The sequence below is a fragment of the Micromonospora sp. NPDC049139 genome (assembly GCF_055586845.1).
The window spans coordinates 1-57,049 of sequence record NZ_JBVJHK010000027.1 but is presented as its reverse complement, the minus strand read 5'-3'; the positions used below and the strand labels follow the sequence as shown (position 1 = coordinate 57,049).

Annotated in this window: 45 protein-coding genes and 6 pseudogenes (1 of these 51 cut by a window edge); 22 read left to right on the top strand and 29 right to left on the bottom strand. The window is 69.9% G+C overall.

Annotated elements, in window-relative coordinates:
- Positions 1-374: pseudogene (locus tag ACZ6Q9_RS30875) on the top strand (ABC transporter ATP-binding protein); it begins 698 nt to the left of the window's first position.
- Positions 375-514: 140 nt separating this feature from the next.
- Here ACZ6Q9_RS30875 and ACZ6Q9_RS30870 read toward each other — a convergent pair.
- From ACZ6Q9_RS30870 to ACZ6Q9_RS30860, 3 genes and pseudogenes are all read right to left on the bottom strand, one after another.
- Entirely contained in the window at positions 515-1,378 is an 864-nt protein-coding gene (locus ACZ6Q9_RS30870) for a hypothetical protein (protein ID WP_396830695.1), read from the bottom strand.
- 292 nt (positions 1,379-1,670) lie between these two features.
- A pseudogene (locus tag ACZ6Q9_RS30865) lies at positions 1,671-2,169 on the bottom strand (transposase); the annotation flags it as partial.
- Positions 2,058-2,480: pseudogene (locus ACZ6Q9_RS30860) on the bottom strand (transposase); the annotation flags it as partial. The pseudogenes ACZ6Q9_RS30860 and ACZ6Q9_RS30865, both read right to left, overlap by 112 nt.
- A gap of 8 nt (positions 2,481-2,488) precedes the next feature.
- Between ACZ6Q9_RS30860 and ACZ6Q9_RS30855 the strand changes: the two are divergent.
- Genes ACZ6Q9_RS30855 through ACZ6Q9_RS30840 form a run of 4 tightly spaced genes read left to right on the top strand, consistent with a single transcriptional unit; the run spans position 2,489 to position 5,399 of the window.
- The gene (locus ACZ6Q9_RS30855) at positions 2,489-2,905 is read left to right on the top strand and encodes an NADPH-dependent F420 reductase (protein WP_396830697.1); all 417 of its coding nucleotides are present in this window, start codon (positions 2,489-2,491) and stop codon (positions 2,903-2,905) included.
- Positions 2,902-3,732 (top strand): carbon-nitrogen hydrolase family protein, encoded by an 831-nt coding sequence (locus ACZ6Q9_RS30850; RefSeq protein WP_393455477.1) that lies wholly within the window; start codon positions 2,902-2,904, stop codon positions 3,730-3,732. The genes ACZ6Q9_RS30855 and ACZ6Q9_RS30850 overlap by 4 nt, the downstream gene beginning before the upstream one ends.
- Positions 3,729-4,391: a 2-phospho-L-lactate guanylyltransferase gene (gene cofC / locus ACZ6Q9_RS30845; RefSeq protein WP_396830698.1), complete on the top strand. Its 663-nt coding sequence runs from the start codon at positions 3,729-3,731 to the stop codon at positions 4,389-4,391. The genes ACZ6Q9_RS30850 and cofC overlap by 4 nt, the downstream gene beginning before the upstream one ends.
- A gap of 54 nt (positions 4,392-4,445) precedes the next feature.
- The gene (locus ACZ6Q9_RS30840; RefSeq protein WP_396830699.1) at positions 4,446-5,399 is read left to right on the top strand and encodes a DMT family transporter; all 954 of its coding nucleotides are present in this window, start codon (positions 4,446-4,448) and stop codon (positions 5,397-5,399) included.
- A gap of 326 nt (positions 5,400-5,725) precedes the next feature.
- On the opposite strand, the gene ACZ6Q9_RS30835 is transcribed toward ACZ6Q9_RS30840, so the two are convergent.
- The 5 genes from ACZ6Q9_RS30835 to ACZ6Q9_RS30815 all read right to left on the bottom strand — a co-directional run bounded on the left by ACZ6Q9_RS30835 (position 5,726) and on the right by ACZ6Q9_RS30815 (position 11,251).
- Positions 5,726-7,057: a phage tail tip lysozyme gene (locus ACZ6Q9_RS30835; protein ID WP_396830701.1), complete on the bottom strand. Its 1,332-nt coding sequence runs from the start codon at positions 7,055-7,057 to the stop codon at positions 5,726-5,728.
- A gap of 11 nt (positions 7,058-7,068) precedes the next feature.
- Complete coding sequence (locus tag ACZ6Q9_RS30830; RefSeq protein WP_396830748.1) at positions 7,069-8,355, bottom strand: M23 family metallopeptidase; 1,287 nt, start codon at positions 8,353-8,355, stop codon at positions 7,069-7,071.
- A 672-nt stretch (positions 8,356-9,027) separates the two neighbouring features.
- The gene (locus ACZ6Q9_RS30825; RefSeq protein ID WP_396830703.1) at positions 9,028-9,750 is read right to left on the bottom strand and encodes a hypothetical protein; all 723 of its coding nucleotides are present in this window, start codon (positions 9,748-9,750) and stop codon (positions 9,028-9,030) included.
- Positions 9,747-10,538: a hypothetical protein gene (locus tag ACZ6Q9_RS30820; protein WP_396830704.1), complete on the bottom strand. Its 792-nt coding sequence runs from the start codon at positions 10,536-10,538 to the stop codon at positions 9,747-9,749. Before ACZ6Q9_RS30820 ends, ACZ6Q9_RS30825 begins: the two co-directional genes overlap by 4 nt.
- A complete protein-coding gene (locus ACZ6Q9_RS30815) occupies positions 10,535-11,251 on the bottom strand; it encodes an ABC transporter ATP-binding protein (protein WP_393455457.1) in 717 nt (238 codons plus the stop codon). Before ACZ6Q9_RS30815 ends, ACZ6Q9_RS30820 begins: the two co-directional genes overlap by 4 nt.
- Positions 11,252-11,382: 131 nt before the next feature.
- Between ACZ6Q9_RS30815 and ACZ6Q9_RS30810 the strand changes: the two genes are divergently transcribed.
- Together ACZ6Q9_RS30810 and ACZ6Q9_RS30805 are read left to right on the top strand one after the other, a co-directional pair.
- Positions 11,383-12,237, top strand: a complete 855-nt coding sequence (locus ACZ6Q9_RS30810) for a sensor histidine kinase (protein WP_396830706.1) — start codon at positions 11,383-11,385, stop codon at positions 12,235-12,237.
- A 74-nt stretch (positions 12,238-12,311) separates the two neighbouring features.
- A complete protein-coding gene (locus tag ACZ6Q9_RS30805; protein WP_396830749.1) occupies positions 12,312-12,908 on the top strand; it encodes a LuxR C-terminal-related transcriptional regulator in 597 nt (198 codons plus the stop codon).
- A 176-nt stretch (positions 12,909-13,084) separates the two neighbouring features.
- Here the strand turns inward: ACZ6Q9_RS30805 and ACZ6Q9_RS30800 are convergent, their stop codons facing one another.
- Entirely contained in the window at positions 13,085-13,351 is a 267-nt protein-coding gene (locus ACZ6Q9_RS30800; protein ID WP_466021457.1) for an MmyB family transcriptional regulator, read from the bottom strand.
- 140 nt (positions 13,352-13,491) lie between these two features.
- Between ACZ6Q9_RS30800 and ACZ6Q9_RS30795 the strand changes: the two genes are divergently transcribed.
- The 4 genes and pseudogenes from ACZ6Q9_RS30795 (at position 13,492) to ACZ6Q9_RS30780 (ending at position 17,495) form a co-directional block, all read left to right on the top strand.
- Positions 13,492-14,133 carry a hypothetical protein gene (locus ACZ6Q9_RS30795; protein ID WP_396830708.1) on the top strand — a complete coding sequence of 214 codons (642 nt, stop codon included), beginning with the start codon at positions 13,492-13,494 and terminating at the stop codon, positions 14,131-14,133.
- A gap of 364 nt (positions 14,134-14,497) precedes the next feature.
- Positions 14,498-15,709: a peptidoglycan DD-metalloendopeptidase family protein gene (locus tag ACZ6Q9_RS30790; RefSeq protein ID WP_466021456.1), complete on the top strand. Its 1,212-nt coding sequence runs from the start codon at positions 14,498-14,500 to the stop codon at positions 15,707-15,709.
- Positions 15,710-16,360: 651 nt separating this feature from the next.
- Positions 16,361-16,573, top strand: a pseudogene (locus ACZ6Q9_RS30785) (hypothetical protein); the annotation flags it as partial.
- Positions 16,574-16,883: 310 nt separating this feature from the next.
- The gene (locus ACZ6Q9_RS30780) at positions 16,884-17,495 is read left to right on the top strand and encodes an ankyrin repeat domain-containing protein (protein ID WP_396830751.1); all 612 of its coding nucleotides are present in this window, start codon (positions 16,884-16,886) and stop codon (positions 17,493-17,495) included.
- A 93-nt stretch (positions 17,496-17,588) separates the two neighbouring features.
- Here ACZ6Q9_RS30780 and ACZ6Q9_RS30775 read toward each other — a convergent pair whose 3' ends face one another.
- Positions 17,589-18,524, bottom strand: coding sequence for a methyltransferase domain-containing protein (locus ACZ6Q9_RS30775; RefSeq protein WP_396830712.1), 936 nt, complete (start codon positions 18,522-18,524; stop codon positions 17,589-17,591).
- Between the two features lie 210 nt (positions 18,525-18,734).
- Between ACZ6Q9_RS30775 and ACZ6Q9_RS30770 the strand changes: the two genes are divergently transcribed.
- Both ACZ6Q9_RS30770 and ACZ6Q9_RS30765 read left to right on the top strand, forming a co-directional pair.
- Complete coding sequence (locus ACZ6Q9_RS30770; protein WP_396830713.1) at positions 18,735-19,037, top strand: plasmid mobilization protein; 303 nt, start codon at positions 18,735-18,737, stop codon at positions 19,035-19,037.
- 329 nt (positions 19,038-19,366) lie between these two features.
- Positions 19,367-20,464 carry a helix-turn-helix domain-containing protein gene (locus ACZ6Q9_RS30765; protein WP_396830714.1) on the top strand — a complete coding sequence of 366 codons (1,098 nt, stop codon included), beginning with the start codon at positions 19,367-19,369 and terminating at the stop codon, positions 20,462-20,464.
- A gap of 46 nt (positions 20,465-20,510) precedes the next feature.
- Here the strand turns inward: ACZ6Q9_RS30765 and ACZ6Q9_RS30760 are convergent, their stop codons facing one another.
- From ACZ6Q9_RS30760 to ACZ6Q9_RS30745, 4 genes are read right to left on the bottom strand one after another with little or no spacing between them, the layout of a single operon-like run.
- Entirely contained in the window at positions 20,511-21,401 is an 891-nt protein-coding gene (locus tag ACZ6Q9_RS30760) for an IS3 family transposase (protein ID WP_396830716.1), read from the bottom strand.
- Positions 21,398-21,697 (bottom strand): transposase, encoded by a 300-nt coding sequence (locus ACZ6Q9_RS30755; protein ID WP_396830717.1) that lies wholly within the window; start codon positions 21,695-21,697, stop codon positions 21,398-21,400. The genes ACZ6Q9_RS30760 and ACZ6Q9_RS30755 overlap by 4 nt, the downstream gene beginning before the upstream one ends.
- Before the next feature lie 32 nt (positions 21,698-21,729).
- Entirely contained in the window at positions 21,730-21,993 is a 264-nt protein-coding gene (locus ACZ6Q9_RS30750) for a hypothetical protein (protein ID WP_396830719.1), read from the bottom strand.
- A 6-nt stretch (positions 21,994-21,999) separates the two neighbouring features.
- On the bottom strand, positions 22,000-23,709 hold the full coding sequence (locus ACZ6Q9_RS30745) for a 2-isopropylmalate synthase (protein WP_396830752.1): 1,710 nt from the start codon (positions 23,707-23,709) through the stop codon (positions 22,000-22,002).
- A gap of 260 nt (positions 23,710-23,969) precedes the next feature.
- Between ACZ6Q9_RS30745 and ACZ6Q9_RS30740 the strand changes: the two genes are divergently transcribed.
- The 3 genes from ACZ6Q9_RS30740 to ACZ6Q9_RS30730 are packed head-to-tail and all read left to right on the top strand — an operon-like array spanning position 23,970 to position 26,164.
- A complete protein-coding gene (locus ACZ6Q9_RS30740; RefSeq protein ID WP_396830720.1) occupies positions 23,970-24,611 on the top strand; it encodes an NAD-dependent epimerase/dehydratase family protein in 642 nt (213 codons plus the stop codon).
- 12 nt (positions 24,612-24,623) lie between these two features.
- Positions 24,624-25,310, top strand: a complete 687-nt coding sequence (locus ACZ6Q9_RS30735; protein ID WP_396830722.1) for a FadR/GntR family transcriptional regulator — start codon at positions 24,624-24,626, stop codon at positions 25,308-25,310.
- On the top strand, positions 25,307-26,164 hold the full coding sequence (locus tag ACZ6Q9_RS30730) for an ABC transporter ATP-binding protein (RefSeq protein WP_396830724.1): 858 nt from the start codon (positions 25,307-25,309) through the stop codon (positions 26,162-26,164). The genes ACZ6Q9_RS30735 and ACZ6Q9_RS30730 overlap by 4 nt, the downstream gene beginning before the upstream one ends.
- 454 nt (positions 26,165-26,618) lie before the next feature.
- On the opposite strand, the gene ACZ6Q9_RS30725 is transcribed toward ACZ6Q9_RS30730, so the two are convergent.
- A complete protein-coding gene (locus tag ACZ6Q9_RS30725; protein WP_396830726.1) occupies positions 26,619-27,197 on the bottom strand; it encodes a hypothetical protein in 579 nt (192 codons plus the stop codon).
- Between the two features lie 255 nt (positions 27,198-27,452).
- Here ACZ6Q9_RS30725 and ACZ6Q9_RS30720 point away from each other — a divergent pair, with 255 nt between their 5' ends.
- Complete coding sequence (locus tag ACZ6Q9_RS30720; protein ID WP_396830728.1) at positions 27,453-28,169, top strand: hypothetical protein; 717 nt, start codon at positions 27,453-27,455, stop codon at positions 28,167-28,169.
- Positions 28,170-28,661: 492 nt separating this feature from the next.
- Here ACZ6Q9_RS30720 and ACZ6Q9_RS30715 read toward each other — a convergent pair whose 3' ends face one another.
- The gene (locus ACZ6Q9_RS30715) at positions 28,662-28,916 is read right to left on the bottom strand and encodes a hypothetical protein (protein WP_396830729.1); all 255 of its coding nucleotides are present in this window, start codon (positions 28,914-28,916) and stop codon (positions 28,662-28,664) included.
- 18 nt (positions 28,917-28,934) lie between these two features.
- Here ACZ6Q9_RS30715 and ACZ6Q9_RS30710 point away from each other — a divergent pair, with 18 nt between their 5' ends.
- Positions 28,935-29,663 carry a methyltransferase domain-containing protein gene (locus ACZ6Q9_RS30710; protein ID WP_396830730.1) on the top strand — a complete coding sequence of 243 codons (729 nt, stop codon included), beginning with the start codon at positions 28,935-28,937 and terminating at the stop codon, positions 29,661-29,663.
- Between the two features lie 94 nt (positions 29,664-29,757).
- Here the strand turns inward: ACZ6Q9_RS30710 and ACZ6Q9_RS30705 are convergent, their stop codons facing one another.
- The 6 genes from ACZ6Q9_RS30705 to ACZ6Q9_RS30680 are packed head-to-tail and all read right to left on the bottom strand — an operon-like array spanning position 29,758 to position 39,200.
- Complete coding sequence (locus ACZ6Q9_RS30705; RefSeq protein WP_396830731.1) at positions 29,758-30,702, bottom strand: NAD(P)/FAD-dependent oxidoreductase; 945 nt, start codon at positions 30,700-30,702, stop codon at positions 29,758-29,760.
- A complete protein-coding gene (locus ACZ6Q9_RS30700; RefSeq protein ID WP_396830732.1) occupies positions 30,689-32,080 on the bottom strand; it encodes an ABC transporter ATP-binding protein in 1,392 nt (463 codons plus the stop codon). Before ACZ6Q9_RS30700 ends, ACZ6Q9_RS30705 begins: the two co-directional genes overlap by 14 nt.
- On the bottom strand, positions 32,077-32,877 hold the full coding sequence (locus ACZ6Q9_RS30695; RefSeq protein WP_396830733.1) for an ABC transporter permease subunit: 801 nt from the start codon (positions 32,875-32,877) through the stop codon (positions 32,077-32,079). The genes ACZ6Q9_RS30700 and ACZ6Q9_RS30695 overlap by 4 nt, the downstream gene beginning before the upstream one ends.
- Positions 32,874-33,803 carry an ABC transporter permease gene (locus ACZ6Q9_RS30690; RefSeq protein WP_396830734.1) on the bottom strand — a complete coding sequence of 310 codons (930 nt, stop codon included), beginning with the start codon at positions 33,801-33,803 and terminating at the stop codon, positions 32,874-32,876. The genes ACZ6Q9_RS30695 and ACZ6Q9_RS30690 overlap by 4 nt, the downstream gene beginning before the upstream one ends.
- Complete coding sequence (locus ACZ6Q9_RS30685; RefSeq protein WP_393269698.1) at positions 33,800-35,308, bottom strand: ABC transporter substrate-binding protein; 1,509 nt, start codon at positions 35,306-35,308, stop codon at positions 33,800-33,802. Before ACZ6Q9_RS30685 ends, ACZ6Q9_RS30690 begins: the two co-directional genes overlap by 4 nt.
- A 31-nt stretch (positions 35,309-35,339) precedes the next feature.
- The gene (locus ACZ6Q9_RS30680; RefSeq protein WP_396830736.1) at positions 35,340-39,200 is read right to left on the bottom strand and encodes an amino acid adenylation domain-containing protein; all 3,861 of its coding nucleotides are present in this window, start codon (positions 39,198-39,200) and stop codon (positions 35,340-35,342) included.
- Between the two features lie 154 nt (positions 39,201-39,354).
- Between ACZ6Q9_RS30680 and ACZ6Q9_RS30675 the strand changes: the two genes are divergently transcribed.
- A complete protein-coding gene (locus ACZ6Q9_RS30675) occupies positions 39,355-45,756 on the top strand; it encodes an SDR family NAD(P)-dependent oxidoreductase (RefSeq protein WP_396830738.1) in 6,402 nt (2,133 codons plus the stop codon).
- 19 nt (positions 45,757-45,775) lie between these two features.
- Positions 45,776-48,205 (top strand): methyltransferase, encoded by a 2,430-nt coding sequence (locus ACZ6Q9_RS30670; protein ID WP_396830739.1) that lies wholly within the window; start codon positions 45,776-45,778, stop codon positions 48,203-48,205.
- An 18-nt stretch (positions 48,206-48,223) separates the two neighbouring features.
- Here the strand turns inward: ACZ6Q9_RS30670 and ACZ6Q9_RS30665 are convergent, their stop codons facing one another.
- A complete protein-coding gene (locus ACZ6Q9_RS30665) occupies positions 48,224-49,297 on the bottom strand; it encodes a saccharopine dehydrogenase NADP-binding domain-containing protein (RefSeq protein ID WP_396830741.1) in 1,074 nt (357 codons plus the stop codon).
- The gene (locus ACZ6Q9_RS30660; RefSeq protein WP_396830743.1) at positions 49,294-51,264 is read right to left on the bottom strand and encodes a phosphopantetheine-binding protein; all 1,971 of its coding nucleotides are present in this window, start codon (positions 51,262-51,264) and stop codon (positions 49,294-49,296) included. Before ACZ6Q9_RS30660 ends, ACZ6Q9_RS30665 begins: the two co-directional genes overlap by 4 nt.
- Before the next feature lie 108 nt (positions 51,265-51,372).
- Here ACZ6Q9_RS30660 and ACZ6Q9_RS30655 point away from each other — a divergent pair, with 108 nt between their 5' ends.
- The gene (locus ACZ6Q9_RS30655; protein WP_466021455.1) at positions 51,373-52,248 is read left to right on the top strand and encodes a 4'-phosphopantetheinyl transferase family protein; all 876 of its coding nucleotides are present in this window, start codon (positions 51,373-51,375) and stop codon (positions 52,246-52,248) included.
- On the opposite strand, the gene ACZ6Q9_RS30650 is transcribed toward ACZ6Q9_RS30655, so the two are convergent.
- From ACZ6Q9_RS30650 to ACZ6Q9_RS30635, 4 genes are all read right to left on the bottom strand, one after another.
- Positions 52,148-52,873, bottom strand: a complete 726-nt coding sequence (locus ACZ6Q9_RS30650; protein WP_357703070.1) for an ABC transporter ATP-binding protein — start codon at positions 52,871-52,873, stop codon at positions 52,148-52,150. The genes ACZ6Q9_RS30655 and ACZ6Q9_RS30650 overlap by 101 nt on opposite strands.
- A 122-nt stretch (positions 52,874-52,995) precedes the next feature.
- Complete coding sequence (locus tag ACZ6Q9_RS30645; RefSeq protein WP_396830744.1) at positions 52,996-54,102, bottom strand: FecCD family ABC transporter permease; 1,107 nt, start codon at positions 54,100-54,102, stop codon at positions 52,996-52,998.
- Entirely contained in the window at positions 54,099-54,902 is an 804-nt protein-coding gene (locus tag ACZ6Q9_RS30640; RefSeq protein WP_393269678.1) for a class I SAM-dependent methyltransferase, read from the bottom strand. Before ACZ6Q9_RS30640 ends, ACZ6Q9_RS30645 begins: the two co-directional genes overlap by 4 nt.
- The gene (locus ACZ6Q9_RS30635) at positions 54,899-55,981 is read right to left on the bottom strand and encodes an ABC transporter substrate-binding protein (RefSeq protein ID WP_396830745.1); all 1,083 of its coding nucleotides are present in this window, start codon (positions 55,979-55,981) and stop codon (positions 54,899-54,901) included. The genes ACZ6Q9_RS30640 and ACZ6Q9_RS30635 overlap by 4 nt, the downstream gene beginning before the upstream one ends.
- Positions 55,982-56,014: 33 nt before the next feature.
- Here ACZ6Q9_RS30635 and ACZ6Q9_RS30630 point away from each other — a divergent pair.
- Positions 56,015-56,268 (top strand): annotated as a pseudogene (locus tag ACZ6Q9_RS30630) (IS5 family transposase); the annotation flags it as partial.
- Between the two features lie 25 nt (positions 56,269-56,293).
- Here ACZ6Q9_RS30630 and ACZ6Q9_RS30625 read toward each other — a convergent pair.
- Positions 56,294-56,958 (bottom strand): annotated as a pseudogene (locus ACZ6Q9_RS30625) (IS5 family transposase); the annotation flags it as partial.
- Between the last annotated feature and the right edge of the window lie 91 nt (positions 56,959-57,049).

The window sequence follows — 57,049 nt, the reverse complement described above, 5'->3', positions numbered from 1 at the left end:
CCGTCTCGGCCGCGGCAGGTGCGCTCGCCGAGCTGGGCGGGCTGATCACCGGCGGCATGCACACGACGGCGGTGGACGAGGCCGACAGTCGCGGCGGGCCGGGCATCTGCAATACTGCGGCGAGGAGTTCACGCCCGGGAGTCGAAGCCGGACCGAGGCTCATGAGGTCGGCAGCAAGGCTCCGTTTTGCTTGGGGCCTGCTTGTCTGTTCGTTGTCTGCCCATCTCGTCATGGTTCAACAATCCCAGTGCTGGACATGTTCGGGCAGACACGGGTGTCATCTGTCAAATGACATCTGTCATCAACACCGAGGATGCCCGATGACGAGCCCGGGTCCGGACGAGGCCACGGGGATCGGCAGCTCGTCCCAATGAAGCGGCCTGAGTAAGACTCTGGTCACCAGGGGTGCTGTCTCCCTTCTTCAGGAAGCGTCCTGCGAGACACCATATCGGTTAACCGGCAAGCTAACCAAGTGCCCCACAAATACGTCAACAGCATTACAACTGCCCGAAATTTATTCGATGAACACCTTCACGGAGTCGGCTAGCCCGTCGTTTCTGTTGATGCCGACGAAGAATTCGCCCCCCACATGGGTAACATCTTCGATCTCGTCGGTTAAGTTGTTCCCCGGAATTCCGATGTCGCTCTCCACATCGCCTCCAGACCAGTTGTACTGGTACACCCAGTTCCACCCGGTAGTGGGCGTTGAGGTGTTGATTGACTTGGTGTTCCAGATGTAGTTCTCGGAGCAGTCAATGCCTTGGTCGGAACGATTATCGTGACTCGTCAGGTTGCTCTTCACCGGCGTCCATCCACTCGTAAGCGCACCAGCGCCGGGATGGGTCCACAGGCTACCCAACCGTCGGGCAGCATATTTGCCGGCTCCGCCGGCAGCCGTCGCGCTGTAGCAGAGGCCGCTGATGTTGCCTATCGGTAGACGCACTTCCCCGGTTGCGCCAAAAGATCCGTCGGCGTTCAGGCGCACGATTGTCACCTTATCGCTCGGAAACGCGGATTGACTCCCTTGGGTGGCAATCAAGGCCGGGCCTTGGCCCAGATAGTTCGGATTGTAGGCGAGGTCGTTACCGTGGCCGAGTGTGGGCATGGAGGTTGGCGCCCCGGCGCAGACCCAGCTAGTGCCGTCCCAGGTTGAGCCGTCGCGCAACCACCTGGACAGGACGGGCTCCGCGCCGGCTGCCTTTGTGAAAACGATGTAGAGCTGGCCGCCTGGCCCTGCCACCATGCCTTGCATGACCGTGCGACCCGCCTTGCACGCACTGCTGTTCGGGATGTTCAGCCGTTCCGCCCCGCTCCTGTCCGTAGCGGCGTAGGCAGACACTGTCGGGGCAATAGCGATTCCAATTGAGAGTGTGAGCACGGTCGCGATGCTTGATATTTTATTCACTTCGGCCTCTCTCCTCTAGGGGGTAAAGTGAGAGCAGCGTATCAGTTGATGTCAAATTGTTTATGTTGCATTGTGCTGGTAGCAGCCGCGATTCGCGTACTGCTTAGCCTCGATGGTTCGCGCCGGGGGTGGCTCCTTCCGCCCGGCAGCACTGATCGCCGCTGATCGATGTCGTCTCGTTCCGGGCATGGTGGCGGGCCGTCTGTCGCGGTGGCGGGCGTGGTCTCCGGGGGGCCTCAGGTCGTTGGGGCAGCGGCTGAGCTGGTCAGCCGGGGGCGGAGTTGGCCGCGATCCGGTTGAACGAGGCGGTGATCTGTTCGGTCCAGGGCCAGGTGGCGGGGGTGCGTAGCCAGCGGCGGCGTTGGCCGCGTACGAGGCGACCTGCGGTATGCAGGATGCGGTAGCGCAGCCGTTTCGGTTCAGCCTTCGCCAGGTCGCCGTCGAGGCCGATGAGCTGCAGCCACGCGATCAGGTCGACGGCGATCGCCGTGGCGGCGCACCAGGCCTGGTTGATCGCGAACTCGCGAGAAGGTGGCCGGCGAAGGCAGGTGTCCTTGGCGCAGCGGATCCTGTCCTCGACGCGGGCGTGGGCCCGGTGGCGGGCCTCCAGCCACTGCAGTGCCCCGGGGCCTCGATCGTGGCCACCACCCGGGTCGAACTGGGCGCGGACGGCGTCGGCGTCGGGCTGGTCGAAGATCGTGCGCACCAGGGTCGCTATCCACGGCCGCGCCGACCTCGGCACCTTCGTCAGCAGGTTGCGCAGGTAGTGGGTCCTGCGCCGCTGCCACGAGGATCCCGGCAGCGCCGCCCCGATCGCGGCCACCAGGCCGGCGCGGGGCGTCGGAGGTGACCAGACGGACGCCGGACAGGCCGCGCGCGGTCAGGCTGCGTAGGAACGCCAGCCAGCCGACGCCGTCTTCGTCCGAGGCGACGTCCACGCCCAACACCTCACGTTGGCCGTCGGCGTTGACCCCGACGGCGATCAGCGCGTGGACGTTGACCGTTCGCCCGTGCTCGCGGACCTTCAGCGTCAGCGCGTCCATCACACGAACGTGTAATGCGCTGCGTCTCGAGGCCCGTGCGATGGCCGGCAAGATCGTCATCAGCTGCGTCAACCCGCTGAGCTTCGACCGCTTCGGGCCGTACGGCCGCAACGTCCTGGCCGGAAGCGCTGCCGAGGAGGCCGCCGAACTCGTCCCCTCGGCCACCGTGGTCGGGGCATTCCACCACCTGGCCGCCCCCCTCCTGCTCAACCCGGAGGCGGACCTGAGCCACGAGGACGTCCTGGTCTGCGGTGACGACATCGCCGCCAAGGAACGGGTGATGGCCCTCGCGGCCGACGTGACAGGCGGCCGCGCCCTCGACGCCGGCCGGCTGCGCCTGGCCCGGCAACTGGAACCGCTGACCGCAGTACTGATCAGCGTGAACAAGCGGTACAAGACCCGTTCCGGGCTGGCTCTGACCGGCCTGGCCCCGGCTGTCGGAAAGGTCCCCGCGTGAGACTCGCCGCCCTGCAACTTCGCGCCACCGACGACCGGGCCGAGACGATCGGCCGGGCCGCCGACCTGATCGACGACGCGGCCACCCAGGGCGCCCGGATCCTGCTGCTGCCGGAGCTGTTCGCGGTGCCGTTCGTCCAGCCGGAGCCCGACCTCGACTACTTCCAGTACGCCGAGGAACTCGACGGGCCGTCCAACCGGATGGCGGCCGAGCGGTCGAAGCGGCACCGGATGACCGTCGTCTCGTCGATCTTCGAGGCGGGGCAGGTGCCGGGGGTCTACCACAACACCGCCTGCACCTACGTCGACGGCGAACTCAAGTCGGTGTACCGCAAGTCGCACCTGCCGTTCTCCAACGGCTTCCCCGAGAAGTTCTACTTCCAACCCGGCGGCGCCGAGCCGGAAGTGGTCCAGACCGGTGAGACCGGAGTCGGCACCATCATCTGCTACGAGCGGCACTTCCCCGAGCTGAGCCGCATCGTCGCCTTACGCGGCGGGTCGGTGCTCTGCGTCCCGGTCGCCTCGGCGAGCGCCCCGATGCGTGAGGTGTTCCAGCTGGAGCTGCGCGCTCACGCCGTGTTCAACGGGCTCTTCGTGATCTGCGCCAACCGGGTCGGCACGGAGGGCGTGAAGGACTACTTCGGACTCAGCGCGGTGTACGGCCCCAACGGTGACGTGCTCGCCCAGACCGCCGACGACCGCGACGACGTGGCGGTGGCCGAGGTGGACCTGAGCCTCGTCGACCTCTCCCGCCGTCGACGCCCATTCCTCCGCGACCGGCGACCCGAGCTGTACGGCCGGTTGACCAGGATGGAACCCGACGCATGACGGACGGCTCGTGGGTGGTGGTCGTACCGGCAAAACCCTTCGCAGCGGCCAAGACCAGATGCGTCGGCCTCGACGTCTCCGAACGGAGCGCACTGGCCCGGGCGATGCTGCTCGACGTCGTCGGCAGGCTGACGCGGGCCCGTCGGGTGCGTGCCGTCGTCGTCGCCGCGACCGACCCGGAGGTGGTCGGCGCGGCGTTGGCCGCCGGCGCCGTCGTCGCCGGCACCACCTGCGGGCCGGACCTGAACCGGGAGGTCCTCGCCGCGCTCATCATCGCCCGGGAGGCGCTCCCCGACGCGCGGTTGGCCGTCGCCATGGCCGATCTTGCCGGCGCACAGCCCCCGGAATTCGACACGGCGCTGACGGCGGCCGGATCCCACCCACGGTCCATCGTCTCGGACGCCGACGGCACCGGGACCACCATGGTGACACTCACCGATCCCGGCGAGTTCCGGCCCTTCCTCGGCCCCGACTCTCGCCGCCGGTTCCTCGCCGACGGCTACCACGATCTCCCGGTGACCGCGCCCGGGCTGCGGCGGGACGTGGACACCGTCGCCCACCTGCTCTCGCTCGGGATCGACCGCCTCGGCGGGGCGGCCCGCTCGTGGGTCGGGTCACCGTCCGCCGATCGGCCGACCCCGTCCGCCGCCCGACACTGATCAACGCGACAACCGGCCCGCAGGTCGGTGCCCCACCGCCCCGGAAAGGACACGATGATCCCGATCGCCAGCCGCGCCTCCAGCGACCGCACCTGGCTGGTCGCCGTCGCCGCCAGCCTCTGGGGCTTCTCCGGCCTGCTGCGGGAACCGCTCTCCCGCCAGCTTCCGGCGCTGAGCGTGGTCCTGGCCGAACACGTCGTCCTCGTGATCCTGGTGTCGCCCTGGCTGATCCCGGCCGTACGAACCCTCGCCCGCTGCTCCGTGCGGACGAAGCTGGCCGTGCTGGTGATCGGAGCCGGCTCCTCGGCGCTGGCCACGACGCTGTTCACCGCCGCGTTCCGGCTGGGCGACCCGATCACCCCGCAGGTGTTGCAGAAGCTGCAACCAGCGCTGGCGATCGTCCTGGCCGCCGCGCTGCTCGGGGAACGGGTGAACCGGCGGTTCCCCCTCTTCGCGGTGCCTGCGGTCGCCGGCGCCTGGCTGTTGGCGTTCCCCGACCCGCTGGGGATGCACCCCCGCAGCCTCGCTGCGGCCGGGCTGGCCACCGGGGCCGCGGCGCTCTGGGCAGCCGGCACCGTCCTCGGCCGGATGGTCAGCGCCGAACTGTCCTTCCTGCACGTCACCACGCTTCGGTTCACCGTCGGACTGGTCACCCTCGCCACCTTCGCCGCGGCGACCCGCACGCCGGTCACGGTTCCGGTGGAGCTGGTACCGCGGCTGGTGCTGCTCGCGGCCGTACCGGGCCTGCTCGCCCTGTCGCTGTACTACCACGCGCTCCGGCACACGCCCGCATCGAGCGCGGCCCTGGCCGAACTGGCCTTCCCGCTGACGGCCGCCGTGGTCGGACTCACCCTGCTCGACGGGCAACTCGACACGAGCCAGTGGACCGGCCTGGTGCTGGTACTGACCTCGGTGGTCCTGCTCGCGCTGCACGAGAACCGCAGTTCGCGCCCGGCGGTGCGACAGCGGCCCGAGGACCGTGGCTGGACGCCCGCCTACCAGTCCTGACGTTCTGCACCCCGGTGGCTACGAGATCGGCCCAGCGGCTTCCGAATGGCTCCTCGGCTGGGGCGAACGCACTCTCGCGCACCGGGCGCGTGGCACAAGGCGCTGGTGCTGGCCACGGACTGACCGCCGCACCGCGCGATGGGCCGCCCGGCCTCCCTGTCGGGGTGGGGACGGGCGGCCCTGTCGCGCTGGCCGGTCCGGCATCGGCATGACATCCGGCCTGGACCCTGCCCGGCAGGGGTTCCATGCTGGTCCAGGGATGCCGCCCTCGCGGAACGCCGGGCCGCTCGCCGGAGGCACCCCCGTCACTGAGGTGCCGTCCGGCGTCAGCGGGTGTAGAGGATCTTGACGCCTCCCGCGTTGACGGCGGAGACGGAGTTGACCCCGGACAGGCTGGGCACCTGCAGGTTCCGCCAGCCCGCGTTGCTCGCCGCCTCGTGCACGCGGCCGTTGTTGACCGTGTAGACGATTCTCGTGCCGTCCGCCAACGAGATGGCGGACAGGCCGCTCCCGTAGATGGGGCTACCGTTGTACCCCACGGCATACGGCGTCCAGTTGCCGCTTGCGGCCTCCCACACCGCGCCGGCGCGGATCGTGTACAGCACCGTGCCGCCGTTATAGGGAATGGCCGACAGCGCCGACACACCACTCAACGTGGGCACTCGCAGGTTTCGCCAGCCGGCGTTGCTACCGGCCTCGTACACGTAACCGTCCCGCATCGTGTAGACGATCCGCGTGCCGTCGGCCCGCAGCACCGCGCTAACCGCATCCGCGTAGATCGGGCTTCCGTTGTATCCCACCGCGTACGGCCGCCAGTCGACGCTGGACGACTCCCACACCGCGCCCGCGCGGATCGTGTAGAGAACGGTCCCGCCGTTGAAGGCAATCGCCGACACGGCTGAAACGTTGTCGAGGTTCGGCACCCGCAGGTTCCGCCACCCGGCGTTGCTCGCCGCCTCGTACACGTACCCGTCACGCACCGAGTAGATGATCTTCGTACCGTCCGCGCGCCGGACCGCGCTCACCTTCGATGCCGCGATCGAGGCCACCGGAAGCGGCTGCCAGCCGGAGTTGTCCGCTGTCTCGTACACCTGCGTGTTCGACGCGGGCGGGGTCGTGCCCGCGTACTGGTTGTAGTAGTTCGTCGCGTAGCTGATCCGCGTTGACTCGTGACAGGTTCCGCAGCGCTCGTAAAGGTCCTGGAACGCGACGGTCGCGTCGGCGATCGTGCTCGACGCCCGCAACTGCGCCAGCCCGTACCCCGGGATGTTCGTCAGCTCCCACCAGATGAAGCCGAGCTGCGCGTCCAGGCTCCACACGTTCTGACCGGTCACCGCCGCGTACCAGGTCGCGTTGGCGCTCGCGGTCGTGTCCCAGCGGCCGCCGGTGCTCCACTGCGCGATCCCGCGGCCGGGACCGCCGGGCTCCTGCGCCAGCGGGTTGATGTTGGACTCCTGCGCCAGGTTGCCCAGAACGCCTGCGGTCTGTACCGCGGTGAGTCCCTTGCCGACGAAGAAGTCCCACGCGGTCCTGGAGTTGTCGGCGGCACGTGCCTCACCGGGGAAGCCGATCCCGGATACGACGATGAGCCCTGCTAGGGCCAGCAGACCAACGCGCCGCCGTAGCGCGTTCGGCAAACTTTTCATGGTGTGTCCCACTCGTCTCGGTGTCACCGGGTGTAGAGGATCTCCGTGCCGCTGGCGTAGATGGCGGAGACGGCACCGACTCCGCCCAGGTTGGGCACCCGCAGGTTCCGCCATCCCGCGTTGCTTGCCGCCTCGAAGACCGCGCCGTCGCGCACGGTGTAGACGATCCGTGTGCCGTCGGGCCGGTGGAGCGCGCTGACCGCATTCGCGTAGATGGGACTTCCGTTGTACCCCACGGCGTACGGCCGCCAGTCGACGCTGGAGGCCTCCCACAAGGCGCCCGCGCGGATCGTGTAAAGCGTCGTGATCCCGTTGCGGGAGAGGGCCGACACGACGGCCACGCTGTCCAGGTTGGGCACCCGCAGGTTCCGCCATCCCGCGTTGCTTGCCGCCTCGTACACCGCGCCGTCGCGCACGGTGTAGACGATCCGTGTGCCGTCGGACCGCAGCACCGCGCTGACCGCGTCCGCGTAGATCGGACTTCCGTTGTACCCAACGCAGAACGGAACCCAGTCGCCGCTCGCGCATTCCCACAACGCGCCCGACCGGATCGTGTAGAGCACGACCCCGCTGCCGACCGCGATCGCCGAAATCGCCGACACGCCGGCCAGGTTGGGCACGCGCAGGTTGCGCCATCCCGCGTTGCTCGCCGCCTCGTACACGTACCCGTCACGCACCGAGTAGATGATCTTCGTGCCGTCCGCGCGCAGGACCGCGCTCACCTTCGACGCCACGATCGAGGCCACCGGAAGCGGCTGCCAGCCGGAGTTGTGTGCCGTCTCGAACACCTGCGTGTCGCCCGCGGGCGCGTCACCGCCAAGGAACGCCAGCGGGTTGATGCGCGTGCCGGAGGGGTCGTTCATGTGCCAGTGCAGGTGCGGGCCGGTCGAGGAGCCCGAGCCCGGCGCGCCCGGGTAGCCGCCGGACAACCCGACGATGTCGCCCATCGCGACCCGGGTGCCGTTCGCCACGACGAACCCGGACAGGTGCAGGTACTGGGTCTTGTAGCCGTTGTCGTGGTGGATGACCGCCGTGTAGCCGCCGGTGCCGTTGTCGGGGTCGTTGTAGACCACACCGCCGCCCGCCGCAGGCAGCCGGGTGCCGACGGGCATGCCATAGTCGATCCCGCCGAGCGAGCCGCGGGCCAGGTGCCCCTCCCACGTGTCGGTGATCGGGTACCCCGTAAAGGGGTTGTAGAACCCGGGCACGGCCGCGGCCGCCACCCCAGTCCCCACGGTCACGCCTGCGACGGCGACCGCGCCCGCTGTCGCCGTCACACGCAAGAAAGCCCGTCTATCGATTCCGTCCATGCCCACCACCTGGGTCTCAATGCGTTTACGGAATATCCGGGGACGAACCTAGGAAGCGACAGTCTGCGATACATCAGTTGTTCGACCGATGGCCGATCGACGCAATGACGGGTGCGCCATCCGGGACCTGCCTGGTCCGCGACACCCGCTGCGGGGCCCGCTTCGGTATAGGGCGGAGTCATCCGGTCGTCGCAACACCTTGTCGGAGAGGTGGAGCGATGGGCAGTGGGCCGGGGCAGAAGCGGGCTCGGCAGTATCGGGGTCACCCAAGCCGGGAATCCGCAGCATGAGCGCCCAGCCGGCCAGGTCCTGGCCCTCCACTGGTCAGAAGGCGCTTCCGTGAGCATGGCCCCAGGCAGCTCGCACCGCACCAAGCACATCGGCAAGCCCGACACCGCTACCTCGCACACTGGCCACGTACTGCTCCGCTCCGCGGCGTCCCGGAGGACCACACCTGCCCAGGTCGCACGCGGGTCCCGGCCGGGTTGGCTGGATTCGATCAAGCCCGCGGCCTCGGTCTCCGTATGCGAACGCGACGGTGCCGGGGCGAGTCGGAGGTCGCCTGCGAGTTGGCAGGTCGAAGGCAATCGAAACCCGCCATCGAGCACGCCATTGCGGATGAGATCGGTCAGCGCCATCGGCACCAGGTCCGGGCAACATGGTGGAGCGCCCTCATGCGTCGCGTCTCTGGAACGCGATGCTCGCCGCGATCGCCGTCGCGGTGATCCAGGCGAGCAGGACGAGCGCCCCGGTGCCTGGTGTGAGCAGAAGATCGTTGTCGGGGAGGTAAAGGAGGCTCCCTGCCTTGTCGGGCAGCCAGCGGGCGTGCTCGGTGTAGCCGGCCAACAGGGGCGAGACGATCAGGACGAGAGCGAGCATCGTCACCAGCGGAGGGGTCAGCGAACGCAGCAGGACGGTCACCGTGAGAGCGAGCAGCCCGATGAGTACGAGGTAGACCACGGCTCCGAGCAGCGGCCAGAGGTCGAAGTCCCGGGTCGAGCGGATGCCCCGGGCGCTGAGGGTGATCCATGCCGTCGCCGCGCTGGCTCCGATCGTGGCGAGGCTCGTGGTTGCCGCTGCGGTCAGGTAGCCGGCCGCCTTCCCAGCCAGCAGTAGGAAACGATTCGGAGTGGCGGTCAGGGTAGTCACGATCTGGCGTCCCATGTACTCGGTCGCAGCGGTGAGTACGCCGATGAGGACGGGGCCGACCTGGAGGAAGACGATCGTCTGGGTCGTGATCTGCATGGTGTCGCCGGTCGTCGGAGCCGAAGAGGCGAGGGCGGCGGCGAGGGCGATGCCTGTGGCGACCGTTCCGAGTACGGTGGCGAGCAGGGCGGGAAGGCTGCGGAGCTTGACGAGCTCTGCGGCGATCGTGCGGGCGAAGGGGCGGTTCATGCGTCACGGCGGGTGAATACGACAGCCGAGACCGCAAGGAGCCCGAATGCCCAGGCGGCCATGACGAGGCCGCCGGTGAGCGGATCCAGCGCGTCGTCGAAGGCGGCGAAGCTCTCGCGGGCGAACAAGCGGATGCCGGCGAGGTCGGGCAGGAACCGAGCCAATGGTGTGACCTGGGAGAGGAGGAACGACACCGAGACGAGGGAGCTGTTGGCGATGAGCACGATGAGCGGCATGATGCCGCTGCGGATGAGAACCGTGATCGCCAACGCAAGCAGCCCCATCAGTGCCCAGTAGAGCCCTGCCCCGAGGGCGCGAGCGATCGTCTCGCCGGTGTCGTCGGGCGTGACGGCGGTGCCGATGACGAGGTGGGCCAGCGCGATACATGCGGCGATCGTCACGGCCGCCGTGATCGCGATGAGCACGACGACGGCGACGGCTTTCGCCGCGAGCAGGGTGAGACGCCGAGGGGTGGCCGTCAGGGTCGCGGTGATCTGCCGTCCGCCTCCGGCGTCGGAGCTGTTGGCCGTGTATTCGCTGCTGATCGCGACCACGCCGAGGATGACGGCCCCGACGACGCCGAGGGGAACCGCGGCGAACGCCGTCTCGGCCGGGGAGGTCTCGAAGCCGTCGAAGCGGGGGTCTCCGCCGAGGGCGGCGCGGGCATACGAGGCGTTGAGCAGGGTGATCCCGACCGATCCGGCCACGGCGACGCCGATCGCGCCGAGCGAAGCAGGCAGGGTCGCGGTCTTGCGCAGTTCGGAGGTGACCGCGCGCAGCAGGCTCACTGCGTGCTCCCTGCGCGATCGGTGCCGGTGAGGGCGAAGAAGGCGTCCTCGAGCGTGGCGTAGCCGGCGGTGACCTCTCCCAGCGGGCCGGCCGCGACGACGCGCCCTCCGGAGATGACCACGAGGTCATCGGCGATCTCGGTAACCTCACTCATCAGGTGGCTGGACAGCAGGATGGTGCCGCCCGCGTCCGCGTGGCCGCGGAGCAGACAGCGAATCCACCGGATGCCCTCGGGGTCGAGGCCGTTCACCGGCTCGTCCAGCACGAGCGCCGCCGGCTCGCCTAGGAGTGCGGCGGCGAGCCCGAGGCGCTGCCCCATGCCGAGGGAGAACCGGCCGACGCGGGTGCGGCCCGCACCGGCAAGGCCCACCTGGTCGAGCACCTCGTCCACGCGGCGCTTCGGGATGCCGCCCGCGCGGGCGACCCAGGCGAGGTGGTTGCGGGCCGTGCGGGATCGGTGCGCACCGGAGCCATCGAGCATGGACCCGACCGTGCGCGCCGGGTCGCACAGGCTCCGGTACGGCCGCCCGTCGATGAGGGCGGTCCCGACGGTGGGGCGGTCCAGGCCGAGCAGAATGCGCAGCGTCGAGGACTTGCCCGCCCCGTTCGGACCGAGGAACCCGGTCACCCGGCCGGGATGCGCCTGGAACGTGACGTCGGACAGGACGGTACGGGAGCCGTGCCGCTTGGTGAGGCCGCTGATCGAGAGCATGCCGCCATGCCACCAGAGCGCCTCGGCCGCGTCATCGGACCCAGGACCAGACCTCGCCGCCTGCGCTCGGACCCCGGTCTGTCAGACCCAGGTCCGATCCGGCTGGGAGGCCCGAAAACTAGACTTGGCCGATGGAGACAGACCGGCCGACGTGGCGCTCGCGCGCGTGGCTCGTCGCCGTCGCCGTCCTCGCCATGCTCGCACTCGTGCTCACGACCGTCGGCGTCGACAACCCCGTATCCGTGTGGGGGGCCCTGGCCGTGTCCGCGGGGGTCACCGCCCTGGTGATCGCCTGGGCGCTCGCCCGCACTCGCTCGGAGCGCCGCCACTACGAGGAGGAACTGGCCTCATGGGCCGCGGAACAGGCTACGCAGGCCGAACGGCTGCGGATCGCCCGCGACCTGCACGACCTCGCCTCCCACGGCCTCGGCCTCATCACCGTCCGAGCCGCCGCCGCGCGCACCCTGACCGGACCTGACGGTGAGGCGGAGAGGGCGAATGCGCTGGCCGACATCGAGCGCGCCAGCCGGCAGACCACGACCGAGCTGCGCCGCATGCTCGCCCTGTTGCGCACCGCCGGACCCGCCCCGCTGCGCCCGGCCGACACCCTCGACGACCTCCCAGCGATCGTCAAGGCCGCGAACGATGCCGGACTGACCGTCACCCTCGGCGACGAGGAGGTGGGCGACGTGACCGCAGGCGTGCAGCTCACCGTCTGCGCGGTCGTCCGCGAGGCCCTGAACAACACGATCCGGCATGCCGGACCTTCCCACGCCCGCGTCGGGATTCACCGCGAGGCAGACACCATCATCGTCGAAGTCCAGGATGCCGGCCCGCGACCCGGCTGGCAGCCTCAGCCCGGTGCCGGCCACGGCCTCGACGGGCTCCGCGAACGCGTCGCCGCTCTCGACGGCAGCCTCCACGCCGAGCAGGCCGATGACGGCTGGCTGCTCACCGCCCGCATCCCCGACCGAGGCGCGACATGACCACCGATGACGCGCGAGCCGCGATCCGGGTGCTCATCGCAGACGACCAGCCCCTCCTGCGACACAGCCTCGCCCTGCTCGTGGGCGCAGCCCCCGACCTCGCCATAGCCGGAGAAGCCGCCACCGGGCACGAGGCCGTGTCGCTGGCCCGCGACCTGCGCCCCGACGTGATCCTGATGGACATCCGCATGCCCGGCGGAGACGGGATCGAGGCGACCCGCACCATCGCCGCAGACGCCACGCTCTCGGGCTGCCGAGTGCTCGTCCTGAGCATGTTCGAGCTCGATGAGTACGTCTACGGCGCGCTCCGCGCCGGAGCCAGCGGCTTCCTCCTCAAAGACGCCCGACCCGACCAGCTCCTCGACGCGATCCGCCGCACCCATGCCGGCGAATCCATGTTCGCCCCCACGATCCTGACCCGCCTCATCGAGCACTACGTCAGCCGCCCCGCTGCCTCGCCACGGGGACTCGACATCCTCACCAAGCGGGAGGCCGAAGTGCTCACCCTGGTCGCACGCGGCCTGTCCAACGACGACATCGCCGACACCCTCATCATCTCGATCAAGACCGTCAAGACGCACATCGGCAACCTCCTCGCCAAGCTCCACGCCCGCGACCGTGCCCAGCTCGTCATCGCCGCCTACGAGCACGGCCTGATCGCCCCCGCCTAACCCAGCTCCTTCGCCACTCCACACGCTCACCACCTGATCCCTCAGCGTCTGCATGAGGCTTCCCGGCCTTCGACCAACACTCGCCAAGTACCCGCGAAGGAATTTGCCCGTGGTTCCAGGCGCGGTGGATCTGCCCAGCGCCGGTGCCGGACGCTCGGCTCGTAATGCGGGGCGAGTCAGCTTTGTTCGGCGTCGGCGGGGAAGCGCTCCACCGGGCTGGCCGTCGACCAGCTGGCAAGCAGCCGCAGCTTCTCCTCCGAGGCGGATCCCGGCTCGGCGGTGTACGCCTTCATGCTCAGCCCCGGGTCACCGGGCAGGCCCAGCTCGTTGAAGGTCAGCGTGATCTCCCCGACGAGTGGGTGGCGCAGCCTTTTGACGCCGGTGTGGTGCATGTGCACGTCGTGGGTGGCCCACCAGGTGCGGAACTGCTCGCTGCGGGTCACGAGCGGTCGGGGCCACCTCTTAAGGTGCTTCACGCCGCCTCGACCTCGTCGGTGAGTTCGTTCAGATCCACCGGGCAGCCTGCGGTCCACCGCCGGCTGGAGACCGGGGCCGTGTTGCGGCCCACCTTCATCATGAGCGGATGCCCGTCGTCGCAGGTGGTACCACGACAGCTGTACGCCCGCGTGGCCGTGTCGTCGCCGGTTGGGTGGTCGGGGTCGTGGCGGCATGGGGAGTCGTCGCCGGGCTGCATCTCTTCGGCCTTCGACTGGCCAACCTGGGGTTGCTCGGCCTGATCATCACCGGGCTGGGCTGGCTGCTGGCGATGGCCGTCACCGGGATCGCCCTGGTGGCCCTGTGGCCCAGGGTCGGGCCGGTCAAGGCGCTGACGCTGGTGCTGGTTCCTGGGTTGCTGGCCCCGGTGACGATCGTGGCCGTCGACTGGACATCCGTCTTCGTCCACAACTTCTACCGCCTCCACCGGGATGACTTCCGCACCGCGGCCGGGCTCGCCGACAAGGTCACGGCCGAGTACGGCGACCGGTACGGCCAGGTTCTGCCGAAGGATCTGCGGCACCTGTCGTCCATGGGGCGGGCGGTGCGGATCGGCACCGAGGGCAGCGGGCCGACGGGCGTCCTCCTGCCGGTCTGGGTCGGCACGCCAGACGGCGCGGCCGGCTACGCGTACCTCACCGGGACGCCGGGTGACACGAGCTTCGACTGCTTCGCGGACCCCTGCCGGATGCGCTGGTCGCTCGGCGACGGCTGGTACTGGCTGGACTGACACCGGGGCGGGACACGGGTGCCGCCGGTGGCGGATCCCGTAGGCGGTGGGTGGTCGGGCCTCATGGCGGGGACCGGGCTGGTCAGCCGCAGCTACTGCCTCGGTGGTTTGGTGCCGGTGCAGGGCGTGGGCGCGTTCACCGGAACACTGGTGCCGATCGACGGCGAGGCGACCCTGCGCGTCGACGCGCCTGAACCTGGCCAAAGGTCCGTTCCACGACCCACCGTCGGGGCTGGACGTGGAAGCCCTTCCCAGGCCATGGCGGGGCAACAGGCCGTTACGCAGAGAGCCATTGGCGTTCTTGACAGTCTCGGCCCCGTTGGGACACCCTTTGGGCCAGATCGCGCCCGAAAGTCCGTGGCTCATGAGCGTGCAGCTGCAAGGCCAACATTCCAAATTCCGCGCCGATCGTAGAGACAAGGAGGTCCATTTGCGTCGCGATATCGCAGTCAGCTTGGCTGCACTTGTCGCCGTGCTCGGAATCCTGATTCCTCAGGAGTCCGCACTCGCCGGCACTGGCGCACCGTTCAAGCTGCCTTACCGGGCTGGACATGCGTACACCATTACCCAGACGCCTGGAAGCGGCTATTCTCACAACGACGGCTATAATCGACATGCCGTTGACTTCGCCATGCCGCAAGGCACCCCGATTGTCGCCTCGGCGGCCGGCACCGTCTACTACGAGGGGTGGAGCACCGGCGGAGGCATCATCGCCTTGATCGACCACGGCAACAACCGTTGCTCTCAGTACGCCCATCTCAGCGCCACCATCGTCAACAGGGGGCAATGGGTGGCGCAGGGGCAGCATATCGGCGCGTCCGGCGCCACCGGAAACGTGACCGGCCCACATCTTCACTGGAATGTCGTCTACTGCGATTCTCAGCTCAGCCGCGAAATCCCCAATACCGTGGAGGCCGGCACCAACTATCCCACCGGCACCGCACCCGTGAGCCAGAACCGCCTTTCCACCGGCCTGCCCGGGGCTGACGGCGAACGGGTTTCCGACTTCAGTGGTGACGGTGTCGCCGATGTCCTGGGAGTCGCTGCCAACGGTGACTTCTGGTACTACCCGCACAGCGGAGCCGGCCTCGGCAACCCGGTCAGGATCGGACACGGTTGGGCGACCTTCAAGCACGTCATGGCTGCGGACTGGAGCGGTGACGGTGCTGCCGACGTCCTAGGAGTCGATTCTTCAGGGAGGCTACTGTACTACCCGAACAACAGCTACAAACTGTCTGGCTACACGCAGATCGGACATGGTTGGGCGACCTTCAAGCATGTTATGGCTGCGGACTGGAGCGGTGACGGTGCTGCCGACGTCCTGGGAGTCGACGCGAACGGAAACCTCTGGTACTACCCGCACAGCGGAGCCGGCCTCGCCAACCCGGTGAGGATCGGACACGGTTGGGCGACCTTCAAGCACGTCATGGCTGCGGACTGGAGCGGTGACGGTGCCGCCGACGTCCTGGGAGTCGACGCGAACGGAAACCTCTGGTACTACCCGCACAGCGGAGCCGGCCTCGCCAACCCGGTCAGGATCGGACACGGCTGGGCGACCTTCATACACGTCATGTGACGTAACCACTCACCAGGGCGGGTCGGCCCAGGCACCAGACACGGTGCCCCGGCCGACCCGCCGACAAGGCGCCTCTCGGCTATTCAACTCCTAACCACCAGACCCGTTCTCGCGTAGCGCATTGCGGCGATGAGGCAGCACCCACGGCCCAACACCAACGCCCTCACATGCCGCAGACCGAGCGGTTGAGGTCGCGGCTGGATCGCCGGCTGCCGCCGGTTCGTACGGCGTCTGGCGGCCGCCGTGGATGGCGCTGGCGATTGACAGAGGCCCGTGGTGGTGGACGACGCTCGCCGCAATCGGCACGTGGACGAAGGGCCCGACATGCCGGGCCCGAGGTCGAGACCGTCCTGGGCATCAAGGTCCTGCCCCCGACGGTCCGCGCGGAACGACCGGCGCGCCGGCAGCCTGACGAGTCGGGCAGTCCAACAGGCAGAGGCTGCGGCCACAGCGTAGCGATAGCCTGCCGTCATGGCGGGCACCGAACTGGATGAGTTGATCGTCGCGGATAGGACGGCGACGGAAGTCTTGGCCCGCGCTGATCCTTCCCGTCCTCAGACCACGCGCCATGGTGCATGAATCCGCCGCTGAGCCAGCCTGCTCGGCGCGGTTCAGATCGCGTCCGTTGCGGCCAGTGCGTCTACGCGATTGGTGGTTCGACGCGCCGCCCGACTCACAGCAGTCGGACCTTCAGTTGAACCGCAGGCCCTTGCCGACGGCGCCGACCCGAACGTGACGGTTGGTCGGTTCCGAGGGTCGGTGCTGGCCGACGCTGCGCGCACTGGCCGGCTGGAAATTGTGCGCCTGCTGGTGGATGCCGGCGCCTGCATCGGTCCAGCCGATCCCTACAGGGCGTCGCCGCTGCGCGTTGCCGTGATCGAGGCGCACGCGGACGCGGTGCAGTTCCTCGCCGCCCACGGGGCGCTCACGGCGGAGCCCGCCACCAGGTCGAGCGTCCTGACCGAGGCCCTGTCCCATATCGCGTTCCACCCGACGCCTGCGGCTCTTGCGACGCTACGGGTCCTGTTGGAAGCGGGGGCGGCCCCAGGCCCGAGCGAGGAAGCACCTGTTATCACCGCAGTGATGCAACCCGTTGCACCGGCAGTGCTGCGCCTTCTCCTCGCCTACGGCGCTCGCCAACCAACAGCGTTCCGACGCGACACCGGCGATCGTCGTGGCCGCCCGACGCGGCGATCACGCCGCAGTGGACGTGCTCCTGCAGGCTGGCGCCGACGTGGACACCCGCGACGCGCGGGGGCGAACGGCGTTGATGCACGCGGTCGAACGCAACGAACAGCAGGTCATCGCGGCCCTCCTACTGGCCGGCGCTACCACAGACGCCGTCAGCGCCGACGGCATGACCGCGCTGCAACTGGCCCAAGGCTGGCAGCGCCAGAACGTCCAGTTCATGCTGGGGGAGCGCCACGTCGGCCTGGACGACGTGCCGATCACGCGCACCGTCGTCCGGGCCGTCCCGACCGTCGTCCGACTCACCGGCGACCCACAGATGCTCCACCTGCTGGCAAACGTCATCGACATCGCCCTCGACGACCTTGGCGACGACGAATGGAACACTCTGACGGGCACGCACGCCGACACGGCACGGATCATCACCATGCGGCTGCGCGACCAGGCCGTCCCAGCGGCCAACGCATCCTGGCATCAACTGGACGCCACCGCAGACGAACTCGCCGCCGTACGCTCGGCCTTGGGTGGAACTCGCCTACGGCACCACCCACATCATGCCGACCGGCACCAGCAGGCTGGAAATCATCGACGTGCTTGATGAGATCAACCGACAGCTCGGCCGCTAGGTCCCGTCTGGAGTTGTGATCACGCTGGTGTGGAGGCCGGCCGGCCGCTCCATGCTGCTACCCAGTTACATGCAGAACTTCAGGCAGACTGCTTGGCCTGGGCGGCGTCCCGATGCTGAGATCAACGGCGCGAGGGTGAGGTCGAGCTCGCCGGCATCGATGGCGGCCAGGTGCGCGTCGATCTCGGCGTCGTTGGCCAGCCCTGCGGCGAGCAACTCGGCGCGGACCATGCGCACCGTCGCGGTCTCCAGCCGGTCGCAGGCTACCCCGCCGACCGGGAAGCAGCCGGCCGCCGTGACATCGACCAGGCCGGCCGCACGCAACGCCCGCGGCAGCGTACGGCCGTAGCGCAGGTCGGCGCCGCGGCGGGTCATCAACTCCCGGATGGCGCGCCGCAGCCGGTTGGCGCGCTGCTGTGCCGGGCCAACCTCATCGAGGCAGGCTAGCGGCTGCAGCTCGGTGTCGGCGTCCTCGACCAATAGCCAGCCGCCGGGCCGCAGCGCCGCCACCATCGTCGCCAACGCACGGGCACGGTCGGGCACGTGGACGAGCACGAGCCGGGCGTGTACCAGGTCGAACGTGCCTGGCTGCGGCGGCGGGTCCCCGACGATGTCGTGCCGGAGCACCTCGTACCCGCCGTGCGGGTCCAACCAGGCCGGATTGATGTCCGTGGCCAGCACGTAACCGGTTGGTCCGACGGCCGTGGCGAGTGCCTCGGGAATGCTGGGGCCGCCGGCGCCGACTTCCCAGCAGCGCCAGCCCGCCTCTACTCCGAGCCGGTCGAAGTGCCCCCGTGTGACACCGTCGAACAGCTCGGCCAGCCAGGTGAACCGCTCGCCCGCCTCCACGCGGGCGTTGTCGAGCAGGTAGCGGTGATCCGGGGTAGACCCGGGGGAGTCCGGCGATGGGGGCCTGGACCCCACGCCAGCAGTATTCATCGGCCCGCCTGCGGTCGTGTCCGGCTCGGACTCAGGGTCGGCGAGAGGCTGCGATGAACTCATGCCTACATCCTCACGACCTACCGCGTGCTGTGTCAGTGCGACACGGGATGAAACCAGACACAGCCTGGCTCCAGGCAAGCAGGCCGATCCCTCACCCTCGACAGGACTACGCGCGGGCAATGGCCGCGGTGCGAGTCATCGAGCGCGACTACGGCCTGGTCGCGGTCGAGGGTGCGGGGCGGCGCCGGGCGGCCGGGCACAATCCCGCAGGTGACAGCACGGTCTCGCCGGTACTCGTTTCCAGGCCGAGACCACCGCACGCACGTGCGCTTTACCGGCGACGAGTACGCCGAGCTGGCCGCTACGGCGACACGGGCGGGGCTGACCACGACCGGGTACGTCTGGGAGGCGGCGCTGGCGGCAGTGCGGGGCGTGAACGCCACGGGCGAGGTCGACACCGGCACCCGGGCCGAGCTGGCGGCGCTGCAGCGGGACCTGTTCGCCGCCCGGGCCGCGGTCAACCAGGCCGCGGCCGAGCTGCGCGGCACGCCGGCCGGGTCCGGGGCCGACTGAGCCGGAACGACATCCCGTAGGCCGTCCCGGCATGCCCCGTCGGGCCCATTCGGGCGCGGTGATCGGCCGACGAAGAACTCCATGAGGATCTGTCCGCCGGCCTCGATCACGACGTCGAGGAGTTCTGCTGCTGCGGTTGCACATTGAGACGGCGTGCCGTCGGGGTGGGGCGTTGGCGTTGAGGCCAGTGGATCTGGACCGGGATCAGTGTCTGGTCATGTTGCGGGAGAAGGGCGAGACGGTGCTCACCGACCCCCAGACTTGGATGCGCGAACCCTGAACTTCCGTGTGTTGACCCATTCCGGCGCTGAGTGTGCGATTATCGCACCATGGCTGATGGCTGGGACTGGCCCCTTGTCGGTGAGCAGGTACGACAAGCCCGCCTGTCGTTGGGGATCTCGCAGCAGGATCTCGCGGCGATGGTGGGGCTAGACCGCACCATGCTGGCCAAGGTTGAGGCTGGCAGCCGCCGTTTGGACGGCTTGGAGTTGGCTCGGCTTTCCAGGGCACTGAAGGTGTCGATGGAGTACTTGATTCAGCCGCCGCCAGCGGTGTTGTCCCGACGGGCGGCGCCGCTGACCGAGGAAACCGACACTGAGGCAGCACGGTCGTCGGAACGCCTCGAAATCGCCATGGTTGAGTGGCTGCGCAATGTCCAGCAGTTGCTGGACCTTGGCGTATTGCGTACCCGTCCGCTGCTTCGCTACCCGCACCCGGTGGCATCCGAGGATGATGCGCGTCAGACAGCCTGGTGGTTGCGACAGCGGTTCGGGCTCGGCGATGAACCGATCGGCAGCATCATGGACGTCTGTGAGCGCGCAGGTCAGTGGGTTCTGGTTACCGACCTGCCAGGCGACGGCGCATCGCTCATCGAGGGCGACATCGCCGTTGCTGTCGTGAGCACTACGGGCGATCCTGGCCGCCGGCGGGCTACCGCTGCACATGAGTTGGGGCATCTCATCATTGGTGATGAGTATTCCGCCGACCTCGGCGTGAGTGCCTCGCGTGCAGAACGGGAGGCGGTGATTGACGCCTTCGCCGCGGAACTGCTGCTGCCCGTGCAAGCGATTGCCGCAGCCGGAGCCCGCGGGACGGTGAGCCGGGACCAGATCGTGAGCTATGCGGCTCGATACCGTACCTCTTGGTTGCTGGCGTTGCGGCAGGCTGAGCAGGCAGGGACCATCGACCCAGAGACGCGTAGGGCCTGGAGCCAGGTTCGGCCGACCCACGTGGAGTTCATGGAGGCGTTGGGCTGGGCACCGCAGCCCGACCTTGCATCGGTACGGGTATCGCCCGCCTACGCAAAGGCCGTGATGGAAGCGTTGCGGAACAGGCGAATCACCCGGGCCAGGGCTCTGGAGTTGATGCATGGTCACATCGCCGAGGCGGATCTACCGCAGGACGACGACCTGGAGATCGCGCCGTGAGCCGGTCGACGCACGTGTCAATCCCCTGGAATCGTGGAGGGCGTCGTTATGCGGCCCGGGCCTCCAGGACGCGGGTTTCTGATCGTTCGTAGTCGGCGGGTGAGCGCCAGTCGCAGACGGAGTGTCGGCGGCGCCGGTTGTAGAAGTCGGTGATCCAGGTAGCGATCTTCAGGCGGGCCTCGGTGCGGGTGCGGAAATGACGACGGTGTACGTACTCGACCTTGATGGTGGAGAAGGTGGCCTCGGCGACGGCGTTGTCGAAGCACGACCCGACCCGGCCCATCGATTGGCGTACCTTCCATCGGGCGCAGGCTTGGGCGAAGTCGGCCGAGGCGAATTCGCTGCCCCTGTCGCTGTAGAAGATCACCCCTTCGACGCTGCCGCCGCGGGTGACGGCGGCCATGTTCAGCGCTGCGACGACCAGCTCGGCGTTGTGGTGGGCGCCCATCGCGTAGCCGAGGATGCGACGGGAGTACAGGTCGATGACGGTGGCCAGGTAGAGCTTGCCCTCGTCGGTGCGGATCTCGGTCATGTCGCCGCACCAGGCGACATTCGGCGCCGGCGCGGTGAACACCCGCTTGACCAGGTCCGGCGCGGCCGGCCGTGTGCCCTGGCGGGTCAGGCCCCGCCGGCGGCGCTTGACACGGGCGGTCAGGCCGAACTCGGCCATGAGCTGCGCGATCGTGTTGTCCGAGACCCGCCAGCCCTGCTCGCGCAGCTCGATACCGACGCGTGGGCTGCCGTAGGTGCCGCCCGAGTCGTCGAAGACCTTCCTGACCTCGGCTGCCAGCCGGGCACGCCGATCATCGCGGCGGGTTGGCGGCCGGTCACGCCATTTGTAGAACCACGACTCGGACACCCCCAACGCCCGGCAGGCCAGCGCGTGCGGCACGGAATGCTCGGTCCTCTGGGAAGCGATGAAGGCGGCCACGCTCACCGGCCCGTCGCTTCCTTGACCCACAGGACCACGGATCGCTTGAGGACATCACGCTCCATCGCCAGCTCGGCGTTCTCCCGCCGCAACCGGGCCAGCTCCGCCCGCTCATTCTCGGCCAGTTGCCCGGCCGCGGCCTCACCGCGAGTCTCGCGGTCCCTCTTCACCCAGTTCGCCAGAGTCCCGCTGTTGATCCCCAGGTCACGGGCGACCTGCGCGATCGACTTACCCGTCTCCCGCACAATGCGCACCGCACCCGCCCGGAACTCCGGATCGAACTGCCGTCTCGTCTCAGCCATGAACCTCTATCCCTCAAGCTCTGACCTCCACGCTACGAGGGGAACGGCACGTCATGGGTCAACCCGTGCCGTAGATGCACCAGCGTGGCCAACAGGCGATCCCTGAACGCGAACCGGTGTTTCGCCCCAGCGCCAATCCCGCGCCGACGCGCCCGCGCGGCAAGCCGATCGCGGTGCCGGGCCTGCCAGCGCGGCGCCAGCTCCACAACCAGGCCCTCGATCACCAGCCGGGACAGCCCCGTCATCCGACGATTCATCATGATCGCAGCACCAACCATGCCAGGAACAACGATCATCGATACTTAAAGATCCGCAACCGTGCACGAGGTCGTAAGGGTGCCGGCGGTGGCGAGCGCGGCGCTGAGCACCGCGCGCACGCTGGCGGTCAACACGGACCGGTCTCGCCCGGCGGCCCAGTGAGTGCCGCCGCTGTTGCGGTATTCGATGAGGGTCAGCGCGTCGCTGTCGTTCCCGGATGTGAGCGAGGACTGGTGCAGGGAGAGGATCTCGACGCCGATGTGCTGCTCCTCGAGCAACCGGGCGGTGGCTTCGACAGGGCCGACGTCGTAGCTGCCGCTGTGCTCCACTCCGTCGATGCGCAGGCGGATATCCGTGCGGCTCGTGCCATCGTGGCTCCCGGATTCGAGGTCGATCAGCTCGATGTCATCGGTGTCGGGAGTCAGGTAGGCAGATTCGAAGAGCTTGAGCAGCTGTGGCGGGTCGATCTCGAGACCTGTGGTGTCGGCGCATTCCTGCACCCGGCGTGCGAAGTCGATCTGGAGACGGCGGGGCAGCTCGATGCCGTACTCGGCTTCGAGGAGGTAGGCGATGCCGCCTTTGCCGGACTGGGAGTTGACGCGGATGACCGCGTCGTAGTTGCGTCCGATGTCAGCGGGGTCGATCGGCAGGTAGGGCACTCGCCACTCGATTTCTCGCTCCGTGCGGTTCTCGGCCGCGGCCCGGTCCCGGTGCTCGGCGAAGCCCTTCCTGATGGCGTCTTGGTGGGTGCCGCTGAAGGCGGTGTGCACGAGGTCGCCGACGTAGGGGTGGCGGGGGTGCACTTCGAGTTGGTTGCAGTGCTCGACGGTACGGCGGATCTCGTCGATGTCGGAGAAGTCGACCATCGGGTCGATGCCCTGCGCATGGAGGTTCAGCGCCAGGGTCGCGATGTCGACGTTGCCGGTGCGCTCCCCGTTGCCGAAGATGCAGCCTTCGACACGTTGCGCGCCGGCCAGCACCGCAAGCTCCGCGCATGCGATGCCGGTGCCGCGGTCGTTGTGCGGGTGGACCGAGAGGATCACGCTGTCGCGGCGGGAGAGATTCTTGTGCATGTACTCGATCTGATCGGCATACACGTTCGGACTCGCGACTTCGACGGTCGCCGGCAGGTTGAGGATCACCGGCCGTCCGGGCGTCGCGTCCCACAGCGTCGTCATCGCGTCGCAGATGTCGAGGACGTAGTCGGGCTCGGTGAGATTGAAGACCTCGGGCGAGAACTCGAATCTCACGTTCAGCATGCCGTCGGTGAGTGCCAGGACGTCGCGACCGCCACGGAGGATGAGCTCCTTCAGTTCGTCGGCCGGGTGACCGAGCACGACATCGCGCCAGGTCGGGGCGGTGGCGGTGTACATGTGGATCACGACCTGGTTCGGGATGCCGCGGATCGAGTCCACCGTTCGCTCGATCAGGTCGCGACGGGCCGGCGTGAAGACCACGATGGTGATGTCCTCAGGCGCGATGTCGGACTCCGCGATGAGGCGCACGAAGTCGAAGTCCGTCTGGGACGCCGACGGATAGCCGACCTCGATCTCCTTGTAGCCCATCGCCACCATCAGCTCGAAGAACCGGCGCTTGCGCCCAGGATCCATAGGCTCGGGCAGTGCCTGGTTGCCATCACGCAGGTCGACCGGCACCCACAACGGAGCCTTGGTCAGGCGGCGGCTGGGCCAGTCACGTTCGGTGAGGGGGATCTCGACGCGTGCGTAGACGTCGCGGTAACGGTACGACGGCATCTGCGATTCCCGCTGGCGGTTCCAGGCGGGAGCGGCATCCGGAACAGGACCTGAGGGCGTGGCGATCGTGGGAAAGCTGGACATGCTGGCGGTTCCTTCTCATCGAGGCTGGGAGATGAACCGGCGCACGTCTCGACTCCACGGTGGGAAGCCGGTTCGACGAGGCCCCGCCGTGGCAGCGAAGGAGAAGCACCTGCTGGATCAGCACCCAGGCACGCTAGCACAACTCCTCAGACAAGTAGACAGGTAGAGTTCTCATCATGAATGACGAGCCAGCGACTGTTTCGTCCAACGTTCCAGCACTTCGAGTGTTCGTCGCCGGGGCGACCGGCGTGATCGGATCGCGCTTGCTGCCTCTGCTCACCCGGGCCGGCCACACCGTGGCCGGGATGACCCGCACCGCGTCGAAGGCGGCGCTGGTCCAGGAGCTCGGTGCAGAGCCCGTGGTGTGCGATGTCTACGACGTCGCCGCGCTCACGACCGCGGTGAAGGGCTTCCGACCCGACCTGGTCCTCCATGAGCTCACCGACCTGCCTGACACCACCGAGGAGCTTCCGGCTCGACGGGCAGACAACGCACGCATTCGCATCGAGGGGACACACAACCTCATCGCTGCAGCCACTGCCGCGGATTGCGGGCGACTCCTCGCGCAGAGCGTTGCCTGGGAGCTGCCACCCGGCAACGGCGCTGAGGCCGTCCGGGCGCTCGAGGACGCCATTCTCGGCTTCGGTGGCGTCGTACTGCGCTACGGCCAGTTCTACGGACCTGAGACGTTCTATCCCGACGCCCCGCCCGCCGGCCCCCGCATCCATATCGATGCCGCCGCGGAGCGCACGGTCGCCGCGCTGGATCGGCCCAGCGGGATCCACACGATCACCGACGACACCGCCACCTCGGACTGAGAGGGACGGCTCATGGAGCAGGTACAGCGAACCTCATTGGCTGACCAGGCTGCGCAACTCCTTCTCGAGCGGATCCGCGCGGGCGAGTGGCACCTCGGCGCGAAGCTCCCCGGCGAGACGACGCTGGGCCCCCAGCTCGGCGTCGGCCGATCGACGGTTCGCGAGGCGATCCGACAACTGGCCGGGCGTGGCGTTCTCGAGACCCGGCAGGGTGCAGGGGTGTTCGTCACGGCGCTCGACGTCAACGAGGACTGGGACCTGGTACTACGACAAGCAGACATCGCCGCGGTCATCGAGGGCCGCATCGCCATCGAAACCGAGGCGGCATCGCTCGCGGCTCAGCGGCGTACCGCATCGGACATACGAGCAATGCGACGGGCCCTCGCGCAACGCGTCACAGCAGGGCAGAGCGCTGAGAAGTACGTCGATGCCGACATGGCACTGCACCGCACCGTCGTGGCCGCGGCCCACAACAACGTCCTGCTGGAACTCTTCGACGGGTTCGTGCCACGGGTCCGCCGGGCGATGATCGACATGCTCAACCTGCAGCCAGCCGGCACCCCGTGCGACTCCGACGCGTCTGGGAACGACCAGGAGGCACATGCCGAACTCGTGAAGGCCATCATCGACCGCGAGTCAGCCATGGCCGCCCAGCTCAGCCGTACCCACCTCACCTCACTAAAGGCGGCCCTGGCGTGACCAACGGCAGCGTCGCCCACGCACGGCCCGTCATCGAGCTCGCCGAGGTCACGTTCCGGCGCGGCGAGCAGACCATCCTCGACTCGGTCAGCTTCACCGTACATCCGGGTGAGCACTGGGCGCTGATCGGCCCTAACGGTGCTGGCAAGAGCACGATCCTGGGATTCTGCGGTGCGCTCACGCATCCCACCTCCGGGACGGTCGACGTCCTTGGCTACCGGCTCGGGCGTGTTGAGCTACAAGCACTGCGCCGTTCCATCGGTCATGTCAATCCACGACACCCGCTGACCTCTCCGCTTGCGCTGCGTGAGGTGGTGCTGACCGGACTGACCGGCTCGATCGAGCTACCGCTGCGCTGGCAGCCCACACCCTCTCAGGTCCGCGCCGCCGATGCCCTGATCGAGCAGATCGGCCTGGCCGGGAAGTACGAGGCAAAGTGGCCGACGTTGTCGCAGGGTGAACGCGGCCGCGCCCTGATCGCCCGCGCACTTATCTGCGAGCCCGATCTGCTCCTCCTCGACGAGCCGACCACCGGTCTCGACGTGGCTGCGCGCGAGCAGCTGTTGGCGACCATCGCAGCGCTCGAACATACTCACCCCGAACTCGCCTCGATCCTGGTCACCCACCACCTCGAGGAGCTTCCGCCGAGCACCTCACACGCCGTCCTACTCAACGATGGACGCATCGTCAGGTCCGGTCCAGCAGCAGACGTCCTCACCACCGAGTACGTGTCGCTCGCCTTCACCTACCCCATTCAGGTCGGCCAGCACGGAAGGCGATGGTTCGCGCGAGCGAGTTCAGCCGACGGGAAGTACCCGGTCGCAAGAGCTAAGACCCAGGCTTACTCGACTTGAGCCGTAGGCCACAGAGGCGCTGAAGAACTCACGGGCGGGCCCCGCACACGCACGCCACCAAGATTGGATGTCAACAACGTCTTGGCCCGCAACACCTAGACATGCTCTTGGGAATCTACGGATCAGAAGGTCAGGTAGGCCTGGGCAACCGCGCCTGCGGACTGCCCTGCGGGCGGCCTTCGGCCGTCCTCGGGCGCCCGCAGCGCGTCGTTCCAGAGTCAGCGGATCGTCAGCGAACGCCGTACCGCGTGGTGACTCCCGATCATGCTCGACGGCACGACCGATGCGTGACCACGCGGTACGGCACTTGATCACACTCGCCGCTGCGTCAGGTCACTTTCCCCGGACGGGGCCAAGGTTCGTCCGGTAGGGCGCTCCACCTTGTCCCCGTCCGGGGAGGCTGGACGGTCTGGCGACTGCCCGACGAGGAGATCCGCTTCCTGGAGACAGCCTGTCACCCCGTCGCGGCAGGCGAGGCGTTACATAGTGCGTCGACGCGCTCGCGCCAAGCGCTTACTTCAACCGGCATGGTGAGTTCGGCGGTTCGCTGTTCGGGGGTCTGCACTGAGAAGCGCATCGGCAGAGGATTCGGGCTGGCCATGCGGCAATCAACCATCAGCCGGACGTCTATCCCGCCTGTGCTGCCTGGGACCAACAACAGTGACTGGCCGGTGTCGCGTACCAGCACGCCCGTCTCCTGAGCTCCAACGAAACGAACCATGACCGGTATGGAGCCAGCATTTACCACCGTGAGCTGGGCGTCCACCTTGGCATTCCCGTCGCGTCCGGTGCCCCCGCTGGTTGGGCCGGCCATGGCGTTGACCGCGACCGTGGCCGACTGTGCCTGTTGTTCGCGGCGTTCCTGGAACTTGGCAACACCGACACCGCCAAGCGCCACACCGAGAGCGAAGGTACCGACGAGGTACAGCGCCACACGTTGTCTGGACGGCATGCGCTCACCCGGACTCTCGTCCGATCCGGCAGGATCACCCTCTCTCTGATCTAGGTCGATGAACCCATGCTCTGTTGCCATGCCGAAAGCATAGGGCCGACCTGCCCAGCGCCGTCCTCGTCACCGGTCCGCATCCAGTCCGCAAGAGGCCGACGGACAGCAACAGAGAAGTGTGAGATGTCGCGAATCAATTCCGCTGTTGGACCCCATACGCCCAGGTCGCCATGACGGTCAACTTGATCTCGTAATGCGTAGGTCGCTGATGCGGTCGCTTCCAAGTGATGCCCGGACCTGCGGGTCGCGGAGGACTTTGACCGTCCCGAGTTCGGCGCTTGGATGTCGGTCATAGACCTCGCACACGCACGCGACATCCCGGTCTGGGTTGACGATCCAGTCCTTCGGGCCATCGCCCGCCACAGCGGGTTGCCCGCATTCTCAACCCCAGCGCTGATCGACTACCTCGCCGAGAGGCAGACCATAGCAATCTTCCGCCGCGAAACGACCGTGCGCTGCATGATCAAGGGACGCGTAGGCGACCTGCCCCTGGACGAAGGAAGGTTGCTGGAACTCGCAGAGGACGAGAGATGGATGCCTGGAGCCGTCGCGGCCGTCATAGCCCGCGCGGCAGCATGGGCCGACGAACACCGTGCAATAGCCCTGTATCGGCGCCTGCTGTCCGAGGCGGAGCGTAACGGTACCGCACCGGTTGGGCAGTGGCTCTACTCCGCCGTTGCGGGTGCCGCTACCGCCGCCAACACACCGGCCGCAGCCAGTCGGCTCGCAGCCATACTCCTCGCCCAAACCATCCACGACCTCGACGCACGCGGCGAATCCGTGGCCCAACTGCTCGCGGCGACCCGCCGCGCCCTGTACGACTGCGATGACGTTGACAGCGAGGCAGCCCCCGACCCCCTGCCTCTCTGCAGCCGGCTGCTGAGTGCGTCGGCGAGCGACCGAGTGCTCCCGCACCTGGTCGCTCGTGACGTGCTCACCCGATTCGCTGCCCTTCCCGACCATGACCGCCTCGCCGTCACACAGGCACTACTCGAGTGAACGGAAGGGCCGCCCTGCCACGGCAAGCAAGTATGGATGCCTGATCCGGAGCTGCCAGTGCATCCGCAACAGCGGATCAGTCGCGGCCGAATCGCTGTCGAAGCGCACGTACTCGTAGGAGCTCACTCCCACGGACTCCCGAGGCCGGCGGGCCAGCACTCGCTGATGCTCTACCGCCCGTGCCCACCTGGTCCACGCCGACCGCATCACTCCGTCACCGTCCCCATCACGAAACTCTGGACTGGTCATCGGCCTGATGGTCGTCGTCCGGGACCTCCGGCTTGTCTTCCTCTATCTCTCGCACCGGGTGACCATGCTCCCGCCGGTCCACCCGGTTTGGTCGGTGCCCGCGCCCCGTCTGGGTACTGCCGCAGATAGGCATCCCGGGTGCTCGGCGACGCGCGTCCGTCACGGCCAGCGTCTCGGACGGTACTGGCCCTCTGGTGGCGCCCTGCGGGGTACCACCAGAGGGCCGCAGCAGGCCGAGTGCCGTCACCCGGTGAGGAAGCCGGCCACCGTCATCAGGCAGGTGACCACGGTGATGAAGCAGCCGCCGCCTACCACGATGGCGGCTGATGGTTTGTGGCCTGCCAGCCATGTCAGCACGCTGGCGGCCGTGCCTGCCAGGACGCCGACGATGATGACAATGGGTCGTGGGCGGATTTCGGCCGGCAGGGCCGACGGCCTCCGGCGGCATGGCGGCGGTGGGCTCGGCTGGCCGAATCTAACATGCGAATCGATATTCATTTTCGATAAGGTTGGGCTGTGGCGGACGAGTACAGCACTTCCGGTGAGTTCCTCGACATCCTCAGCCGCGACGCCTGGGCGGCGTTGCGCGAACCGGTCACCAGGGCCCTACGGGGTATCGATTCGGCGGTCGGCCCTCTAATCGACCTCGGCGCGGGCAGCGGACGGGGGACGCTGCTGCTGGCCGAACTGGCACCCTCGGCATTCGTTCTGGCCGTCGAGCCGTCCCTGGTCCAGCGCGCAGTGCTGCTCGCCCGGCTGGCCGACGATCCGGTGTTGGCGGAACACGTTTCCGTCATCGCGCAGCGCACCGAGACGGCGCAGTTGCCCGACGCGATCGGCGGGGTCCTCGCGATGAACATGATCGGCCACCTGAGCCCGGACGACCGCCGGCAATTGTGGCGCCGGCTGGGCGACCGGATGGGTCCGGAGGTCCCCTTGGTGGTGAACCTGCAAGCACCCGCGCGTGTGGAGGCGATCCCGGATGCGGACTTCGCCGCTGTGCGGATCGGCTCCTGCACCTACGAGGGCGGGGGGCGTGCCGAGCCGGACGGCCCCGAAGCCGTCGCGTGGCACATGCGCTACGGCGTTCGCGACCAGAAGGGTGACCTTGTCAGCGAGGCGGCGGCCACCTACCGGTGGTACGTCCTTGACGAACAGACGCTGCTCGCCGAACTGGCCGAGGTGGGCCTCGCCGCGCAGCCGTGCGGGCTGGGCGTCTACCGTGCGGCCCGCGTCACCGACTGACCAGCAACGATGCCGGACGCGACCCCGGTCCGACCGGCCGAATCCGATTGGGGGGCGGTCGGCTCCCGAACCGAAGGGAACCGACCGCTACCCGTCAGCCGAGCGGCACCGGAAGGGCCGCCCGGAACAAACCCTGTTCCAGCCAGACGGCGGCCCGGACCCCGTCGGCGGCAGCCTGGCTCACCAGGGTCAATCCGTCGGGCAGGGCCGGGAGCCGGGCGAGGTCGCCGGCGGCGGACACACCCGCGACGGTGGTCCGGGCGAACTCGTCGACCCGCACGTAGCCGTCGGGAAGAAGCTCGGCACCGAGCTGCACCGCCAGCGACGTCTGCTGTTCGACGGGTGCGCGGTGAAACGCCACCTGACATCGCGTACTGCTGCCGTCAGCGAACTGGACGGTGAGATCGTCCAGTTCGCCGGTGAGTTCCGTGACCGGCTCCTGGGTCACGGGAATGCCCAGCCCGCGCAGATTGCCGAGAACAGGTTCGGGCAGCGTGTGCGGGCCGTTCGTCACCACGGTGACTTCCTTGCTGTACCGATCGGCGAGGTAGGCGGCGAGCATCACTTCAGCGGGCTCACGGCCGAACACGACGATGCTCTTGCCTCGTGCCTCCCAGCCGTGGCAGAAAGGGCAGTGCATGACGCTGCGCCCGAAACGCTCCGGCAAGCCCGGGACAGCCCAGGGCCGGTCCACCTGACCGGTGGCCAGGAGCAGACGGCGAGCGCGGTGCCGGTCGCCGTTGTCCAACGTCAGGGTGAAGTCGTCGATGTTCCCGACAGCCTCGGCGGCCCGAGCGGTCACGACTTCGACGCCGGGGTACGGATGCAGCTCACGCCGGCCGGCCTCCAGCAGTTCCAGCGGCGGGAACCCGTCGCGGCTGAGGAACATGTGGATGCCGTCGGCGGGGCTGTTGCGCGGTGGCCCTCCGTCGAGAACCAGGGTGCGGCGCTGCTGGCGGCCGAGCACCTGCGCGGCGCTGAGGCCGGCCGCGCCGGCGCCGACGACGATGACGTCGTACTCGTTTCTAGGGTCGGTCATGGCTTCCTTCCAGTGGGTGCAGGGCGTGGTCGTGGATCGTCAGGACACGGTCGGCGCGGTCGGCGACCGCGGGATCGTGGGTGGCGATCAGCACGGCGAGCCCGTCGTGACGCATCTCGCCGAGCAGATCCAGCACTGTCGTCGTGGAGGCCGGGTCCAGGGCCGCGGTGATCTCGTCGGCGAGCAGCAACCGGGGCTGTGCCGCCAGGGCGCGGGCGAGCGCCACCCGTTGGCGCTGTCCGCCGGACAGCCCACCGGGGCGGCGGCCCGCCACCGCAGGGTCGAGGCCGACTCGGGTGAGCAGGGCGTTCACGGTGGCGAGGCGCCCGGCTCGGTCGGTGGTCCGGAAGGTACGCAGCGGCCGGCCGACGGCGGTGGCGATGCGGTGGGCGGGGTTGAGCGTGTCGGCGGGATGCTGACCGACGTACTGGACGGCTTGCAACAGGGCGGAGGGACGGTGCCGGACGGGCCACGGCAGGCGGGTTCCGGCCAGCTCCGCGTGGCCGGCCGTCACGGGGTGCAGTCCCGCGAGTGAGCGCAGCAGGGTGGTCTTTCCGGATCCCGAGGGACCGAGCACGGCGACGCATTCGCCCGCGTCGACGGTCAGATCGACAGCTTGCAGCAGAGGAGTCTGCCCACCCGGACGATCCAGGCGGAGATGGTGGACGCGGAGCACCGTGGCGCCTGCCGCGGGACGGCGGGACGGTACCGGTGGCGACGCTGATGGCGCCGTCCCGAACACCACGACGTGGTCGGCGACCGTGGCGACGAAGTCCCTGTCGTGCGAGACCAGCAGGGTGACGAAGCGCGGATCGCCGCGGCGGGCGCGGACCGCGGCGGCCACCAGCTGGGCAGCTGCGCTGTCCAGCGCGCTGGTCGGCTCGTCGAGGATCAGCAGGGGCGGCCGGGCCGCGAGCGCCCGGGCCAGGGCGACGCGTTGCGTCTGCCCGCCGGAGAGCTGGTGCACCCGCCGGGCGTGCAGGGACGCGTCGATGCCGACCTGTTCGAGTGTTATGGCCGCCCGACTGGTGTCCACCCCGGTCTCGGCCACCGACGCGACAGCTGTCAGCAGCGGATGCAACGACTGTGCGGCGTCCTGGACGAGGATCCCCGTATGCCGGCGGCGCCACCGACGTGCCGCATCGCCCGGCGCGATGATTTCTCCCTGCCACCGTACGATGCCGGCGCAGCGGCGCAACGGCGGTTCGAGGGCATCCAGGACGGCGGCCAGCCACACCGTCTTTCCCGCTCCGGATGGGCCGGTCAGTGCCACCACCTCGCCGGGCGCGGCGTGCAGATCAGGGGAGATGCCTACGGTCCGGCCACCGCGGCCGGTGACGCGCAGGCCGCTGACCTCCAGTCCGCCATCCCGCGTCACAGCGGCCGCCGGGCGTGGCGGGCGGCGGCATTGCCGACGACGGCGACGGTCAGGCTGAGCACTGCCAAAGCTGTGGCGGGGGCGATCAGCGCGGCGGGGCTCAGGGCCGCGCCGCTCACGTTTTCCCGGATCATGGCGGACCAATCCGGGGCCGGGGGAGCAGGCCCCAGCCCGAACAGGCTGAGAGCGGCGGCCAGTTGCAGTGCCACCACGAAACGGGCGCCGATCTCCGAACCGGCCAGCGCGGCCACCGCCGGGAGGATCTCCCGGCCCAGGATCCTCGGGCCGGACTCCCCGCGGCCCAGTGCGGCGTCGACGAAGCCGGCATGGCGCACCTGCCGCACCGCGTCGCCGACGATACGCAGCGTCAGCGGGGCCCCGCCGCAGACGGTCGCGGCGATCACCGCCACGGCGCCGGGCAGGGTGACGGCGAAAACCAGGGCGATCAACAGCAGGGGTACGGCGAGAAGCAGATCCGCTGCCGCGTGCAGCAGCCGCGACAGGGGCCCGTCGTGCCACCCCGCCAGCAGTCCGCCGGCGATGCCGATCGCTGCCGCCACCAGTGCTGCCGCCCCGGCGGTGAGGGTCAGATGGCGACCTCCGGCCAGCACCCGGGACAGCACATCACGGCCCAGGGCATCAGTACCCAGCAGGTTTCCGCCGCCGGACGGCGACCACGGCGCACCCAGCGGTGCGGTGGGGTCGTGCGGCGCCAGCAGGCTGCCGAACAGGGCGAGACCCAGGACGGTACCGGCGAACGTCACGAAACCGAGCCGGCCGCCCGTCACGATGCTCATGTCATCGCCCGCCGGGGATCGGTCCGTACGGTGACGAGATCCGCTGCCAGCATCCCGAGGACCACGGCCACCGCGGCGAGCATCGCACCGGCCTGCACCACCGGGACGTCGCGGTTAGCGACCGCGCCGACCAGCAGCTCACCCAGCCCCGCATAGCCGAACATGACCTCCACCACCGCGGTGGCAGCGATCAGACCACCCGCGACGACGGCCAGGACCCGCAGAGCCGGTGCGACCAGGAACGGTCCGACGTAGACAGCGGCGATCCGCCATCCGGGAAGGCCGCGCAGCCGGGCATCACGCACGTACGGCCGTGCCACGATGTCAGCAACGAGCCCGCGTAGCAGCATCGCCCCGTAGGCGGCCGCCGGCAGAGCGAGGCTCAGCGTCGGCAGCGCCAGCACCGACAGCCCCGGTGGGCGCCCGTCGGCCGGCAGCAGCGAGATCGGCGGGAACCAGGCCAGCATCCCGGCGAACACAGCGGTCAGCGCCGCGGCGACGACCACCTGCGGGACGGCGGCGGTGGCTGTCACGACGGCGGCGACCAACCGGCCGGCCGGCGAGCCCGCACCGGCGGGCCAGGCCCACGCCAGCATCAGCGGCACGGTCACCAGGAGTGCGGCACCGGCCAGCGCGGCTGTCGCGGGCAGTCGCTGACCGATCACGTCCGCCACCGGCCGGCCCGAGATCAACGAGACGCCCGCGTCCCCGCGAAGCAGGCCAGCGGCCCACTCCAGGTAACGCCGCCACACTGCGGCGTCCAAGCTGGTGGCGGCCCGCATCTCGGCCAGCTGCGCCGCGGTGGCCCGCCCCGCTGTGCGGGCCTCGGCGGCGTCGCCGGGCAGCGCCTCGGTGGCGGCGAACACCATCACCGAGACGCCGAACAGCAACAGTACGGCGCGGACCAGGGCCCGCAGGATCATCATGGCAGCCGTACCTGATCGATGAAGAGCCGTCCGAAGCCGGCGCCGGTGGGCAGACCCTGCACTCCGGAACGGGTCAGGTCCAGGCCGTCGCCGGTGCCCCACACCACGTACCCGCCCTCGTCGCGAACCTGCTGTTGCAATGTGCCGAGCACGCGGTTGCGCACGCCCTCGTCCGGCTCGCCCAGGGCCTTGTCCAGCGCCGCGTCGAACTCCGGCCGCTTCCACGCCGTCTCGTTCGTCGGCGAGCCCGAGATCAGCGACACCCGTGCCACGTCGAAGAAGGGGATACCGCCGAAGTAACCGGTGTAGAAGTCCTGCTGGCCCCACACCGTGGTGAAGTAGGTGTCCGGCGGGGTCATCTTCACCTCAGCGGTGACACCGATTTCCTTCAGTTGCGAGGCGAAAAGTGTTGCGGCGGTGTCCATCCCCGGATAGGACGTCGTGGTGTGCAGCGTGACGGTCAGCCCGTCGCCCTGGCCCGCATCGGTGAGAAACTGCCGTGCCTTGGCCACATCACGGGTACGCGGGGTCAGCCCTTGCGGCGCGGACGGATCCGCCGGGGCGAGCAGGTCGTCCTGTGGTTGGCCGTACCCGAGGAATGTGGCCTGCACCAGCGCCGGCCGGTCGGCGGCCAGCTTGAACGCCTCGCGGACACGGGGGTCGTCGAACGGTTTGCGGTCGGTACGCATCACGAACGGGTACATGGTGACCGCCGGCCGGCGGACCAGGCTCAGGTCGGTGCGGCCCTCGGCCTGTCGCGCCGCCGCCGGCGCGATGCTCGCGGCCACGTCGGCCTGCCCGGACAGCACGGCCTGAGCGCGGGCCTGCGGGTCGGCGACCGCCCGGACCTCGATACGCCGCAACGACGGCGCGGTGCCCCACCAGCCGTCGCGGCGTTCCAGCACGGCGCTCTGCGCGTCGTTGCTGACCAGTGTGAACGGCCCCGACCCGGGTACCGCGGCGGTGAAGTCGTCGCTGCCCTCCGGGACGATGAACGTCATGGATTCCAGGGCTCGCGGCACCTCGGCGAACGGCTTGCGGCTGACGACTTCCACGGTGTGGTCGTCGACCACCCGCGAGGCGGCGAGATCGAAAGCGGCCAGCCGGCCGTAGTTCTCCGCCGCCTTACGGTCGATGCGGCGCAGCGAGTAGAGCACGTCCGCGGCCCGCACGGGCCTCCCGTCGGAGAAGGTGGCGTCGCGGCGCAGGGCGAACTGCCACTTCGTGAGGCTCCTGTCCGGTTTCCACGACTCCGCCAGTCTCGGCTGGGTGCGTCCGTCGGGGCCCTGTCCGGTGAGCACGTCGTACATCAGCGCGAACCGCACCGCGTCGGATTCGTTGCCGAGCCCGCCGTGGGGGTCGTTGCTCGCGGTGGCCGGTGACCCGACCGTCACGTATCGCAGGGTGTCCGGGGGTGTCGCGGTGGCCTGCTCGGAATCGCCGCATGCGGTCAGCGACGCGGCGCCGAGCAGGGCGACGAGGGTCAGGGTGATACGGGTTCTCATGGGTGCCTTCTGTCGCGGGGTCGGTCGGGGTTCAGAGCGTGGTGCGTGCCGCGGCGGCGCGCGCCGCTAGCCGTCCTGCCGCCCGGTCTCGTGCTGGCGTCGTCGCGGGCGGGTTCGCGGTGGCCGGTGGTACCGGAGCGCGGCGGCCGGCGATCAGCCGGGCCAGATCGCGGACGGTCGGATGGGCGAACAGGTCGACCATCGCCAGTGGCACGCCGAGGCGGTCGCTGAGCCGCCGGTGTGCTCGCAGCAGCGTCAGCGAGGTCGCCCCGAGGTCGAAGAATGGCCTGGTGACATCGACGGTGCAGTCCATCAGTTCGCCGAACACGGCGGCCACGCTGTTCTCGATGTCCGAGTCGGACGTGCCGATGGGCGTGGTGGGCTCCTCGGTACGGATCACCGGCTCGGCGATGATCCGGAGTCCGAGAACGGCTTCGCCGTCGAGGTCCGGCACCACCTCGTAGGAGCCGTTCGACGGCCGGACCGCTACGGCCAGTTCGGTGGCCGCCCGCAGGGCCGAGACGACGTCCAGTCGGCCCGGGCGCACGCTGACGCGGACGTCGAGCCCCGAACGGGCGGCGTCGACGAGCAGTCCGGTCAGGTCGTCCGGGTCCGCCGGAGCCGCGACCTGCGGCGGTGCGGACGTGGTCGCCGGGACGGCAGGGGGCTGGTGAACAGGCGGGTCGTTGCGGAAGGGGTTGCCCAGCCGGTCGTGGTCGACCTTGCCGTTTACTGTCACGGGCAGCGTCGCCAGTTGCACGAAGCGGCTGGGGATCATGTACTCGGGCAGGTGCTCGCGTAGGCGGGCCACCAAGACGTCCTCGGCCAGAGGTGACGCATCGTCGCCGGTGGCCACATAGGCGACGAGTCGGGCGCCGCCGTCCGGTCCCGGCACGGACCGGGCCACACAGCGTCGTACGCCGGGTGCGCGGCTGAGCACAGCTTCGATCTCGCCGAGCTCGATGCGGTGGCCGCGGATTTTGACCTGCCGGTCGACGCGGCCGAGGAACTCGATCGTCCCGTCGTAGCGCCAGCGGCCGAGGTCGCCGGTGCGGTAGGTGCGGCGGCGCAGGACCGGGTGGGTGGTGAACCGTTGTGCGGTCTGTTCCGGGTCACCGAGATAGCCGGCCGCCACCCCGTCGCCACCGATGTACAGCTCGCCGGCCTCACCGACCGGGCAGGGCCGCCCGTCGCCGTCGAGGATATGGAAGGACTGTCCGCGTAGCGCCCGCCCGTACGGGATGCTGCGCCACGCCGGGTCGACTTCTTCGATCGGATGGCAGATGGACCAGATGGACGCCTCGGTCGCGCCGCCCAAGCTGATGATCCGGGCCTGTGGCGCGAGCACCCGCACTCTGTCGGGCAGCGTCACCGGGATCCAGTCGCCGGAGAGGAGTACCAGGCGCAGTGCGGACATGGCCGAGGCCGCAGCGCCGGGGTCGATCTCGGCGTACTCGACGAGTATCTCCAGCAGTGCCGGTGCGGTGTTCCACACCGACACCCGATGCCGGTCCATCAGTTCCAGCCAATGGCCGGGGTCGCGCTGGCGGCCGGGGTCGGGTAGCACCATCGCCCCACCGGCGCCGAGTACACCGAACACGTCGTAGACCGACAGGTCGAACGACAGTGCCGACAGCGCGAGCACCCGGTCGCCCGCCTCCAGAGGGAAGCGGTCGGCCATGTCGTCGAGTGTCGTACGGGCCTGGCGATGCTCGACCGCCACACCCTTGGGCCGCCCGGTGGAGCCGGAGGTGAAGATGGCGTACGCCAGATCTCCCGGGCGCGGCGCGCGTGGCTCTGCGGCGGCCTCGTCGCCGTCCGGCGCGCCGTCGTCGATGGCGTGAATTTGTACGGTGTCCGGCCACTGTGCCGAGGTCATGCCGGTGACCAGCGCATGCTTGATGTCGGCCTGCGCACAGACGGAGGCGATCCGTGCCGCCGGCCAGGACGGTTCGACCGGGACATAGCCGGCGCCGGAGGCGGTGATGCCGAGTGTAGCGGCGATCTGTGCGGCGCCCTTTGGAGCGGCCACCGCCACCATGTCACTCGGTCCCAGCCCGTGTCCGGCGAGCAGGGCAGCGGTGGCGCGGGCTCGTGCGTCCAGTTCGCCATGGGTAACGACGTCGTCCCCGTGTATGAGGGCGACGTCCTGTGGTGCTCGGTCGGCGTTCGCCCGCAGCGGGTCGTCGATCAGCGGCCCGCAGTCGCCGCCGAACGGGCTGACGTCCAGTGCCTCGTCCGGGCGGAAGGACGGGTCCCAGCCGAAGGCCGGATCGGTCCAGGCCTGCTCGTCGTCGGCCAGCCGGCGCAGCAGTCGCAGGTGGGCGTCGCGGATACCGGTGGCGAAGCCGTCGGGCAGGCATCCGTCGACGACGTCCCAGGCGATGCGCAGCCGGTCGCCATCCTCCCAGACGATGTGGTCGACGAAGATCTGTGGGGTCTGTGAGACTCCGAAGACCTCCTCACCCAGCCAGGCGGTCGGGGGCTCGGTCGTGGCGGCCAGTCCGACCCCGCTGGTGAACACGACGGGATATGCGGGGACGAGCCCGGCGTTTCCGCGACCTCGGAGCGCCTCGACGGCCGAGACGGAACGGTGCTCCAGGTCGGACCAGAACCGGTGGTTGACCGCGGCGGCGTAGCCGGCGAACCCGCCGTCTCCGGACGGGTCGAGGGGGGCGCACTCGGTGAGCACGGTGGTGGTGAAGTCGCCCACCACCGTGCGCAGGCGATCGTCGTCCTGCGGCCGGTCGAACAGCGTGGTGTTCACACAGAACGGGTCGGTCGCGCCCCAGCGGCCGAGGATCGACGCCAGGGCGGCCAGCAGCATGGCGGTGGCGGAGACTCCGTGCCTGCTCGCCCGGCTCCGCAGCCGCGACCACTCGCCGGCGGTCAGGGCCGCGGCATGCCGGGTGAAGTGCGGGACACCCAGCTTCTCCGCGGTCGCGCTCCAGGGCAGTGCCGGGCCAGGCGGGAGCCGGTCCGCCCGGCTCTGCCAGTACGCGCGGTCACGCTCGCGGCGTGCGGCTTCGGCAGGATCCTGCTCCCGGTAGGCGAGCAGGGCCGCGAAAGTGGTGACCGGTGGCGCCGCCAGCAGGTTCGGATCGGTGGTCGCCTGACCCCATTCGCGCATGAGCTGCATCCAGCCGGCCATGTCCAAGGCGATGATGTCCATGCCGACGAACAACCGGGTGCGGCCGTCCGGCAGTAACGCGGCGCGGATGTCGAACAACGGCCAGCGGTCCACCGCGTGTGGTCGATGGGACAGCGCGGTACGCATGTCCGCCAGGGTCCGTTCGGCGTCTGTGGGCGGGGCGGTGCGCAAGTCGGTGACCGGGATCTCGTAGCGCAGCTCGCTGGGGAGCACCCGTTGGCGGGCCTCCTCGTCGATGACCAGCCGCAGCATCGGGTGGCGGGCCACCAGGCGGTTCCATCCGTCCGTCAGAGCGCGGACGTCGGCCTCCGCGTCGCCGCCGGGTCGCCGGTCGTACTCGAAGTAGAAGTACGTGGCCACGCCGCCCAGTGGCAGTGACGGATCGCGGCCGAGCAGGTATGCCGTCTGCAGCGCGGTGAGCGGGAAGGGCTCGGTCCCGGCGGCGGCAGCGGAAGCGGTCGTGGGGACGGTCTCCGCCGGCCCGTCGCCGGACGGTGCGGCGAGCACGGCCGCGGTGACGGTGCCGGGTGTCGCGCCGTTGAGGAATGTGGTCAGAGGCAGATCCACACCGAGTTCGTCCAGCAGCCTGCGCCGCAATCGGACCGCGGCGAACGAGTCCAGTCCCAGCTCGGTGAGCTTGCGGCCGGGATCGATGTCGGCCGGGTCGAGGTCGAGGCTCTCCGCGAGGCATGCGGTCACCTCGTCCACTCGGTCGATCGGCGGTGTGTGCGAGGCCGTCATGCGGCTCCTCCCCAGGACTCGGAGCGAGTAGTACAACATGAAAACGACAACGATTTCCAGTAGGCTCGGTTGACAGCGGACCGCGTCGATGGAAATGATTGTCATTCTCATGTATAACGGATGAGCCCCTTCTGGCCAACCATCGAGGAGCGCGATGACGCCCCCTTCGCCGTCCCACCCCGCCCTTGCGGTGACCGCCGTCGCCGGGCGCTTCCCCGGTGCACCGAACGCCGACCGCTTCTGGGAGCTGCTGCGGGACGCGCGCGAAGGCCTCACCCGGTTCCCCGACGAGGAACTCGCCGACCGAGGCGTGCCTCTGGGCATGCGTCGGCGCAAGGACTACGTGCCGGTCGGCGGGATCATCGACGGCCAGGAACTGTTCGATCCGTCCCCCTTCGGGCTCACCGATGCCGAAGCGGCCCTCACCGACCCGCAGCACCGGCTCTTCCTCGAGACCGCCTGGGAGGCGCTAGAACGCAGCGGGCACGGCGGCGGCGCCGGCATCGAGGCGGTCGGTGTCTTCGCAGGAACGGCCCAGAGTGCCTATCTCACGGCCAACCTCGCCGGCCGCTGGGATCCGACCGGCGGCGGGCCCGATCCCCTCGGCAGCCTGCAGACCGCCATCGCCACCCAGGCCGACTACCTACCTCTGCAGACGGCCTACCGGCTGGGCCTGACCGGGCCGGCGATGAACATCACCACGACCTGCTCCACCTCGCTGGTCGCCGTCCACGTGGCCGCCCAGTCCCTGCTGGCCGGCGAATGCGACATGGCCGTCGCGGGCGGCGCTTCGCTGATCGTCCCGCAGGGGCACGGCTACCGGTATGTGCCGGAAGGCATCTTCGCCGTCGACGGGCGGGTCCGGCCCTTCTCCGCCAAGGGCACCGGCATCGTCTACAGCCAGGGTGTGGGTGCGGTGGTGCTGCGCCGACTCGACGACGCGCTCGCCGACGGTGATCCCGTCCTCGCGGTTCTGCACGGCAGCGCGGTCAACAACGACGGCGCCGACAAGGTCGGCTTCACCGCCCCGTCGCTGCGCGGGCAGGCCCGGGTGATCGCGGAAGCCCTTGCCGTCGCGGGCATCGAACCATCGCAGGTCGGATACGTCGAGGCCCACGGCACCGGCACCCGCCTGGGCGATCCGATCGAGGTCGCCGCCCTGCGCAAGGCATTCGGCCACGACGGCATCCGGACCACGGCATGGTGCGGGCTCGGCTCTGTCAAGAGCAACATTGGTCACGCCAACGCGGCCGCCGGTATCGCGTCGTTCATCAAGACGGTGCTCGCGTTGCATCACCGGACACTGCCCGCCTCGCTGCACGCCGATCCGATCAACGACCAGCTCGGGCTGGACGGCTCACCGTTCGCGGTGGTCACCCGCACCCGACCGTGGGATGCCCCGCCCTACGCGGGTGTCAGCTCGTTCGGCATCGGCGGCACCAACGCGCACGTCGTGCTTGGCCCGGCGCCCGACCGGACGGCCACCTCGCCGGACGACCGGCCCCAGATCCTGCTCTACTCGGCGTACGAGCCGGCCGCCCTCGACGCCACCGCACGCGAGGTGCCGTCGGCAGATCTGCCCGACATCGCGCACACCCTGCAACACGGTCGCAAGTACCACCCGTACCGGCAGGCGGTCGTCGCGGGCCCCGGAATCACGCCGCGGCGTACCGCTGCGGTGCGCACCGACGGCGCGCCGCGCCTCGTGTTCCTCTTCCCTGGCGGCGGCAGCCAGTACGCGGGCATGGCCGCGCAGTTGTACGCCGACGAGCCGGTGTTCGCCTCGTGCGTGCAGGAGTGCGCGAAACTGTTCCGCGACCACCTCGGCACCGACGTCACCACGTTGATCACCGGAGGTGACGAGACGACGGCCGAGTCGGCCGTCGTGGGGCTGCCCGCCCTGTTCACCGTCTCGGTCGCCACCGCCCGGCTGCTCGAATCCTGGGGCATCCACCCGGACGTCCTGCTCGGCCACAGCCTCGGCGAGTACGCTGCCGCGGTCGTCTCCGGGGCACTGACGTTGCCCGACGCCGTGACCCTCGTCGCGGTGCGATCCCGCGCGCTGGCCGGAGCCGCGGGCGGCGGAGCGATGCTGTCCGTCCCACTGTCCGAATCCGATGTGACAGCTCTGCTGCGCGAACACCCCGATCTCGACCTAGCCGCAGTGAATGCTCCACAATCCTGCGTGGTCTCCGGGCCGGCCGGCGCTGTGGAGGATCTGGTCGCCGTTCTCGGCCGCAGGGGGATCGCGCCGGCCCGGCTACCACTGAGGTCCGCCGCGCATTCGCGGCTGATCGACCCGGCGCTGCCGGACATGCGGGCGGCCGCGCGGTCGGTGCGCGCCGGGCGGCCCATCGTGCCCACCGTCAGCTCCTTGACCGGCACGATGGTCGGCGAAGACCTCGCCGATCCGGAGCACTGGGTCCGCCAGTTGCGTGAGCCGGTGCGTTTCTCCGCCGCGCTCACCGCCGCGACGGCGGAGCCGACGCCGACCGTGGTGATCCAGGTCGGCCCCGGGGCGGCCCTTGTCGCTGCCGCCCGCAGCCACGGCCCTGCGCACCTGAAGGCCACCGTCACCACGTACCCGTCGGACGGCGAACTGTCCGACCTGGCGTCGGCACGCCTGGCCGCCGGCGAACTGTGGAGCCACGGCGTGCTCGTCGACTTCACCGCCATGCACCGGCCGGGGCGGCGGCGGGTCGTCGCACCCGGGTACGCCTTCCAGCGACGCCGCCTGTGGATCGACCCCGAGCCGCAGACGACGGAGCCACAGACCAGCGAGCTTGTTCAGGTACCGCTCTGGCGGCAGGAGCCGCCGCTGCCCGCCGTACCGAGTCTGGGCGGGCGCTGGCTGGTGACCGGTGACCCCGGAGATGTCATCGGCGCGGCGCTGCGTGCCCGCGACGCCGAAGTCGTCGGCCTCGACGATCCGGCCAAAGCGGTCGACGGCGTGGTGATCGTCACCGGTGACGCCCGGACACCCGAGCAGACCCGTGAGGAGATCCTACGGTACGGACGGGTCGCCGCGCTCGATCCGCCACCCGCTTTCCTGCTCCAGGTGACGGTGAACGGATGCCGCGTCGAGAGCCCGGACGTGCCCGCGCCCGGCGCCGCGGCGGTACGGTCCCTGCCCCGGGTCCTCGCCCAGGAGACGCCCGGACTGTCGTGGCGCACCGTCGACGTCACCGACCTGCGGACCCACGCGCCGGCGGTGATCGCCGAACTCGCCGACCTGCGAGGGGGATCCACCGGAATCCAGACCGCCGTCCGTAACTCCCAGCGGTGGGTGAGCGGCCTGGCACCCTGGCCCGCACTCTCCTCCGCCCCGGCCGCGCGACCCGGCACGACCGCGCTGATCATCGGCGGCCTCGGCGATGTCGGCGTCACCATCGCAGCGCACCTGGCCGGGCAGGGAATGAGGGTCGTGATCACCTCCCGTTCCGGCGACCGCAAGGACGCGGTGCACCACCTCGTCCAGCGCGGGCACGACGTGTCCGTGCAGGTGCTCGACGCCGCCGACCCCGGCGCCACCGGCGCGCTGCTGGCCGACGTGAGCTCGCAGTCCACCCTCGACCTCGTGGTGCATGCCGCGGGCGTGGTGGCCACCGAAGAATTGGCACCAATGCGCCGCATCGGCCCCGAACACGTGGACGGCCACCTCCGGGCGAAAGCCCGGGGAGCACTGGCCCTGCGGGCCGCGATCGAGGACCTGCCGCCGCAGCAGCGTCCCCGCCATGTCGTGCTCATGTCGTCGGCCGGCACGCTCGTCGGAGGCATCGGCACCGGGCCCTACTGTGCCTCGAACGGCTTCCTCGACGCCCTCGCGCAACAGCCGCCCATCGGTGACACCCGCTGGGTCAGCGTGGTCTGGGACGCCTGGAAGGTGGGGCCGCTGGGCAGTGAACGCGAGGTCAACCTGACCTTCGCGCTCGACGCCGCCACCGGCATGCACGCCCTCGACGCGATCCTGAGCGCCGCGACGGCCGGCACCGTGCCGCCGGTCGTGGCGGTCTCCACTACCGACCTGCGCACCCGGATGCGTGCCGCGGACCGGACGACCGCACACCGGCACGACGACGTCACCAGTGACCTCACCGGCGTCGAAGCGGTCGTGGCGGCAGCCTGGTCCGACCTGTTCGGCGCCTCGGTCACCGACGGCGACAGCGACTTCTTCGCTCTGGGCGGACACTCGCTGCTGGCCACCCGTATGCTCGCCGACCTGGGAGAACGGTACCGGGTCCGGCTGAGCTTGCGGGACCTGCTCGCCCGTCCGACTGTCGCCGGTCTGGCCGGGACGATCGGCAGCGCGCAACCGGCTGCAGAGCGGGATCCGGCCACGACGGTGACCGGTGGACCGGACCCGGACGGCACCTTCGCCATGACCCGTGTGCAGCACGCCTACTGGACGGGCCGCACCGGGGGTTACCGCTTCGGCGACACCGCCTGTCACTTCGCGCTGGAGTACGACTGCCCGGACCTCGATCTCGACCGCTACGAGCAGGCGTGGAACCTCGTCATCGCCCGGCACGCGATGCTGCGCACCATCACGACCGGGCAGGGTCGGCTGCGGCAACTGGAACAGGTGCCCTCCTACCGCATCCGCCCGGTGGATCTGACCCAGGCCGGTGAGCAGAAACGCGCCGAACGGCTCGCCGCCCTGCGCGAGCAGGTCTTCCGCCGACCCGGTCCGTCCGATCGGTGGCCGCTGGTCCAGATCCGCGCGGCCCGGCTGCCGGGCGGTGGCGTTCGTCTATTCCTCGGCATCGACGTCCTCGTCTGCGACGCCGGCAGCTACTGGATCATCGACCGGGACCTGCGTCACTACTACGCGAATCCCGATCAGGCCCTGCCGGAGGTGCCGATCACCTTTGCCGGTTGCGTGCGAGCTCTGGCGGCACGCCGCGACACCCCCGAGTGGACGCGGGCTGCCGGCTATTGGCGCGACCGGCTGCCCGGCCTGCCCGGCGCACCCACTTTGCCGGTCTCCGGTATCGAGACCGGCGGCCGGTTCGAGCGGCATACGGGCCGGCTCGACGCGCAGCAGTGGGCCGCCTTCCGCCGTAACGCCGCCGCCAACGGCGTCACCCCGACAGCCGCCCTTCTCACCGCGTACGGCGAACTGCTCGCCCAGTGGAGCGGCGAGGAACACTTCGCCGTCACGCTGACTCTGTTCGACCGCCCGCCGCTGCATCCGGCGATGGACAGCGTGGTCGGTGACTTCACCTCGCTGCTGCTGCACGAGGTGGACCGGCGTGCAGCCGGCAGCTTCGCCGAACACGCCGGCCGAGTGCACCGCCGACTGTTCACCGATCTGGACCATCGGCTCTTCTCCGCCCTCGACCTGCTGGCGGAGAAGTCCGCGCAGACCGGTGCGCTCACCTCCGTACCGGTCGTGTTCACCAGTGCGCTCGGACTGGACGACGTCATCGGCGGCGACCGTGACCTGGAGTGGGCGGGCCGGCAGGTGTCCGCCCTGAGCCAGACCCCCCAGACCGTGCTCGACCATCAGGTTCTGGAGCATCACGGTCAGCTACTGGTCCAGTGGGATGCGCTGGAGCCGGTGCTGCCGCCGGCCGAGGTCGACCGCATGTTCGACCGTTACCTGAGCCGGCTGCGCAGCCTGACGGACCCGGCAGCCTGGCGCAGCGAGGCCGTAAGCGCCACCCCGGCGCTGCCGGTCGGGGACGTGGCGATTACTTTGCGTGCCGGAACCGGATCCGGTCCGACGCTGTTCCTCGTCCATCCCTCCGGCGGCGACGTGACCTGCTACGCCGACCTCGGCCAGCGGCTCGACGAGCGGGTCACCGTCGTCGGCCTGACCGATCCTGGCCTGTCCGGCGGCGAGGCGCCCACCGAGCTGCCCGCTCTGGCGCGCCTCTACGTCGATGTCCTGCGTTCCGTCCAGCCCGACGGCCCGTACCTGCTCGGCGGCTGGTCGATGGGCGGCAGCCTGGGCCAGGAGATGGCCCGGACCCTGCACAGCCAGGGCCAGCATGTCGCGCTGCTGGTGATGCTGGACTCCAACGACCCCACCTACATCACGGCGGTCCCCGGCGAGCCCGAGACGGCGGAGACTCTAGTGCTCGCCCGGCACCTGGGAGCGCTGGAGGCTTACCTCGACATCGACCTCGGCATGGGTACGACCGACGCGTTGAACGCCTTCCTGAGCGTACCGGCCGAGCAACGCTGGCAGGAGGCGACGGACCGGCTCCGGCAGCACCGGCTCCTCGGCACCCGTGAGGATCCCCGTTCCCGTGTCGCGGTCTTCGGCCGGCACCTGCATAGTCTCGCCCAGCACCGGCCGGGCTTCCACGGCGACGAGCGGACCCACACCCTGCTGGTCAGAGCCGATCGCAGGGCCACCCGCAACTCGGGCATCGGCATGGGCGTCGACGACACCCCACCCGGGTTGACCGACCTGGGCTGGTCCACCAGTCTCGCCATGCCTCCCGAGGTGATCGGTATCGACGCCGACCACTACTCCCTGATGCGCGAGCCGGCACTCGCCGCTGTCGCACGCGTACTCAACACCGCCCTCGCCCGCCACCTGTCATGACCACCGAACGGAGCCGTACGTGTCCCCGGAGATGACCGCCGCCCTGGACCGGCTGCACGTCCACCCGTGGATCGCCGCCGCAGCCCACGACGGCACCGGCTTGCAGATCCGGCTGCGGCCCGAAGCCACCGCGGTCCGGCCCGGCCTGGGGCCGCTGGTACGCGAATACCTGGATCACTGGGCCGAGGTGTACGACTACACGTACGCGGCGGGAGCGGGCAACGGTGACACCCTGGCGGGATGGCGCGCCTCCGACACCGGGGAGCCGCTGCCCGTCGCGCACATGACCGAATGGGTCGAGCGCACCGTCGAACTGGTGCTCGCCACGCGGCCACGGCACGTCCTGGAGCTGGGCTGCGGAACCGGGCTGCTCGCCGACCGGCTGTACCCGCACCTGGCCGGCTATGTCGGCACCGACGTCGCTGAGGACATGGTGCGCCGGCACGAGCAGCGGGCCAGGCCGGGGCAGGTCTTCGTCAGCGCCGGCGCACACGAGTCGAGTTCCGAGCAGGTGCGGCGGGCCCTCGACCGGGCCGGTGTCCCCACCGTCGGACCGGACTGCGTCCTCGTCAACTCCGTCACGCAGTGCTTCCCCGATGTCGCCTATCTCAGCCGGGTGGTGCAGGACGCGGTCCGGCTCGTCGCACCCGGCGGCGTGGTGATCGTGGGCGACAACCGGCACGCCGGTCTGCTGGACGCCTACTGCCGCTGGCTGGAACGCGCCGCCGACCCGGAGGCGACCGACTCCGTGATCACCGAGCGCGCCCGAGCCCGAGCCGACCGCGACGACGAACTCAACTTCGACCCCGCCGTACTCGCCCGCGCCGCGATGGGCAGCGGCCGCGACGTGCGCATCGCCGCCTACCCGAAGACCATGACCGCCGACACCGAGTTGACCCGCTACCGCTTCGACGCGGTCCTCCACGTCGAAGCGGCCGACGCCTGCGTCCCGCCCGCCGCCCATAACTGGGCCGGAATGGACGATGCCCGCGCGATGATCGCCGAGGGCCGGCCGATCCGCATCGGCGGCATCCCCAACCGGCTGCTGGTGAACGCCGCCGACGCCGTCACCGCTCACCAGCTGCGCACCGCTCTGGCCGGAGCCGACGTCGCGGTGGTGCTGGACCAGTCCGATCCTGCCGCTCTCGCGCTCGTCGCTCCCGCGGCCGCTGCCTTCACCTCGGTCGCTTCCGCGCCCGGCCGCGCCCATGAGCCGTTCACCGCCTTCGTACGCCGCCGCGTCGGCGAGGCCACGCGGGCGATGCTCCGGCAGGCGGGCGCCAATACGCGGGGACTGCGGCTCACCGTCGACCGTGGCGTTCCGGCCGATCGCATCGCGGCCGCTGCCGCCCGTGCGGTCGACCCGCACGACGCCGAGCGTCTGCCGGTCTTTCTCCAGGAGCTCGACCGCATCGCCCGGCTGCCCATGGCCGACACCCTTGCCGGCGCGGACCTGTGCACCGGACCGTCCGGCGACGACGAGGAGAAGATCGCGGCCGCGCTGGCCATCGCGCCGAGACATCAATGGATCATGCGCCGCTGGCTCGCGGTTCTCGTTGATGCCGGCATGCTCAGCACCGACGGTCACCGCTACCACGATCTGCGTGCACCGGGACGGACGGCTCTGGTCGCGACCGTCGACGGCATCGACGACGCTCGCCGGGGCCTGCACTACCCGCCCGAACTCACCCGGTTCTTCCAGACCGCGGTGCAGTACCTCCCCGCACTGTTGCGTGACGAGGTCAGCCTGCAGGCGCTGCTGTTCGCAGACGGCGAGACCGGCACCGCCGAAGGCGCCTACCGGGACAACGCCGTCAACCGTTACGTCAACGCCGCCACGGCCGAAGCGTTGCGCTGGGCAGCGCAATGGCGTCCCGCCGACCGGCCGCTACGGGTTCTGGAAGTGGGGGCCGGGGTCGGCGGCACCACCGTGGACGTCCTCGACGCGCTGCGCGAGACTCCCCTGGACTACCTGTTCACCGATGTCTCGGCGTTCTTCCTCACCGACGCCCGGCGCCGGTTCGCCGACCACGCCGGCCTACGGTACGGGCGGTTCGACATCAACACGGACATCCTCGCGCAGGACGTCGGCGAGGGCACACTCGATGTCGTGCTCGCCGCCAACGTGCTGCACAACGCCGTCGACATCGCCGCAACCCTGCGCGGTTTCCGGCGCCTGCTGCAGCCCGGTGGTGTGCTCCTGTTCGTGGAGACCACGCGCGAGATGCACCAGATCCTGACGTCCATGCAGTTCCTGATGTCGGCCCGGCCGGGCGGGCAGCGGCCGGGTGACCGGGACAGGCGGGCGGGAACCGGCCAGATCTTCCTCGACGAGACGCAGTGGCGGGCCGAGCTGGACGACGCCGGCTTCAGCCAGATCGTCTCCGTTCCCGGCCCGGACCATCCGTTGCATCCGGTCGGCGTCCAGCTCTTCGCCGCCACCACCTGAGTACGACCTGCGCGCCAGTCAGCGAGAGGGCAGGGCCAGCTCGCTGACCCAGGGGTCGCCCGCCAACTCTCTGGCGACCGTTTGGGGGTTCAATGCCTCCGAGGCATAGTGCGCGCCGGGTGCGACGGCACCGGCGGCCACCTCGCGTGCCGCGATGGCCGCCACCACCCCGCTGAGCGGGTACGAGTCCGGTGTCCTCAGCAGCACCCGACGAGGCACCAGGCCGGACCCGGCCGGCGGACGGGCGTACGCCAAAACCGCGTAGTGATGTCCGTGGTCCTCGACATCGCGCCGCGCCGCCTGCACGATCGCGGCCGCGTGCGCCTCCGGCGACTCGTCGTCGTCAGCCCACGCGGTCGCGAAGGCCCGCGGCAGGTTGTCCGTCGCGTACACGGTGTAGTTGCGCAGTTCGGGGAGCCCGGCCGCTGACGCCAGACCGATCATCTCGGTGGAGAGGAACGGTACGGCGTGCACCCGCCCGTGGAAGCCGGGCAGCGTGATGGAACGCAGCGGCGCCAGGCTGTGCTGCGCCACCTGTCCGTCGCGCCACACCGCCAGCGCGTGCCCGAACTTCGGCCCCCGGGTCAGCAGCGCGTCCACTGCGGAGGCCGCGCTGATCTCCACCGACCCGCCGACATACACGTCGAGGCGGGCCACCGGGCTGCCGTCCAGCAGCAGCCGTGGCAGGAGCCCGGAGAGGCCGGGCATCAGCCCGGCGGAGAAGACAGCCGCGTGCTGCGAAAGACCGGCCGGTGGATCCTGGGTGAGAGCCTCCACCGCCACCAAGTCACCCGCCGCGTCCACGTAGCCCGCACCTGCTGACAGGGCAGCCCGAGCGACCCGGTCGAGAATCCGGTACGACGGCCCGGCACAGTTGAGCACCACCGAGCAGCCCGCACAGAACGCCTCGAGCGAGGCGTCATCGAACAGGTCGACGCGCACAGCAGTCGATCCGTTCGCCTCGGCGACCTCGCCGGCCCGGTCGAGATCACGCCCACCGACCCGGACGGGGAGCCCGAAGCCACGCAGCCGTTCGACGGCGGTCCGGCCGACCGTGCCGGCACCACCGAGCACGCCGACGGAGCCCGTCATCGCGCGGCACCCGCGCGGCTAACCGCGGCCAGCCCGGCCACCGTGGGGTCGGCGAGGAAGTCGCGCACCGGCACGGTGACTCCCGCCTCCTTGGCCAGCCGGGCCAGGGCCCGTACGGCGAGCAGGGAGTCGCCGCCGAGATCGAAGAAGCTGGCGCTGCGGTCGAGCACCGGCGTGTCCAGCAGTTCTTCCCACAGCATGGCGATCGTCTGCTCGAGTTCGGTCGCGGGCGGGCCGTCGGCGGCACCGGGACGGTCGTCGGCGTACTGCCCCAGCCGCAGGCCGGTCCGGTCGCTGTCCGGCTCCGTGGGTAGGTCGACCGGCCGGTCCCAGCCCTCGCCGTCGGCGAGGCTGCCGACCAGCGCCACCAGTTCGGCGTAGGCGGCGTCCACCTGCGCGGCGTCGAACAGCTCTTCCACCAGCGAGAACACGATGGCCAGTGATCCCCGTAGCTCGTAGAACCGGGCTTCCAGCGCCACCTGGGGGGTACGCAGCTGATGGAAGAAGTCGTCCATGCCCAGCTCGCCCAACGGCCCGGCGGCGTCGGGCTGCTGAGCGCCCATGGCGGCGTCCATGCCGAGCGTGCTCTGGAACACCACCGGGGCGACCGGCCGATGGGTGCCGCGCCGCCGGCCGAGCTCCCGGGACACCTCGACACCGGTCACCAGTGCGTGCCCGGAATACTCGGTGAACCGCCGTTGTGCCTGGGTGACCAGTTGCGTGAACGTCGAGCCGGGTGCGAGTTCGGTGGGCAGCAGCATGGTCGAGGCGAAGGCCCCGAAGACGCGATGCACGTCGGGATGCAGCGGCAGCCGGTTGAGCTGCAGGGAGTTCAGCAGGAGGCGGTGGTGGCCGGCCCACCGGGCGATGGTGATCGCGAAGGCGGTGAACATCGCGGTCGACGGGGTGACGTCGTGCGCGGCGCACCGGTCGCGCAGCGCGGCCCAGCGGCCGGGCGACAGGTACTGCTCCCGGTTGGCCATCGTCGTGGTACGGACCTCCCGGGGGTCGGCTGCCAGGGGCAGCGCCGGGGGCTGCGGCAGGGTGTCCAGGCGCGACCACCACCAGTCGCGGTCGCCGGCCCAGGCATCACTCTGGGGGAGGGCCTGCACCGACGCGACGTAGTCGTCGAAGTCCATGTCCAGCGGGGCGGGCACGGCGTTCCAGTCGGCGCTCAGTTCGAGCAGTTCCCGGTTGAGCAGCGTGGCGGACCATCCGTCGAACAACAGCAGGCTCATGTTCGTGTGGAGCCGGCCCCTGCCGTCGGGCAGCAGTGTCAGCCGGACGTCGAGTCCGGGACTGTGGGTCGGGTCGGGCCCGTTCGCGATCATTTCCGCGCGCAGCCGGGCCAGACTCTCGGACGCTGTCTCGATCGATGCGTTGCGCAGGTCGTACACCTGCGGCTCGGGGACGGCCGCGGGGGCGTCGAGCGGCAGGATGTGCTGCATGCCGTCGGAGGTGACCCGGGCCCGCAGCATCGGCTGGTGCTCGGCGAGGCGCCGCAGGGCGTCGGCGAGGGCTTCAGCGGCCTCGTCGCTGTCCATGTTTCGCAACGCGACATCGCTGTAGAAGTGCGCGGACTCGTACGACAGCTCCCAGCCGCCCTGCTGGCCGACGAAGTATCCCTGTTGCAGGGGAAGTAGCGCGAACGGGCTCGCCTTGTCGGCACGCCGCCGCAGGTCGACCGGCAACGCCCGGGCCGCGGTGCCGCCGGCTGACCTTCTGCGTACGAGCCCGGCCAGCTCCGACACCGTCGACTCGGCGCCCACATCGGCCAGCGCGAGCACCACGCCCAGGCGTTTGCGGATGAGTGCGGCCATGCGGACCGCCAGGACCGAGTCTCCGCCCAGACGCAGGAACGACACCTCGGGCTCGATGGTGCGCGAGGGCACGCCGAGCAGTTCCGACCAGATTTCGGTGAGGGCCGGGACGGGATCGCCCTGGGGGGCGAAGGTGCCGAGTGACATCGAAAGGCTCCTTGTGGGGGTGCGTATTGGGCGGGCACGGAGACAGGACGTAGCGTACACCGGTATGAATGTCATTTTCGATAGCGTGGATGATGTGGACGGTGGTCGGTGATCACGTCCCTGGTCCCGGTATCAGTGGCGGTGGTGGAACAGTTCGAGGACATCCTGGGCGAAGAGCCGTTCCCCGGCGAGGAGGACCTGATCGCCGGTGCGCTCGACAGTCGGCGACGGGAGTTCGTCACAGCCCGCCGCTGTGCCCGGCAGGCCCTGGAACAACTGGGGCATGCGGCCGCACCGCTCACATCGGGGCCGTGCCGTGAGCCGCTCTGGCCGCCCGTCATCGTGGGTAGCATCACGCACTGCTCCGGCTACCGGGCGGCTGCGGTGGCCCCACGGACCGACCTGGCGGGACTCGGTATCGACGCCGAACCGCACGCCTCGCTGCCTGGCGACGTCGAGGAGTCGGTGACAGGCCCCGCCGAACGGGCGCGTCTGCGGGAACTGGAGGTCGCCGTCCCGCGGGTGCACTGGGGTCGCGTCCTGTTCAGCGCTAAGGAGATCAAGGAAGGCGCGGGCGAGGTTGCTCCGCACCTCACCCCACCCACGCTGCTGCGCCCGCCGAGCGGCCAACGCCTTGTCGTACGCCGCCCTGAGCTCCTCGTCGGTGGCGCCGTGGCGCTGCTCGTCCTCGTCAAGGGAATCCACGAACTCGTCGGCGTCGTCCTCGCCACGCACGACCCAGTCCCAGATCTCGTTCTCAATCTCCCCACGGCCCGGATCCGCGATCCGCTCGGCCAGGAACCGCACGCCTTCAGGGCGATCGTTGTAGATCCAACCAGTCACGGCGACGATCCTTTAGCCACCTACGACAGCCTGAGACGGATCAGGAGCCGGGCCGGCGGTAGCGGACCCGGGGCCGGCCGTCAGCCGCCGTGTCGACGTCCGCCCGCACCCGGTATGCCTGCGCGATCCGGTCTGCGGTGAGCACCTCGGCGGGCGCACCCGCCGCGACCACTCGGCCGGCGTGCAACAGCACCAGCCGGTCGCAGTACTGTGCGGCCAGGTTGAGATCGTGCAGGGTCACCACGACGGTGGTCGCCGACTCCGAGAGGAACTGCAACAGGTCCAGCTGGTGCCGGATGTCCAGGTGGTTCGTCGGCTCGTCGAGCAGCAGCAGGTCCGGCTCCTGAACCAGGGCGCGGGCCAGGTCCACTCGCTGCCGCTCCCCACCTGACAGGGTGGACCAGCGCCGCTGCTCGAACCCGGCCAGACCGGCCTCGGCGAGCGCGTGCCGGGCCAGGGCCACATCGGCAGCGGCGACACCGGCGAGACGTGGGCGGTACGGGATTCGGCCCAACAGGACCACCTCCAGGGCGGACATCTCCACGTCGGTGACCGCCTGCTGGGTGACCACCGCGATCCGCCGGGACAGTGCGCGCCGAGACAGCGTGCTCAACGCGACGTCGTCGAGGAGCACCAGCCCGGAGTCGGGTCGCGCCAGCCCGGCCAGCAGCCGCAGCAGGCTCGACTTGCCTGAGCCGTTCGGCCCGAGCAGTCCGACCGTGGCACCCGGCTCGGCGGTGAGTGCCACCTCGGCCAGAATCCGCACGCCGGCTACGCCCCATCCGATCTGGTCCGCGCGCAGCAGAGCCGGACGCGGGCCCGTGACGTGCCCGCGGCCGTCCCGGCCGTCTCGGGTTGCCCGCCCGCCGCCGGTGGGCTCCCAGCCGGTCACGGCGTAGCCGTCCGGCGCAGCATGACCAGGGCGAACACCGGCACGCCGAGCAGTGCGGTGAGCACACCCACCGGCAGTTCCTGCGGCGAGAACACGGTCCGCGCCGCAGTGTCCGCCCAGATCAGGAAGGTCGCGCCGGTGACCGCGCAGGCGGGTAGCAGCGTGCGGTGCCCGGAACCGATCATGAACCGTACCGCGTGCGGCACCGTCAATCCGACGAACCCGATCGCCCCGCTCGCCGCGACCAGCGTGGCCGCCACCAACGCGGTGACGCCGAACAGCAGCAGCCGGGTTCGCCCGGTGGAGAAGCCGAGCGATCGTGCGGTGTCGGTGCCGAACGCGAAGGCGTCCAGCGCCGTCGCGGCGGCCCAACAGACCAGCAGGCCAACGCCGGTCACCACGGCGCACAGCGCCACCGCCGGCCATGAGGCCGCGGTCAGCGAACCGAGCAGCCAGAATGTCACGCTGCGGGTGTCCTGGGTGTGCGCGTCGGAGATCACGATCAGGCTGGTCACCGCATTGAACAGCTGTGAGACGGCCACCCCGGCGAGCACGATGCGGGTCGGCTCGACGGCTCGTCGACCTGCCAGCAGCAGCACCGCGCCGAACGCGGCCAGGCTGCCGGCGAACGCGCCGGTGGCCAGGCCGACGGGGCTTGCGCCGACGTGGATTCCGAGCACCAGCACCGCCACCGCGCCGGTGGAGGCGCCGGAGGAGACGCCGAGCAGGAACGGGTCGGCCAGCGGGTTACGGGTCAGCGCCTGCAGCACCGCGCCGCACACGGCCAGGCCGGCACCGACCAACGCGGCCAGCAGCACCCGGGGCAGCCGCAGGTCCCACACGATGCTGTCCGGCAGCGGCAGCAGCGGGCGGGCCGGCAGGCCCAGATGGGTGCCCACGGAACGCAGTACGTCGGCGGCGGAGAGATCGGCCGAGCCCACGGCGACCGCTGCCGCGATGCTGGTGAGCAACAGGAACACGGCCAGCGGCAGGACGTACCGGCCACCCGGGCGCCAGGTGCCGGCAGGGGTGAACGAGGCTCGCCTCGCCCCGGCACCGGAATCGGGTGCCGGGGCGAGGGATGGTGCGACCGGTGGGCTCATCGGCGGGCGAACACCACGTAGTCGTCGAGGTACTGCCAGACAGTGCCGACCTCGGCGAAGCCTGCCGTACGCAGTGCCGCGAGGTGAAACTCCAGCGGGGCCAGGGCCTGCGGCGGCCGGTCGGCGAACCGCCGTTCCCGCTCGGCGGCCAGTCCCGCCAGTTCCGGATGACGGGCCGCCTCGGCGTACCAGTCGGAGTAGTTGAGCGCGCCGGCGGCGAACGTCTCCTCTTGCACTCGCTCGTCGTGCCGGCGGGCGATGTCGCTCAGCGTGGGAGCCGACCCGTCGTACCGGAGGTGGTCCGCGTTCAGCAGCACACCACCGGCCGGCAGCAGCCGAGCGGCGGCGGTGTAGACGCGCAGCAGCTGTGCCGGTGAGAGCCAGTGCAGCGCGGTCGAGCTGAGTACGGCGTCGATCCTCCTCCCGGCCAGCGCCTTCTCCCAGTCCTCGGTCGCCAGGTCCACGTCGCGCACCTCGGCCCGGGAGCCGTACCGATCGAGCGCACCCTGGGCTACCGTCAGCAGCATCGGGTCGTAGTCGACCGCGACAGCGGCGGCCTGCGGGAAGCCGGCCAGTACCCGGTCGCTGATCGCGCCGGGACCGCAGGCCAGGTCCAGGATCGTCAGGTCGTCCGGGCAGTGCAGCCGCAGCACGTCGAACATCGCCTCGAACCGCAGGTCACGGTGGGCCACGTACGCGGACTGCTGGTTGTCCCAGAGCTGGAGCAGGCGCCGGGCGGCCGCCTGATCCAGCGCCCCGGCGGCCCGCACGCCGGCGTCGGCGGTATCCCGCGCGGTCATCGGACGAACCCGCGCAGGCCCGCGGCGACCAGTTCGGCCGCCTCGACGCTGCGGATCGACGGATCCATCGACGATCCGGACACCGTGATGATCCGTCCGCCGGCCACCGCGTCCAGCTTGGACGTTACCGGGTTGCGGCGCAGAAAGTCGATCTTCGACTGGGCGCTGTCGCCGTCGCCGCCCCGGGTCAGGTCGGCCACCACGATCACATCCGGGTTGCGTCTGGCGATCTCCTCCCAGTTGCCGGCGGGCCACTTCTGGCTGACATCGGTGAACGCGTTGCGAGCTCCGAGAAGCGAGCTGACCGCGTCCGGTACGCCTCCGTGCCCGGCCACGTACGGAGTGGTGGTGCCGGAGTAGTACCAGAGCAGGGAGGGGCCTGAGCCTGGCTGTCCGGTAGCGCTCGGCACAGCCGTGTGGACCCGCTGCCCGGCGGTGTCCAGCCGGCCCTGCTGTTCGCGGATCAGCTTCTCACCCCGCTCCGGTACGTCGAAGACGGTCGCGATGTCGCGGATCTCGCTGAAGATCCTGTCGAAGCTCACCGTCGGGACCGCGTCCGCCGCGTTCTCGCAGGCGAACGGGGAGAGGTACGCGGGCACGCCGAGCTTGACCAGGTCGGCGCGGGAGCCGGCGGCGTCCGGGGCGTATGCGGACGAGTAGGTCGAGTAGACGAAGTCCGGGTTCGCCGCTCGGACCGCTTCCCGCGACGGGTACAGCTTGGCCAGTACCGGCACCTGTTCGTACGCCGACCGCAACTGGGGCAGCACCGGGTCGGTCTGGTAGCTGGTGCCGACCATCCGGTCGGCGAGACCGAGGCTGAGCGTGATCTCGGTGGCGTTCTGTTCCAGCGTTATCGAACGCTTGGGCGGCGCGCCGATGCCGAGGGGAAGCCCGCAGTTGGTCAGCTGGACCGGGCTGGCCGGACCGGTCGGACCGCTCGGTGTGGCGGCCTCGCTACCGGAACAGCCGGTGGCGGCCAACACCACACACAGCCCAGCGGTAATAAAAACCGTTTTCATGACCGGGAAGAGTAGCAGTGGCTCGTCGAGGAATCCGCAGGTAGGGGCATCGACGTACACGGAAGCACCTTGCGAACGGCACGGCGCCGTGGCCAGTTCGTCCCGGTGCTGGCCGGTATCCGGGTGCCCAGGCCCGACGGTGGCAGCCGCGTACCCGTCCGGATCGGGTGCTGGCGGACAAGGCCTACAGTTCGCGGGCCAACCGTGAGTACCTGCGTCGTCGGGGTATCAAGGCGACCATTCCGATCAAGGTCGACCAGGCGGCCAGCCGGCGGAAGAGGGGTTCCAAGGGCGGCCGGCCGCCGGTGTTTGACCCGGTGACCTACCAGCAGCGTCACGCGGTGGAGTTGGCATCAACCGGCTTAAGAGGTCCTAACAAAGTCGTACGACGTGTCGGTACGTGATGATGCAGGTGGCAAGGCCGAGGAAGGCTTCGTGGATGTCGTCGCGGCGTTCCCACCGGATGCGTAGCCGTCGCATGCCGTGGTACCAGGCGATCGTCCGTTCGACCACCCACCGGAACACACCGAGACCGGAGCCGTGGGGTTGGCCACGGCGGGCGATGCGCGGGCGGATGCCCTTGCCGCGTACCGCCTTGCGGTACTTGTCGTGGTCGTACGCGCGGTCGCCGAAGACCTAATCCGGGCGCCGGCGGGGCCGGCCGCGCCGGCCGCGTACTGGTGGGATCTTGTCGATCAGCGGGAGCAGTTCGGTGACGTCATGGCGGTTGCCGCCGGTCAGCGACACGGCCAGGGGGATGCCGGCGCCCTCGGTCAGGACGTGGTGCTTCGAGCCCGGGCGGGCGCGGTCGACCGGGCTCGGGCCGCTTTTGGGCCACGTCGGGCGGCCCGCACGTGTGAGGAATCGATCACGGCGCGGGACCAGTCCAGCTTGCCGGCCGCCTGCAGTTCGGCCAGCAGCAGCTCGTGCAGCCGCTGCCACACCCCGGCCCGGTTCCACTCCTCCAAGCGCCGCCAGCAGGTCATCCCCGAGCCGAACCCAAGCTGTTGGGGCAGGAACTCCCACTGGATGCCGCTGGAGCGCCAGCCGTCCAATCGGGACAGTCACTGGTCGACGCGGTCGATGGCGAAGGAGACCGGGCTGTCGCAGACCGCGGTGTCGCGGATC

What these genes read in the sequence shown, in the direction of transcription:
- ACZ6Q9_RS30735 (WP_396830722.1), top strand. Translation starts at nt 24,624, where the DNA reads ATGGAGCAGGTACAGCGAACCTCATTGGCTGACCAGGCTGCGCAACTC.
- ACZ6Q9_RS30645 (WP_396830744.1), bottom strand. Translation starts at nt 54,102, where the DNA reads ATGAGCCCACCGGTCGCACCATCCCTCGCCCCGGCACCCGATTCCGGT.
- ACZ6Q9_RS30775 (WP_396830712.1), bottom strand. Translation starts at nt 18,524, where the DNA reads ATGAGTTCATCGCAGCCTCTCGCCGACCCTGAGTCCGAGCCGGACACG.
- ACZ6Q9_RS30855 (WP_396830697.1), top strand. Translation starts at nt 2,489, where the DNA reads ATGGCCGGCAAGATCGTCATCAGCTGCGTCAACCCGCTGAGCTTCGAC.
- ACZ6Q9_RS30665 (WP_396830741.1), bottom strand. Translation starts at nt 49,297, where the DNA reads ATGACGGGCTCCGTCGGCGTGCTCGGTGGTGCCGGCACGGTCGGCCGG.
- ACZ6Q9_RS30705 (WP_396830731.1), bottom strand. Translation starts at nt 30,702, where the DNA reads ATGACCGACCCTAGAAACGAGTACGACGTCATCGTCGTCGGCGCCGGC.
- ACZ6Q9_RS30640 (WP_393269678.1), bottom strand. Translation starts at nt 54,902, where the DNA reads ATGACCGCGCGGGATACCGCCGACGCCGGCGTGCGGGCCGCCGGGGCG.
- ACZ6Q9_RS30790 (WP_466021456.1), top strand. Translation starts at nt 14,498, where the DNA reads ATGAGCGTGCAGCTGCAAGGCCAACATTCCAAATTCCGCGCCGATCGT.
- ACZ6Q9_RS30750 (WP_396830719.1), bottom strand. Translation starts at nt 21,993, where the DNA reads ATGATCGTTGTTCCTGGCATGGTTGGTGCTGCGATCATGATGAATCGT.
- ACZ6Q9_RS30745 (WP_396830752.1), bottom strand. Translation starts at nt 23,709, where the DNA reads ATGCCGTCGTACCGTTACCGCGACGTCTACGCACGCGTCGAGATCCCC.
- ACZ6Q9_RS30720 (WP_396830728.1), top strand. Translation starts at nt 27,453, where the DNA reads ATGTCGGTCATAGACCTCGCACACGCACGCGACATCCCGGTCTGGGTT.
- ACZ6Q9_RS30740 (WP_396830720.1), top strand. Translation starts at nt 23,970, where the DNA reads ATGAATGACGAGCCAGCGACTGTTTCGTCCAACGTTCCAGCACTTCGA.
- ACZ6Q9_RS30815 (WP_393455457.1), bottom strand. Translation starts at nt 11,251, where the DNA reads ATGCTCTCGATCAGCGGCCTCACCAAGCGGCACGGCTCCCGTACCGTC.
- ACZ6Q9_RS30840 (WP_396830699.1), top strand. Translation starts at nt 4,446, where the DNA reads ATGATCCCGATCGCCAGCCGCGCCTCCAGCGACCGCACCTGGCTGGTC.
- ACZ6Q9_RS30715 (WP_396830729.1), bottom strand. Translation starts at nt 28,916, where the DNA reads ATGAATATCGATTCGCATGTTAGATTCGGCCAGCCGAGCCCACCGCCG.
- ACZ6Q9_RS30830 (WP_396830748.1), bottom strand. Translation starts at nt 8,355, where the DNA reads ATGGACGGAATCGATAGACGGGCTTTCTTGCGTGTGACGGCGACAGCG.
- ACZ6Q9_RS30690 (WP_396830734.1), bottom strand. Translation starts at nt 33,803, where the DNA reads ATGATGATCCTGCGGGCCCTGGTCCGCGCCGTACTGTTGCTGTTCGGC.
- ACZ6Q9_RS30685 (WP_393269698.1), bottom strand. Translation starts at nt 35,308, where the DNA reads ATGAGAACCCGTATCACCCTGACCCTCGTCGCCCTGCTCGGCGCCGCG.
- ACZ6Q9_RS30660 (WP_396830743.1), bottom strand. Translation starts at nt 51,264, where the DNA reads ATGTCACTCGGCACCTTCGCCCCCCAGGGCGATCCCGTCCCGGCCCTC.
- ACZ6Q9_RS30755 (WP_396830717.1), bottom strand. Translation starts at nt 21,697, where the DNA reads ATGGCTGAGACGAGACGGCAGTTCGATCCGGAGTTCCGGGCGGGTGCG.
- ACZ6Q9_RS30695 (WP_396830733.1), bottom strand. Translation starts at nt 32,877, where the DNA reads ATGAGCATCGTGACGGGCGGCCGGCTCGGTTTCGTGACGTTCGCCGGT.
- ACZ6Q9_RS30810 (WP_396830706.1), top strand. Translation starts at nt 11,383, where the DNA reads ATGGAGACAGACCGGCCGACGTGGCGCTCGCGCGCGTGGCTCGTCGCC.
- cofC (WP_396830698.1), top strand. Translation starts at nt 3,729, where the DNA reads ATGACGGACGGCTCGTGGGTGGTGGTCGTACCGGCAAAACCCTTCGCA.
- ACZ6Q9_RS30825 (WP_396830703.1), bottom strand. Translation starts at nt 9,750, where the DNA reads ATGAACCGCCCCTTCGCCCGCACGATCGCCGCAGAGCTCGTCAAGCTC.
- ACZ6Q9_RS30675 (WP_396830738.1), top strand. Translation starts at nt 39,355, where the DNA reads ATGACGCCCCCTTCGCCGTCCCACCCCGCCCTTGCGGTGACCGCCGTC.
- ACZ6Q9_RS30765 (WP_396830714.1), top strand. Translation starts at nt 19,367, where the DNA reads ATGGCTGATGGCTGGGACTGGCCCCTTGTCGGTGAGCAGGTACGACAA.
- ACZ6Q9_RS30680 (WP_396830736.1), bottom strand. Translation starts at nt 39,200, where the DNA reads ATGACGGCCTCGCACACACCGCCGATCGACCGAGTGGACGAGGTGACC.
- ACZ6Q9_RS30795 (WP_396830708.1), top strand. Translation starts at nt 13,492, where the DNA reads ATGCCCGTCGTCGCAGGTGGTACCACGACAGCTGTACGCCCGCGTGGC.
- ACZ6Q9_RS30725 (WP_396830726.1), bottom strand. Translation starts at nt 27,197, where the DNA reads ATGGCAACAGAGCATGGGTTCATCGACCTAGATCAGAGAGAGGGTGAT.